We start from the raw sequence: 56,105 nt of genomic DNA, 5'->3' as shown, positions 1-56,105 counted from the left end.
CTCCAGTCCCGCCGACGCCATCGCGCGCGGCATCGGCATGGTCCACCAGCACTTCATGCTGGCCGACAATCTCACCGTCCTCGAGAACGTCGTCCTGGGCAGCGAGAAGCTCCACGGCATCGGCGGCGGCGCCCGGCGGAAGATCAAGGAGATCTCCGAGCGCTACGGCCTCGGGGTCCGCCCGGACGCCCTGGTCGAGAACCTCGGTGTCGCCGACCGCCAGCGCGTGGAGATCCTCAAGGTCCTCTACCGGGGCGCCCGCATCCTGATCCTGGACGAGCCCACCGCCGTCCTCGTGCCGCAGGAGGTCGACGCGCTCTTCGGCAACCTCCGCGAGCTCAAGGCCGAGGGCCTGTCCGTCATCTTCATCTCCCACAAGCTGGGCGAGGTCCTGTCGGTCGCCGACGACATCACCGTCATACGCCGCGGCACCACGGTCGGTACGGCCGTCCCGTCCGAGACCACTCCGCGCCAGCTCGCCGAGCTGATGGTGGGCAGCGAGCTGCCCACGCCCGAGACCAGCGAGTCCACGGTCACCGACCGCCCGATCATCCAGGTCGAGCGACTGCGCCTGGAGGCCGAGGGCGGCCGAGCGGTCCTGGACGACATCTCCTTCACCATCCACGAGGGAGAGGTCCTGGGCATCGCCGGTGTCGAGGGCAACGGGCAGACCGAGCTGATCGACGCGCTCATCGGCCTCAAGGGCGCCGACTCCGGTGTGATCCGGATGGCCGGCGAGGACATCACCACCTGGCCCACCCGCAGGCGCCGCGAGGACGGCATCGGCTACATCCCCGAGGACCGCCACCGCCACGGCCTGCTCCTCGAAGCCCCGCTGTGGGAGAACCGCATCCTCGGCCATGTCACCGAGAAGCCCAACAGCAAGGGCTTCTGGCTCGACATCAAGGGCGCCCAGGACGACACCCGCCGGATCGTCGAGCAGTACGACGTCCGCACCCCCGGCATCGACGTCACCGCCGCCTCACTGTCCGGCGGCAACCAGCAGAAGCTGATCGTCGGCCGCGAGATGACCCACAAGCCGCGCTTCCTGATAGCCGCCCACCCCACCCGCGGTGTGGACGTCGGCGCGCAGGCCGCGATCTGGGACCACATCCGCGAGGCGCGCCGCGAGGGCCTCGCCGTGCTGCTGATCTCCGCCGACCTGGACGAGCTGATCGGCCTGTCCGACACCCTCCGCGTGATCTACAACGGCAAGCTGGTCGCGGACGCCGACCCCGCCACGATCACCCCGGAGGAACTCGGCTCGGCCATGACCGGAGCCGCCTCCGGTCATCTGGAGCACGTAGAGGACGACGAGCACACAGAGGACGACGAGCACACAGAGGACGACGACCCCGCCGCCCCGGAGGACGAGGCCCGATGAAGAAGTTCGACAAGGAGCGGGTGCTCCTCGCGGTGGCAGGCCCTGTCATCGCGCTCGTCGCGGCCGTGGTGCTCACCTCGGTCGTGCTGATCGCCTCGGGCAAGAACCCGATCGAGCCGTACCTCCTGATGCTCGAGCAGGCCGGGTTCTCCGACGTCCAGGTCCTGATCATCAACCAGGCCGGCATGTACTACCTGGCCGCGCTCGCGGTGTCCGTCGGCTTCCGGATGAACCTCTTCAACATCGGCGTCGACGGCCAGTACCGCCTCGCCGCGATGATGACCGCGGTGGTCGGCGCGCACGTGGGGCTGCCCGCCGCGCTGCAGATCCCGTTCCTGATGCTGGTCGCCATGCTCACCGGTGCCTTCTGGGCCGGCATCGCGGGCCTGCTCAAGGTCACCCGCGGGGTGAGCGAGGTCGTCGCGACGATCATGCTCAACGCGATCGCCACCAGCCTCATCGGCTACCTCACGCTCACCGAGGTCTGGGGCGTGCCGCTCGGCAACAACCAGACCACCGGAGTGATGAAGGAGTCCGGCTGGTTCCCCGCCATCAGCATGGGCAAGGCGGGCGAGATCTACGGCTTCACCATCGTCGCCGTTCTCGCGGGCGTCCTGTACTGGCTGATCCTCAACCGCACCCGCTTCGGCTTCGACCTGCGCGCCACTGGCGCCTCCGAGTCCGCGGCCGCGGCCTCCGGTGTGGACGCGGGGCGCATGGTCCTCACCGCGATGCTGATCTCCGGCGGGGTCGCCGGCCTCGCCGGCATGCCGATCCTGCTCGGCGACGCCCACACCTACAGCCTGTCCTTCCCGGCGGGCCTCGGCTTCACCGGCATCACCATCGCGCTGCTCGGCCGCAACAACCCGGTCGGCATCGCCTTCGCGGCGCTCCTGATCGCCTTCCTCGACAAGGCCTCGCCCGCCCTCGACTACGCGCTCCCGGTGGCATACGACAAGGAGATCGCGGTGATCATGCAGGGTCTCATCGTGATCGCGGTAGTTGTCTCCTACGAGGCCGTACGCGTCTGGGGCCTGCGGCGCCAGCAGCGGCGGGTCGGCGAGGAGCTGGCCGCGGCCGTTGCCGTTGCCGACCACGACAACTCCACGAAGAAGGAGGTGGCTGCCCGATGAGTACCGCAACCGTCGCCAAGCCGCAGGCGCCGAAGCCCGCCCAGGGCCGCCGCCGTATCACGCTCCCGGTCCTCCTGCTGCTCATCGCGGGCCTGCTGGTGCTGGTCTCCGTCGTCCGCCTCATCACCGACGCGAACGGCATCACCTCCACCGGCCAGATGTCCACCGCCCTGCGCCTCGCCGTGCCGATCGGCCTCGCCGGCCTCGGCGGCCTGTGGGCCGAGCGTTCCGGCGTCGTCAACATCGGGCTCGAGGGCATGATGATCCTCGGCACCTGGTTCGGTGCCTGGGCCGGCTTCCAGTGGGGGCCGTGGGTCGGTGTCGCGTTCGGCATCATCGGCGGCGCCCTCGGCGGCCTGCTGCACGCGATCGTGACCGTCACCTTCAACGTCAACCACATCGTCTCCGGTGTGGCCATCAACATCCTCGCGCTCGGCGTCACCCGCTATCTGTCGACCTTCGCCTTCGAGGGGCAGGAAGGCGGTACGTCCAAGCAGTCGCCGCCCGTCGAATCGCTCGGCTCCTTCGACGTCCCCGGCCTGTCCTCCTGGCTGGAGACCCTCAACGGCAAGCACTGGTTCCTGGTCTCCGACGTCGCCGGGCTCCTCGGCGGTCTGATCACCGGCCTCTCCCCGCTGACCGTGATCGCCGTCGCACTGGTCCCGCTGACCTGGTGGGTGCTGTGGCGCACCGCCTTCGGCCTGCGGCTGCGCTCCTGTGGCGAGAATCCGGTCGCCGCCGAGTCCCTGGGCGTCAACGTCTACAAGTACAAGTACCTGGCCGTGATCATCTCCGGTGGCTTCGCCGGCCTCGGCGGCGCCTTCCTGTCGCTCGTCGCCGCCAACATCTACCTGGAGGGCCAGACCGGCGGCCGCGGCTACATCGGTCTCGCCGCGATGATCTTCGGCAACTGGATGCCGGGCGGACTCGCCCTCGGCGCGGGCCTGTTCGGCTACACCGACAGCCTCAAGCTGCGCGGCGGCGGCACCAACGTCCACGCGCTGCTGCTGCTCCTGGCGATCCTGCTGGTGATCGGCGCCATCTACCTGCTGTGGAAGAAGAAGTACATCCAGTCGGCGATCACCGCCGCCGTCTCGGTGCTCTTCTTCGTCTGGTTCACCTCGACCAACGAGGTCCCCAACCAGGTCGTCACCGCGACCCCGTACGTCGTCACGCTGCTGGTCCTCGCGCTCTCCGCGCAGCGCCTGCGCATGCCGAAGGCGGACGGCCAGCCCTATCGGAGGGGGCAGGGCGGATGACCTCGTCCGAGGCCGGTTCCCCGACCGTCGACTGGGAGGCCCTGCGCGCCGCGGCTCGCGAGGCCATGTCCCGCGCGTACGCCCCGTACTCGGGTTTCCCGGTCGGCGCCGCGGCCCTGGTCGACGACGGCCGGCTGGTCTCGGGCTGCAACGTCGAGAACGCCTCGTACGGGCTCGGCCTGTGCGCGGAGTGCGGACTGGTCTCGGCGCTCCAGCTCAGCGGGGGCGGGCGGCTGACGCACTTCACGTGCGTCGACGGCGAGGGGGAGATCCTGATGCCGTGCGGGCGCTGCCGTCAGCTCCTCTTCGAGTTCGGTGGTCCCGAGCTGATCCTGGAGACCCCGGCCGGGTTCCTGCCGCTCTCCGAGATGCTGCCGCAGCCCTTCGGGCCGGGGCATCTCCCCAAGTAACGCACCGGTGGCCCCTCCCGCTCACCGGGAGGGGCCGCTGCTCTTCGGAAGGAAAGCCTTGTCCATGGACGCCATCTCCGTCATCCGCACCAAGCGGGACCGCGGTGAGCTCGGCGACGAGCAGATCGACTGGGTCATCGACGCGTACACCCGGGGCGAGGTCGCCGACGAGCAGATGTCCGCGCTCGCGATGGCGATCCTCCTGAACGGCATGAACCGCCGCGAGATCGCCCGCTGGACCGCCGCGATGATCGCCTCCGGCGAGCGCATGGACTTCTCGTCCCTGTCCCGGCCGACCGCCGACAAGCACTCCACGGGCGGCGTCGGCGACAAGATCACGCTGCCGCTCGCGCCACTGGTCGCCGCGTGCGGCGCCGCCGTGCCGCAGCTGTCCGGGCGCGGCCTCGGCCACACCGGCGGCACCCTCGACAAGCTTGAGTCGATCCCCGGCTGGCGCGCGCTGCTGTCGAACGAGGAGATGCTGTCCGTGCTGGACGGCGTGGGCGCGGTGATCTGCGCGGCCGGTGACGGTCTGGCGCCGGCGGACAAGAAGCTGTACGCGCTCCGGGACGTCACCGGGACTGTTGAGGCGATCCCGCTGATCGCCTCGTCGATCATGTCGAAGAAGATCGCCGAGGGCACGGGCTCGCTGGTCCTGGACGTGAAGGTGGGCTCGGGTGCCTTCATGAAGACGATCGAGGACGCGCGTGAACTGGCGTCCACGATGGTCGGGTTGGGCACGGACCACGGCGTGAGGACCGTCGCCCTGCTGACGGACATGTCCACCCCGCTCGGTCTCACGGCGGGCAACGCCCTCGAGGTCCGCGAGTCGGTGGAAGTGCTGGCGGGCGGCGGTCCGTCGGACGTGGTCGAGCTGACGCTGGCCCTGGCCCGCGAGATGCTCGACGCGGCGGGCGTGCGGGACGTCGATCCCGCGAAAGCGCTGGCGGACGGTTCGGCGATGGACGTGTGGCGCCGCATGATCGCGGCCCAGGGCGGCGACCCGGACGCCCCGCTGCCGGCCTCCCGCGAACAGCACGTGATCAAGGCGCCCTCCTCGGGCGTGCTGACCCGACTCGACGCCTACGACATCGGCATCGCCGCCTGGCGCCTGGGCGCCGGCCGCGCCCGCAAGGAGGACCCGGTGCAGGCCGCCGCGGGCGTCGAGATGCACGCCAAGCCGGGCGCCACGGTGACGGAGGGCCAGCCCCTGCTGACCCTCCACACGGACACCCCCGAGCGCTTCGCCTACGCACTGGAGGCGGTCGAGGGCTCGTACGACATCGAGGCGGCGGGCACGGTCTTCACGGCGGCGCCGGTGGTGCGGGAACGTATCGCCTGACCTGCTGCTTTCTCTTTCGGGTGAACGGGATCGGTGGACCTGCACCGGTCCCGTTCGGCATGCTGGACTCGGTGACGCACCGATTGGAGACCGCCGTGAGCGCACTCACCGTCAGCCAGGACCCCGAGCAGAGCTGGGACGACCTCGTCCGGTTCTGGGAGGAGATGGAATGGCCTGAGGGCAGCAAGGTGGAGATCATCGAGGGGATCATCACCGTGTCACCCGCTCCCGCGTACCGTCACAACCTGATCGCGGAACGAATCCAGCGTCGCCTCTACTCCGTGATCCCCGAGGAATGGGGGATCTTCCAGACACTGGCGATCGCCGTGCCGTCCCGTCTGGGCATGCTCATCCCGGACCTCGTGGTTGCCCCGAGGCAGGAGGACACGGACACGGACACGGACACCCACATCCCGGCCGCCCTCGCCGAACTCGTCGTCGAGGTCACTTCCAAGTCCAACGCCCGCCAGGACCGCATCAGCAAACCGGCCGCCTACGCCGCCGCAGGTATCCCGCTCTACCTTCTGGTCGATCGCTGGGCCCCCGAAGGGCCCACCGCCACGCTCTACGGAGAACCGAAGGGCGATGTCTACCGCCCCCTGAGCACCACGAAGTTCGGCGAAGCCATCAAGATCCCCGCTCCCTTCGACCTGGTCATCGACACCAGTGAGTTTCCCGGCGACTGAGTTACGTCGTGGGCCGCCCCTGCCTCCGGTCGGGCGGGCCCCCAGCCGCGTTGCGCGAGCGCTGGGCGAGCGCACAGCGATGAGTTCCGCGTCCACGCGCGGTCTACCGTTCGTGGACGCCATGACACCCGCCGTAATCGTGCTGGCCGGCCCCGTCGCTCGTGACGAGGTGCCGCGACTGAGCGAGGACGTGCGCACGAGACTCGAGGCCACCGGTGTGGGCGTCGTCGTCTGCGATGTCGCGGGTCTCGGTCCGCCCGGACTGACCACCGTCGACGTACTGGCCAGACTCCAGCTCGCCGCCCGCCGCGCCGGAGGCCGAATACGCCTGCGCGACCCCGACCCGGCGCTACGGGCGCTGCTCGGCCTCGTCGGCCTCAGCTTCGAGGTGGAGGGGCAGCCCGAAGAGCGGGAACCAGCGCTCCGTGTCGAGGAAGCAGTGGAACCCGGCGATCCGGCCGCCTGATATCTCCAGGACCTGCACGGCCCACGCCGTGTGACCGCCCTTGTCCGGATCCGGCTTGTACTGCGCGAAGCCCGGCAGCCCGTTGACCGCGACCGGCACCAGGTGTGAGTTCGCACAGGGCGCGCCGAGCGTCGTCATGAAGCCCGTGATGTCCTCGGGGCCGCTGAGCCACAGGTCGAACGGCGGCATCGTCATGACGGCGTCCTCGTGCAGCAGGGCCGTCAGCGCCGTCATGTCGTAGCCCTCGAACGCCGCTACGTAGCGCTCAAGGAGCTTCTGCTGGTCCGCGTCGAGCGGATCGGAGGTGGCGGCCTCCGTGGCGGCGCCGTCTCTCTCGGCGAGCGTCGCGCGGGCCCGCTGGAGCGCGCTGTTGACCGAGGCGACCGTCGTGCCGAGCAGCTCGGCGACCTCGCTCGCCTTCCAGGCCAGGACCTCGCGCAGAATCAGCACGGCTCGCTGCTTGGGCGGCAGTTGCTGCAGGGCGGCCATGAAGGCGAGGCGCACCGACTCCTTCGCCACCGCGGCCTCGGCCGGGTCGCTGACGGTCGGCAGGACGCGCGCGTCCGGCATCGGCTCCAGCCATGTGTTGTCCGGGCGCGGGGTCAGGGCCGCCTGCGCCAGGGGCGTCGAGTCGGTCAGGTCCATCGGGCGGGCCCGTTTGTTGCCTGCCGTCAGCATGTCCAGGCACACGTTCGTCGCGATCCGGTACAGCCACGAGCGCATCGAGGAGCGGCCCTCGAACTTGTCGTAGCTGCGCCAGGCGCGCACGAGGGTGTCCTGCACCGCGTCCTCGGCCTCGAAGGACGAGCCGAGCATCCGGTAGCAGTATCCCGTCAGCTCGACGCGGTGCTTCTCCAGCCGGACGTCGAGGTCCTCCGTCGTCGTCGTACCGTCGCTCATGGCCCACCCACCCCTGTGCCTGTTTCCCTCGCACGCGCCTTTGCGCGCCAGCACTTCGGAAGCTACCGCAGCCCACTGACAATGGCGCCCGGACAGCACAAAGGCCCAGGTCAGGGTTTCCTCGCCCCCGCCGCCCCTACCCGTCCCATCCTGTAGCTGGGGGCTCCGCCCCAGACCCCCGCTATCGGCCTGAACGGCCTCGTCCTCAAGCGCCGGACGGGCTGGGGGGGTGCCTGGGGTGGGCGGGAAAGTGCGGGTCGGTGGGTGTAAATCGGCCTTGCGGCCTCGTCCTCAAACGCCGGACAGGCTGAGGATGCCCGGGGTGGGTGAGAAAGCGCGGGTGGGTGGGTGCAAGTCGGCTGAAGAGGTGCCGCCAGGGCCTGCCACGTGCAGTCCGGGCCCCGATGTTCAGCCCGGGCCTGAATGTTCAGCGCGGTGCTGAATGCTCAGCGCGGGCCGCGGAAATCCAGCCTCTCCGGCGTTTGAGGAGCGGGGGTCCAGGGGGCAGAGCCCCCTGGTGGGGTCTGGGGCGGAGCCCCAGGGGATGGGAAGGGGTAGGGGCGGCGGGGGCGAAAACCCTGTTCTTCAGGCGCGGCCGGTCGCCGACCAGCGCGGTGGGGGCGCACCCGGCCCGTGCCCGCCCCCGCCCCCGCTGCAAAGCCGGACGGCGTCAGCGCGCCGCTGCCACGTCCCGACGCGCCTGGACCCGCGCCGCGCGGGACCCGACCACCGTGATCGCCACGACTCCGAGCACCGCCAGCAGACCCAGCCCCACCGTCCCGTCCCAGCCGCCCGCGTGAAACGCCACCGCGCCGAGCGTGCTGCCGGCGCTGGAGCCGACGTAGTACGCGGACTGGTAGAGGGCGGAAGCCTGGGCGCGGCCCTGCTTGGCGGTGTGGCTGACCGAGGACGAGGCGACCGAATGGCCCGCGAAGAAGCCCGCGGTGATCAGGACCAGGCCGAGCAGGACCAGCGGCAGCGCGTCCGACAGTGACAGGAGCAGACCCGTCGTCGTCGTGCCGCCCGCCAGGTAGAGGGAACCCCGGCGCCCCAGCCGGCCCACCAGCTTGCCCGCAGTCGAGGCGGAGACCGTACCGACCAGGTAGACCAGGAAGATCGAGCCGATGATGCCCTGGGGGAGGGAGAACGGGGCGTCGGTCAGCCGGTAGCCGATCACCGTGTAGACCGCACCGAAGACCGTCATGAACAGCGCGCCGATCGCGTACAGCCGACGCAGCAGCGGGTTCGACAGGTGCCCCTTGACCGTGCCGGCCAGCACCCGCGGCCGCAGCGAGCCCGGCTTGAAGTGCTTCGGTGCCGGGAGCAGCAGCCGGAAGGCCACCGCGCACGCCACCGCGACGACCCCGATCGTGCCGAGGGCGACTCGCCAGCCCCACTCCTGCGCGACCCAGCCGGTGATGACCCGGCCGCTCATGCCGCCGACGCTGTTGCCCGCGACGAACAGGCCGATCGCGGTGAACAGCGCCTTCGGCCGTACTTCCTCCGCGAGATACGCCGTCGCCGAGGCCGGCAGCCCGGCCAGGGCCGCGCCCTGCACGGCCCGCAGCGCGATCAGCGCGCCGACCGACGGAGCGAAGGGAACCAGCAGCCCGACGGTCACCGCGATCGCCAGGGACGCCGTCATCAACGTACGCCGTCCGAACCGCTCCGACAGCGCGCTCAGCGGGAGGACGAACAGCGCCAGCGCACCGGTCGCCGCCGACACCGTCCAGCTCGCGGCGCTCGCCGTCGCCCCGAAGTCGCTGGAGATCAGCGGGAGGAGAGCCTGGGTGGAGTAGAGGAGCGCGAAGGTCGCCACACCCGCGAGGAAGAGGGCGAAGCTCATCCGGCGGTAGCCGGGCCCGCCCGGGGCCATCCGGGTTTCGGTGGCGGCAAGGGCGGAGGGGGAAACGGTCGAGGCGGCGCCCACGGTGGTGGACGCCTCGGTACTGGCGTAAGGCATGCTTCGAACCTAAAGACCGGCCTCTCATCCGTCCAATGCATGGAATCGCCATAATCGTTCCCATGATGCATCAGCAGAGGTCAGAGCCTCACCTGTCACCATCCAGTGACACAGAAGACATCGTCGCGCTACTCGCCCCACGCCTCGCGTACTTCGCGGGGGTGGCCCGCACCGAGCACGTCACGCGGGCCGCGCAGGAGATGCAGGTCCCCCAGTCGACCCTGTCCCGGGCCATGGTCCGCCTCGAACAGGACCTGGGCGTCGACCTGTTCGCCCGCCGGGGCCGTACCGTCTCGCTCACGCCCGCCGGGCGTACGTTCCTCGCCTCCGTGGAGCGGGCCCTCGCCGAGATCGAGCGGGCCGCCGACGCGGTACGGGCCGACGCGGACGCCACCTCCGGCAAGGTCGCCTTCGGCTTTCTGCACACCATGGGCTCGGAGACCGTGCCCGGCCTCATCCGCGCCTTCCGGGCCGATCACCCGCGCGTCCGCTTCAGCCTCGTACAGAACTACGGCGAGGCGATGATCGAGCGGATGCGCGCGGGCGAGCTGGACCTCTGCCTCACCTCGCCCGTGCCGGACGCCCCCGACCTCGTGGCCCGCCGCCTCGACGAGCAGAAGCTGCGCCTGGTCGTGCCCGCCGATCACCGCCTCGCCGCACGCAAGCGCGTCCGCCTCGCGGAGGCCGCCGACGAGACGTTCGTGACCCTCGAACCCGGTTACGGTCTGCGCCGCATCACCGACGACCTCTGCCAGCAGGCCGGCTTCCGGCCACGCGTCGCCTTCGAGGGCGAGGAGGCCGAGACGCTGCGAGGTCTCGTGGCCGCCGGTCTCGGAGTCGCCCTCCTGCCGCCACCAGCCGTACCCCGCCCGGGAGTTGTCGAACTGACGGTCACCGCCCCGCGCGCGGCCCGCGAGATCGGCGTCGCCTGGCTCGACGGCCACCCGGACACACCGCCCGTGGCGGCCTTCAAGAAGTTCCTGCTGTCGAGAAGGGGAAACCTGCTGCCTGACTGACCGCGGGCCCGACCGGCAACAACCGCAGGCTTCAACGGCTGTAACCGCAGGCCCCAACGGCAACGACCGCAGGCCCCAACGGCAACGACCGCAAGCCCTAACGACGTATCGACCGCCCGAAGCCGGAGGCGAGCGGCATCCGCAACCCCAGCGGCGGCGGAGCCGCCAACGCGTCCTCGACGGGCCGGGAGAACGCCCGCCCGAACAGCGTCCCCAGTACGAAGTCCTCCGCCAGCGCGTGGACTTCTCCCCGGTGCTGAGACAGCCCGTGCCCGTCGGAGTGCACCTCGAAGCGGCAGATGTCGGGGTTGGTCTTCTTCGCGCGCGCCGCGAACCGGAAGGACAGCTCCGGGTCGGTGCGCGCGTCCATCGTGCCGTGCACGATCATGACCCGCCGCCCGGCGAGCTGCTTCACCGGCTCCGGCGATGCCGCGGCGTCATCCTCGGGCAGCCAGGGGGACTGCGCCAGCACGGAGCCGACGGCCGTGTGCCCGCCCGCGTGCAGCGCCGCCCGCCCGCCCATGTCCACTCCGGCGAGGCACACGGGGACGTCTCCGTAGCGGCGTACGACCTCGTCGCAGGCCCAGGAGGCGTCGTGCGCCAGGTGTGCGTCGCTGCCGTTCCAGCCGCGGAACCTGTAGTGCACCACGTGCGCGACCAGACCTTCCGCACGTCCCGCGCGCGTGAGGTGGCGTCCCAGCGCGCGCACGGAGGCGGTCGCCAGCATCGGTGAGGGTCTGCGTGCGGAGGTCTCCTCGCCGCCCGGCAGCAGCAGCACCACGCCGCTCACCGCTGTCGGCTCCGGACCAAGTGCCCGCCCCAGCCGGGGCCTGCGAACCGGCGTCGCTTGCTGTGCCATGACAGAACAGTGTCAGAAGCGAGGGTGTACGCCACCCGTCGGCCGGGTCACCGTTGGGTATCGACGGATCACCGGGAGAGGAGTTCTACGCGCGTAGGCGTTATGGTGCGAAGATGACGAGCCAGCACCAGCACACTCCCGGTGCGGACCAGATCCGCCGGGCCCCCAAGGTCCTGCTGCACGACCACCTCGACGGGGGCCTGCGCCCGGGCACCATCGTCGACCTCGCGCGCGAGACCGGGTATCAGCACCTGCCCGAGACCGATCCCGACAAGCTCGGCGTCTGGTTCCGCGAGGCCGCCGACTCCGGTTCGCTGGAACGGTACCTGGAGACCTTCGCGCACACCTGCGCCGTCATGCAGACCCGCGAGGCGCTGGTGCGGGTCGCCGCCGAGTGCGCCGAGGACCTCGCCGAGGACGGGGTCGTCTACGCCGAGGTGCGGTACGCGCCCGAGCAGCACCTGGAAGCCGGGCTGACCCTCGAAGAGGTCGTCGAGGCCGTCAACGAGGGCTTCCGGGAAGGCGAGCGGCGCGCCCGCGAGAGCGGCCACCGGATCCGCGTCGGCGCGCTCCTGACCGCCATGCGGCACGCGGCACGCGCTCTGGAGATCGCCGAGCTGGCCAACCGCTACCGCGATGTGGGGGTCGTCGGCTTCGACATCGCGGGCGCCGAGGCCGGCTTCCCGCCCACCCGTCACCTCGACGCCTTCGAGTATCTGAAGCGGGAGAACAACCACTTCACGATCCACGCCGGAGAGGCCTTCGGGCTCCCCTCCATCTGGCAGGCCCTCCAGTGGTGCGGCGCCGACCGGCTCGGGCACGGCGTGCGCATCATCGACGACATCCAGGTCGGCGGCGACGGCTCCGTGAAGCTCGGCCGCCTCGCCTCGTACGTGCGCGACAAGCGCATCCCGCTGGAGCTGTGCCCCAGCTCCAACCTCCAGACGGGCGCCGCCGACTCGTACGGCGAGCACCCCATCGGGCTGCTGCGCCGGTTGCACTTCAGGGCGACCGTGAACACCGACAACCGGCTGATGTCCGGCACCAGCATGAGCCGTGAATTCGAGCACCTGGTCGACGCATTCGGCTATTCGCTCGACGACATGCAGTGGTTCACAGTCAATGCGATGAAATCAGCATTCATTCCTTTCGATGAACGACTCGCGATGATCAATGACGTGATCAAGCCCGGTTATGCGGAACTGAAGTCCGAATGGCTGTTCCAGCAGACCGCTTCCACCAGCGGTTCTGCGGTAGAAGAGCGCTGATCGTGCCATACGGAAAGCGGCCGGGTGCGGGGTCACTCGGCCGCTTTTCGATGTTTGCGGGGCGTGCGGGCACGTGATTACGGTTTTGGACCGCTGAAAACCACGTCACCGCATGCAAGGACGAAGATGAAGCAGTCTGCTGCCAAGACCCTCGGTGTTGCCGCTCTCGGTGCCGCCTTCGCCGCCGTCGGCGCCGGCGCCGCCAACGCCGCCCCGGCGGTCCCGGACGCCCCGGCCCTGGACACCGTCACCCAGACGCTGCAGAACAGCCCCGTGAACGGCGCCACGACGCTGCCCGCCGGTTCTCCCGACGTGCTCGCCCAGGGCCAGGACGCGCTCGGCGGCGGTCTCAGTGCCGCCCAGCCGGCCGCGGCGGGCGCCCTCTCCGACGGTCCCGCCGTACCGGCCACCGGGCTGCTCGGCGGCCTGCCCGCGAAGGGTCTGCCGGTGAACGGTGTCCCGCTGGGCTGAGCACCGCAGTCGTACGCGCTGTAGGTGCTTGTTCGCGCTTGTCGGCGCTTGTGCGCGCGGATGGGGCGCACCCTGGTTCGGGTGCGCCCCATCGGCGTGTGTGCGAGTGCGTCACCAGGCCGTACGAGCGGCCTTCCCCTCTGAGGGGAGCAGGATCCACAGCGCTATGTAGAGCAGGAACTGCGGACCCGGCAGCAGGCAGGACAGCAGGAAGATCACGCGCATCGTGGTCGCGGAGGTGTGGAAGCGGCGTGCCAGCGCTGCGCACACTCCGCCGATCATCCGGTCGTTGGTGGGGCGGGCGAGGCGGCTCATTACGGCTCCTTCGTGAGCGTCGGTCCGAGGCGGCCCCGTCGGCTGCCTCATCTGCCTTCCACGCTAGGGGTACGAAGGGGGCAAAGCGTCACTCTAGGGGGCGATCCCCACCCTGGGAATCGTCGGGGTCCGACCCTGAGCCGCTTCCTCCGGGCGGAGGGCGGCGCGGCGCCGCGTCTCGTTCCGGCGGCGCAGTCGAGCGCGCGCGGCGGGTACGACGGCGAGGTGGGCCACGGCCACGCCCAGGGTGTTGAGCAGCAGCGAGTCGACGTCCACGACCTGGCCGGGCACCCCGGTCTGCAGCAGCTCGATGGCCATGGAGAGCAAGGCGCCGGCGGCGACCGTACGGAGCAGCGACAGCAGCGGGGAGACATCCAGCCTGCCGCCCGCCATGGGCAGCAGCGCGCCGAGCGGCGCGAGAAGCAGCAGGCCCTTGCCGAGACTGCGGGCCGCCGCCTCGGGCCCCAGCGCCAGGTCGGCTCTGATGGTCGCGAACGGACGCAGGTTCGCGGCGCTCACCCACGGCACGTCCAGGGGACGCAGCGTGAGCCAGGCGACGAGCGCGAGGTGTGCGACGAGAAGAACACCTCCCGCCGCACGGATGCGGATCGCGGCGCTGCCGCCGTTTGAGCCTTGACGCTGCACGCCACCCAAGACGCGGCCTTCGGCAGGATCGGTTCCGCGTGTCCGAAGTGCTTGGCCCGCACGGGTGAGGCGTATGCCACACGGCGGGCACCCGCCGAGCGTCCGCCAGGCGCCATCCAGGCCCCCGGCCCCGGCCTCAGCCCCGGGCCTCAGCCCCGGCCTCAGCCCCGCCTCAGCCCCGGCCTCAGCCCCGCCTCAGCTGCGGTCGACCTCCGTCGACGGCGGGGTCTCCGTGCCCGGCCGGGAGCGCACATCCGCCGTGCACTCGTAGCGGCGCACGGGTTCCGCCCCGGGGCCACCGAGGGTGACCGTGCCGTCGTCGGACGCGGCGGCCGAGACGCTGAAGGTACAGATGACCTGGGCCAGCGTGTACGACGTCAGGGCGGACGGCTCGGTGCTCAGACGGAGCGCGTCCTCCGGGTCGTCCGGGCGCGGCCCGGTGACCGTCAGACCCTCCCGCACGTTCGTCGTGTAGCCCGCTTCCTTCTCGATGTCCGACGGGTTCTCGGTGAGCTCGTCGAGAAGCGCCTGTGCGGCGCGCACGCGGTCCGTGTCCGCCGTGCCACCGGCGATCCGCACGGTCCGGTCGACCCGCACCAGCTGCGAGGAACAGAGCAGGAACACCTGGACGAGGATCCCGCGCGAGGACTGCGTACCGAGGTCCGGGCCGGACAGCGTGCACGGCACCCGGGAGGGTGCGGGCCCGAATTCGGTCGGCACCTCGGTCGAACGGATTCCGCACCCGGCCAGCACCACCGCCAGCAACGGCACGGCGAGCAGGGCGGTACGCGTCCGGCGTGCGGTCCGCGCCCGGCGGGCGGCCCGCGTCGAGTGTCCGGCACACAGCCGCCGTACGCCCCATGCGTTCCATATGCTCCGCGAGGTCATCGCGAGACCCCCTCGGAGCCCTTGCCCTCGCGGGACTCGGCCGTGTTCTCCCCGGGGCCCCCGCGCGCCCCGTCCTCCCGGTCCTGGCCGGTCAGTACGGAGGCGTCGCGCGGCAGACGCAGGCTGAACACCGCGCCTCCCTCGGGCCAGTTCGCGGCGGTGATCTCACCACCGTGGATGTGCGCGTTCTCCAGGGCGATGGACAGGCCCAGACCGCTGCCCTCGGAGCGCGGACGGGAGGCGCTCGCCTTGTAGAAGCGGTCGAAGACGTGCGGAAGGACCTCCTCGGGGATGCCCGGGCCGTGGTCCCGCACCTCGATGAGCAGGTCGTCCCCCTCCTCCCGCACGGACACCCGTACCGGGGAACCACCGTGCTTGAGCGCGTTGCCGATCAGGTTCGCCAGGATCACGTCCAGACGGCGCGGATCGAGGCGCGCGGTGATGCCGCGCTCGGCATCCAGCTCCACCGCGTCCAGCCAGGCACGCGCGTCGATGCACGCGGTGATCTGGTCGGCGATGTCGACGTCATCGAGGACGAGCCGGGCCGTGCCCGCGTCGAAGCGGGTGACCTCCATGAGGTTCTCCACCAGGTCGTTCAGTCGCCGGGTCTCGCTGACGACGAGCCGTACCGCGGGCTCGATCATGGGGTCGACGCTGCCGGTCTCCGCGTCGAGCTCCTCCTCCAGGACCTCGGTCACGGCTGTGATCGCGGTCAGCGGGGTGCGCAGCTCGTGCGACATGTCCGCCACGAAGCGCCGGGACGCCTCGTCGCGCGCGCTCATGTCCGCGACCCGTTTCTCCAGGGCCTCCGCCGTGCGGTTGAACGTCCGTGACAGATCAGCGAGTTCGTCCGTGCCCGACACCCGCAGCCGCGTGTCCAGTTTGCCCTCGCCGAGCCGGCGGGCCGCCGTGCCCAGCCGGTGCACCGGCTTGAGGACCGTCGTCGCGGCGGCCTGCGCGAGCAGCGCCGAGCCGATCAGCGCGAGCCCGGTGGCGATACCCAGCGACCAGGCGAGGGAGTTGAGGTCCTTGGCCTCCGGCTCCAGCGACTTGAGCATGTAGCCGGTCGGCCCGCCGCCGATGACCTTCGCGCCGCCCACGAGATACGGCTTGTCGCCGTCGACGGTCCGCTGCCAGTACAGGTGGTACGCGTGCTTGTTGCCGGCGGAGAGCTTCTGCTCTTTGTTGACCGCCTTCTGGAGGGACGCCGGCACGTCCGCCAGCGTGAAGGTGTCCAGGTCGGAGTTGGCGCGGAGGGGCTTGCCGTTCTCGTCCTCGGCGATCAGCAGCACACTGAAGCCCTGGCTGCTGTTCGCCATCTGACGTGCGGCGCCTTCCAGTTCGTCCTGCGTCGGGTGCATCGCCAGCATGCTCGCGCGGCTCTGCATCTCCTGCTGGAAGTCGCGCAGCACCGCGTCCTGTGCCCGGGTCAGCACGGCCTCACGGTTGAGCCAGTACGCGATGCCGGAGGCCGACACCGCGGCGGTGAGCGCGACCAGCCCGAACACGACGACCAGACGCAGTCGCAGGCTCGTGAACCGCAGGCCCGCCAATATCGCCTTGCGCGCCGCGGCCCAGCCGCGGAGCTTGCCCTGCGTCTTCGTCACTGAGGAGTGTCCAGCCGGTATCCCACGCCCCGCACCGTACGGATCAGTGTCGGCGAGGACGGCACGTCCTCCACCTTCGCGCGCAGCCGCTGCACACAGGCGTCGACGAGCCGCGAGTCACCGAGGTAGTCGTGCTCCCACACAAGCCGCAGCAGCTGCTGGCGGGACAGGGCCTGTCCGGGGCGGCGGCTGAGCTCCAGCAGCAGCCGCAGCTCGGTGGGCGTCAGCTGCAGATCCTCGCCGTTCTTGGTGACCGTCATCGCCGCTCGGTCGATCACCAGACTGCCGAACGTCGCCGCGTCGTTGGCCTCGCGCTCGCCGCGCCGCAGCACGGCCCGGATCCGGGCGTCGAGGACCCGCCCCTGCACTGGCTTGACGACATAGTCGTCGGCCCCGGACTCCAGCCCGACCACGACGTCGATGTCGTCGCTGCGGGCGGTGAGCAGGATGATCGGCAGCTGGTCCGTGCGCCGGATGCGCCGGCACACCTCGAACCCGTCGATGCCGGGCAGCATCACATCCAGCACGATCAGGTCCGGCCGCTGCTCGCGCAGCAGCTTCAGACCGTCCTCGCCGGTGGCAGCGGTGGCCACACGGTGCCCCTGGCGCGTCAGCGACAGCTCCAGGGCCGTACGGATGGCGTCGTCGTCCTCGATCAGCAACAGGGAAGGCACGGACGTCATTCTGTCCCATGACATGGCGACGAATCGACCGTTGGAGCGCTCCCACACATCTTGGGCACGTGAGTACGGGCCGCGGTGCCGGATGAGTAGCCGTACGACGCTTCTCTGTGATCAGCCTGTGGTGCGCCTGGGCCCCACCCCTGTTGCACGCCTGTGACAGTCGGCGGACACCGTCATGAAGTCGCTTCGGCAAGCTTCTCGGCACAGGCAAGGAAGCACCACAAGAGAAGTACCGGGAACCGGAACTCCACGACGGGGGGCGCGAGATGAACACGCTGCACAGCACCAGCTCTAGCGCAGTCGCAGTTGTCACGCGTCTCCACGACGTTACGCGAAACACCGAGAAGTCCGGTGCCGTGAGCGGGCGGGGGTGCGCTCGCGGCACCGGGCGTCAGCACACCGGGTCGTACATGACGGTGGTTGACGCACATCTGGTGGGGGGATCCACGGGGCCCGCGGCGGCAGCCGCTCTCGGCACCGTCGGGGGAGCAGCGCACGGGGAGGCCACGGGGGAACGTCGTTCCGTGTCGGAGGCGGAGTTCACCGCCTACGTCCAGGAGCGTCGCGCCTCCCTGTACGCCACCGCCTACCACCTGACCGGTGACCGCTTCGAGGCCGAGGACCTGCTGCAGAGCGCGCTGTTCTCGACGTACCGGGCGTGGGACCGGATCAGCGACAAGGCCGCGGTCGGCGGATACCTCCGCCGCACCATGACCAACCTGCACATCAGCGCGTGGCGCCGCCGCAAGCTGAACGAGTACCCGACCGAGGAGCTGCCGGAGACCGCCGGCGACACGGACGCGATGCGTGGCACCGAACTGCGCGCAGTCCTGTGGCAGGCGCTCGCCCGGCTGCCCGAACTCCAGCGCACCATGCTGGTCCTGCGCTACTACGAGGGCCGCACGGACCCGGAGATCGCGGAGATCCTCGACATCAGTGTCGGCACGGTGAAGTCCAGCATCTGGCGGTCGCTCCGCCGGCTGCGCGAGGACGAGGTCCTCAGCTTCGGCCGTGACGAGGAGGAGTCCTTCGGGGAGCTTGTCGCCTGACAGCGGCCCGAAGGCGCGGGGGAAACAGTAGGGGGCTGTTCGTCACTCTGGGGGGAGGCGGACAGAGACCAACGGGGGAGCACTACCGGGGGGATCACGGGGATCACGGGGGAAAAGGGGAGCGGGGCTGGAGGGCCGGGGGGTCCTTCCAGTCCCGCTTCTTCCTTGTCCGGTCTTGTGTGTTCGGTCTTGTGTGCCCGGTCCTGTCCGTCCGCGTGACTATGCCGCCGTACGCGCCTTCACGTCCCGTCCCACGGCGGTCGCCGCGAGGCGCACCAGCGCCTCGTCCCGGTCGCACGGGTGGGCGCCCAGTGCCGTCTGGTGGGACACGATGGAGCGTTCGGCGCGCATCAGGCGCCAGCCGCGGCGGAGCAGGAACGGGATGGACTTGCGGCCCTCCTTGAGGTCCCGCAGGAAGCGGCGGCGGAAGGTCTTCACCGGCCCGCGGCTCAGGCACAGCGCGTCCCCCAGCACTCCTGTCTCCCGACACCGCTCGATGATCTCGGCGGCGAAGATGCCCTCCGCGATGAACAACGGTGTCCGCCCGATGTCGACGGCCGCCTCGCCGGTACGGGCGCTCAGGGAGATGTCGTACACGGGTACGTGCGTACGCCCCGTACGGCACAGTTCGGCGATCGCCGCGACGGCCGACTCCGCGTCCCACGACAGCGGGTGGTCCCAGTCGATGTCCGAACTCCCCGCCACCCGCGGCAGCGTCGGGTCCGTGCCCTCCTTGTAGAAGTCGTCGAGCCGCAGCACCGGGAGGCCGGAGCGCGCCGCGAGGAGGGACTTGCCGGAACCGGACGGCCCACACAACAGCACGACCCGGGCAGATGACGGAGATTGAGAACTCACGAGATACCAGTGTGAGGCATCAACAGCCCCCGGCCGACCCCGCGGGTCGTCTTTGGAACCCGCGTCACACCTCAACTACCCTGTGACTCTGACCGATTACTCTGCGCAGTAAAGGTGGCATCACCAACATGGCACGACATGCGGCTCCCCGGACCCCGACCGCTCAGCGCGCACTGCTGCGCGCGGGCCTCGCCCTCACCACCGCAGGGGCAGCCCTGGGGGCGGGCGCGGCCACGGCCGCCGCGGACACCGCGCCCATGGCCGACGTGGTCCGAGCCCCGTCCACCTCGCCGGGCGACGTCGACTCCCGCACGGCCCTCCAGGCGCCGGTCGAGGGCGTCCGGCAGGTCACGGGCGCGGTCGCGGAACTCAAGCCCAACCCGCTCGCGGGCACGGGCGTCGACCCGCTCGACAACAGCGTCGGTACGCAGGTGGCCGACTTCAAGCCGGTGTCGACCCAGATGGTGACGGGGCCGGTGGCACAGGCCGAGTCGGTGGGGAGCGTTCCGGCGGTGGGGCAGGCGACGGGGCTGCTGGCCGGGTGAGACGGCGTGCGGCGGAAAAGGCCCTCGCGGTGGCGGGGGCCTTTCCCGTGCGTGGAATGCGGTGGGGCGGTTTCCCGTGTTTCCCGTGGGGCGGTTTCCGTGGGGTGGTTACTCCGCCCGGCCGCGTAGCGGCACCTCCCGGATCAGCCACGACGCCACGAAGACGACGGCGCACAGGGCCGCCGTGCCGAGGGCGACGCCGTGCAGGCCGTTCGTGACCGCGGCGCGGAACGTGTCCCGGGTCGTGGCCGGCAGGTCCTGGAGCAGCTCCGGAGTGACGGAACCGCCGGTCAGGCGCTCGCCGTCCCTGCCCAGTCGGTCGGAGAGGACGGCGGCCATCCGGCCCGCGTAGACGGAGCCGAGGACCGCGACGCCGAGGGAGCCGCCGATGGTGCGCAGCAGGGTCGTCGTGGCGCTGGCCGCGCCCATGTCGCGGGGCTCGGCGCTGTTCATGGTGATCAGCATCGACGGCTGCATCAGGCAGCCGACCCCCACGCCCAGGACGAGGGTCACCGCGGAGGTCGCCCACGCCGATGTGCTGACGTCGAGCGTCAGCAGCGCTAGCGAGCCCACGGTCGCGAGGGCGCCGCCGGCGATCGGGTACATCCGGTACCGGCCGCCGTTGCTCACCCGCCGCCCGATGGTCAGCTGGGCCCCGATCATGCCGAGCATCAGCGGGAGCAGGAACAGTCCGCTCGTGGTCGACGACATGCCCTGCACGAACTGCATGTACAGCGGCAGATAGCTCGCCGCCGCCAGCATCGCCGCGCCCGTCGCGAAGCTCAGCACCTGCGCCAGCGTGAAGTTGCGGTCGCGGAAGAGGCGGGGCGGGATGACCGGTTCGGGCGCGCGCCGCTCCACACGGACGAACGCGGCGAGTGCGGCCGCGCCGATCACGGCGAGGGTGACGATCTGTGGCGAGATCCAGGCGTACGTCGTCCCGCCCCAACTCGACAGGAGGGTGAGGGCGAGGATGCCGGCCGTGAGCAGTCCGACCCCCGCGATGTCGATCCGCGCCTTGGTGCGCGGGGTGCTGTCCAGGTGGACGCCGAGCGCGATGATCGCGAGCGCCACGGCGCCGACCGGCACGTTGACGTAGAACACCCAGCGCCAGTCGAGCTGATCGGTGAGGAATCCGCCGAGCAGTGGCCCGCCGATCATGGCCGCGGGCAGCAGCACGCCGATGAGCGACTGCGCGCGGCCGGCCTCGGCGGGGGTGAGCAGGGTTCCGATGAGGGAGAGCGCGCCCACGAAGAGGCCGCCGGCGCCGAGCCCCTGAACGGCCCGGAAGGCGATCAACTGCCCCATGTCCTGGGCGAGTCCGCAGAGCACCGAGCCGCCGAGGAACAGGGCGATGGAGGCGAGGTAGGCGCCCTTGCGGCCGTACAGATCGCCGGCCTTGCCCCAGATCGGAGTGGAGACGGCGGTGGTGAGCAGGTACGCCGTCACCACCCACGAGAGATGTTCGAGTCCGCCGAGATCGCCGACGATCGTCGGCAGCGCGGTCCCCACGATGGTGCCGTCGAGTGTGGCGAGCACGATGCCGAGCAGCAGGCCGAGGATGACGAGCCGGGAGGGCGGGGCGCCGGTCTCCTCCCGCGCGGCCGCTCCGGGCGGCTTCTCGTCCGTACGTTGTTCCATGGTTCCCCCCAGGGGTTCCGGCGCCGGCTCAGGCGACGTACGAGCGAACGGCCTTGGCGTCGCGCAGGGCGTGCCCCCACCAGGCCAGCTGATCGAGCAGCGCCTTCGCGGCGGTGTCGGCGGCCGGGTCCTTGACGGCGCCGGACTCCTCGAAGCGGCTCCAGGCATCGTGGAAGCTGACCGTGTTGCGGATGGTCATGGCGTTCACCTCGGCCATCACCGGCCGCAGATGCGCCACGGCACGCAGGCCGCCCGACAGGCCCCCGTACGAGACGAAGGCGACCGGCTTGCCGTGCCATTGCTCGTTGTGCCAGTCGATGGCGTTCTTCAGGGACGCCGGGAAGCTGTGGTTGTACTCGGGCGTGACGAAGATGAAGGCGTCCGCCGCGGCCAGGCGCGGTGACACCTCGGCGAGCAGTCCGGCGCTGCCGGGCGGCAGGTCCTGGCCGAACGCCGGGAGCGCGGTGGGCAGTTGGGTCTCGGCCAGATCCACGAAGTCGGCGGTCATGTCGTCGCGCCGGGCCAGGTGGGCGGTGAGCCAGTTGGTGACGACGGGGGCGAAACGGCCTTCGCGGGTGCTCCCCACGAGAACGGCGATGCGGAGCGGTGCGGTGGTGTCGGTCATCGTGTCGGTCATGGAAACCCTCGTTTGTGTGTACGGCGTATCGCTTCGCGTACAACGTACACATCGATGTGTACGCCGTCTACCGAGAGATACGATGTACGCCACTGCGAGGGAGAGGTGTTCCGGCTGTGACAGCCCAGAAGAAGGACGCGAAGGCGGCGGAGGTGACCATCTGGGAGCGCATGGACCGCCCCGCCCCGGCGGCTCGTGCCTCCCTGTCCCCCCAGAAGATCGCCGCCGTCGCAGTGGAGATCGCGGACGCCGAGGGCTTCGGTGCCGTCACGATGCGCCGTCTCGCCAAGGAGCTGGGGGTCGCGCCCATGGCCGCCTACCGGCATGTGTCGGGCAAGGACGACCTGTGGGCGCTGATGGTCGACCGGGTCTCCGCCGAGCTGTCGGTTCCCGAGGAGGTGACCGACTGGCGTGAGGTGCTGCGGGCCTTCGCGGTGCAGACGCGGGAGATGACGCTGCGGCATCCCTGGCTGGGGTCGATGCCGTCGCCGCTCTTCGCGCTCACGCCGAGGCGACTGGGCGTGGCGGAGCGGCAGTTGGCCGCGCTCGACGGGCTCGGCCTCGACATCGACGTGATGATGGCGGCCTTCCGCGCGGTCACCGCCTACGTGCACGGCGCGGCCCGGTCCGAGGTCGCCCTGCGGCAGTACATGGAGGAGCAGGGCTGGGAGAGCCCCGACGAGACCAGGCGCGGCCTGGCGCCGCAGATGCGGTACTTGATGGACACCGGCCGCTACCCGACGTACCGGAAATACGCGCAGCACGCGGCCCGCAAGGACGACGCGGCCTGGGAATTCGAGACCGGCCTGGACTGCCTGCTCGACGGCATCGCGACCCGCCTGGGTCTGTGACGTCCACGAACAGCGAGGCCCCGGCCCTCCTCCTGGATCCTTGACGGAGGAGGGCCGGGGCTTCGTGCCGTACGGGACAGTCCTGCGGGTCCGCGGCCTCAGTACGAGGAGCCGGACGCGCCCAGCGCGCCCGTCGGGTGCCAGACCGTCTTCGTCTCCAGGAAGGCGGTGAGGCGCTCGATGCCCGGTGTCTCCGTGTAATCCACAGCCTGTGGACGGATGACTCGCTTGAGGTTGTCGGCCGCCGCGATCTCCAGTTCCTTGGCCAGCACCTCGTCGGCGCCCGCGAGGTCGATCGCGTTGACGTCCTGATGGGCCGCCAGGGGCGTGGCGATCTCCGCCGTACGGCCGGACAGGACGTTGACCACGCCGCCGGGGACGTCGGAGGTGGCCAGGACCTCGCCGAGGGAGAGGGCCGGGAGCGGGGACTTCTCGCTCGCGGCGACGATCACCGTGTTCCCGGTCGCGATCACCGGGGCGATCACCGAGACCAGGCCGAGGAAGGACGACTTCTGCGGCGCGAGCACGACCACGACACCCGTCGGCTCGGGAGTGGAGAGGTTGAAGAACGGTCCCGCCACCGGGTTGCCGCCGCCCACGACCTGGGCGATCTTGTCGGTCCAGCCCGCGTACCAGACCCAGCGGTCGATCGCCGCGTCGACCTGAGCGGCGGCCTTCGACTTGGACAGGCCCTCCGCGTCCGCGACCTCGCGCACGAACTGGTCCTTGCGGCCCTCCAGCATCTCCGCGACGCGGTAGAGGATCTGGCCGCGGTTGTACGCCGTCGCGCCCGACCAGCCGCCGAACGCCTTGCGGGCGGCGACCACCGCGTCACGGGCGTCCTTGCGGGAGGAGAGGGGGGCGTTCGCCAGCCACTTGTCCTTCGAGTCCGTCACCTCGTACACCCGGCCGCTCTCGGAACGCGGGAACTTCCCGCCGACGTACAGCTTGTAGGTCTTGAAGACGGGCAGTCGCTGTCCGGTCTTCTCGGTCTTCTCAGACATCGAGGTACGCCTCCAGGCCGTGACGACCGCCCTCGCGGCCGAAGCCCGACTCCTTGTAGCCGCCGAACGGCGAGGTCGGGTCGAACTTGTTGAACGTGTTGGACCAGACGACGCCCGCGCGGAGCTTGTTCGCCACCGCGAGGATGCGGGAGCCCTTCTCCGTCCAGACGCCGGCGGAGAGGCCGTACTGCGTGTTGTTGGCCTTGGCGACCGCCTCGTCCGGGGTGCGGAAGGTGAGGACGGACAGGACCGGGCCGAAGATCTCGTCGCGGGCGATCGTGTGCGCCTGGGTGACGTTCGTGAAGAGCGTCGGGGCGAACCAGTAGCCGGAGGACGGGAGTTCGCAGGCCGGGGACCAGCGCTCGGCGCCCTCGGCCTCGCCCTGTTCGGCGAGCGCGGTGATGCGCGCGAGCTGCTCGGCGGAGTTGATCGCGCCGATGTCCGTGTTCTTGTCGAGGGGATCGCCCAGACGCAGGGTCGACAGGCGGCGCTTCAGGGAGTCCAGCAGCTCGTCCTGGATCGACTCCTGCACGAGGAGACGGGAGCCCGCGCAGCAGACCTGGCCCTGGTTGAAGAAGATGCCCGTGACGATGCCTTCGACGGCCTGGTCGATGGGGGCGTCGTCGAAGACGATGTTGGCGCCCTTGCCGCCGAGTTCGAGGGTGAGCTTCTTGGCGGTGCCCGCGACGGTCCGCGCGATCTCCTTGCCGACCGCCGTCGAGCCCGTGAACGCGACCTTGTTCACGTCCTCGTGCGCGACCAGGGCGGCGCCCGTGTCGCCGTATCCGGGAAGGATGTTGACGACGCCCTTGGGAAGGCCCGCCTGGCGGCAGATGTCCGCGAAGAACAACGCCGAAAGGGGCGTCGTCTCGGCGGGCTTCAGGACCACGGTGTTGCCGGTCGCCAGCGCCGGAGCGATCTTCCACGCGAGCATGAGGAGGGGGAAGTTCCAGGGGATGACCTGGCCCGCGACGCCCAACGGCTTCGGGTCGGCACCGAAGCCGGCGTGGTCGAGCTTGTCCGCCCACCCCGCGTAGTAGAAGAAGTGCGCGGCGACCAGGGGCAGGTCCGCGTCGCGCGTCTCCTTGATGGGCTTTCCGTTGTCCAGCGTCTCCAGGACGGCCAGTTCGCGGCTGCGCTCCTGGATGATGCGCGCGATACGGAAGAGGTATTTGGCGCGCTCGGAGCCGGGCAGTGCCGACCACTTCTCGAAGGCGCGGCGGGCGGCCTTCACCGCGCGGTCGACGTCCTCGGTACCTGCCCGGGCGACCTCGGAGAGGACCTCCTCGGTCGACGGCGAGATGCTCTTGAAGACCTTGCCGTCGGCGGCATCGGTGAATTCGCCGTCGATGAACAGGCCGTACGAGGGCGCGATATCGACGACGGACCGGGACTCGGGAGCCGGTGCGTACTCGAACACGGAAGCCATGATGATCAATCCACCGTCACGTAGTCGGGGCCGGAGTAACGGCCGGTGGCCAGCTTCTGGCGCTGCATCAGCAGGTCGTTCAGCAGCGAGGAGGCGCCGAAGCGGAACCAGTGGTTGTCCAGCCAGTCCGCGCCGGCCGTCTCGTTGACCAGGACCAGGAACTTGATCGCGTCCTTGCTGGTGCGGATGCCGCCCGCGGGCTTCACCCCGACCTGTACCCCGGTCTGCGCCCGGAAGTCACGCACGGCCTCCAGCATGAGCAGGGTGTTCGCGGGCGTCGCGTTCACCGCCACCTTGCCCGTCGAGGTCTTGATGAAGTCGGCCCCGGCCAGCATGCCGAGCCAGCTGGCGCGCCTGATGTTGTCGTACGTCGAGAGCTCGCCGGTCTCGAAGATGACCTTCAGGCGGGCCTTCGTGCCGCAGGTCCCCTTCACGGCGACGATCTCGTCGTACACCTTCATGTAGTTCCCCGCGAGGAACGCACCGCGGTCGATGACCATGTCGACCTCGTCCGCCCCGGCCGCGACGGCGTCGCGGACGTCGGCCAGCTTCACGTCGAGCGCGGCCCGGCCGGCCGGGAAGGCGGTGGCGACGGAGGCGACCTTGACGCCGGAACCGGCGACGGCCTCCTTGGCGGTGGCCACCATGTCGGGATAGACGCAGACGGCCGCCGTCGTGGGGGTCGTACGGTCCGTGGGGTCGGGGTGGACGGCCTTGGCGCCGAGCGCCCGGACCTTGCCCGGGGTGTCCGCGCCTTCCAGCGTCGTCAGGTCGACCATCGAGATGGCCAGGTCGATGGCGTACGCCTTCGCCGTGGTCTTGATGGAACGGGTGCCGAGCGAGGCGGCGCGCGCCTCCAGGCCGACCGCGTCGACTCCGGGCAGCCCGTGGAGGAAGCGGCGCAGCGTGCTGTCGGACGCGGTCACGTCGCCGAGGGCATGTGTGGGAGTACCTCCCACGTGTTTGGCAGTGGGGGAGGTTGCTGTGGTGGGCATGGTCACGAGGGGAGCATATCTACGCGCGTAGCGGCTGTACAGCCCCCGATGGATCCCGCCGCTCACAACGAGCTCGGCGACCGCGGATGAGCGCTGCCGGAGGCGTCGGGCAGAATCGGGAGCATGACGCCCCCGGACCACCAGTCACCAGCACCGGACTCGCCGGGCCCCTCGGACTCCCCAGGACCCTCGGATTCCCTGGACCCCTCGGACTCGCCGGAACCCTCGGCCCGCCCCGAACCCTCAGGCCCCCCGGCGCCCGTGTCCAGGGACCGGATCTACCGGTCGCCCGCGGGCATCGCGGGCGGTGTGCTGCTGCTCGGCATCTCGGTCTGGCTCGGCACGGACGCGCTGGTCGTGGGCGAGGGCCGCACGCCGTGGCTGGCGCTCGCCGGGCTCCTCCTCGTCGTGCCGCTGATCGGCGCCTTCACGCTGCGCCCCGCCGTCTTCGCGAACGAGGAGCGGCTGCGCATCCGCAATCCCCTCCGGCTGATCGTCCTCCCCTTGGGCGCGGTCGACTCGCTGCGCTCCGGCTACTCCAACGAGGTGCGCGACAAGTCCGGCACCACCTACCAGCTGTGGGCCATACCCGTCTCGCTGCGCGCCCGCAAGAAAGCGGCCCGGCAGCAGGCCCGCGGGGCCGACGGCCGCGGGGGTGGTCTGCCGACGGAGCCGACCGGGCCCGTGCGCGCCCAGGCCGACCAGATCATGGACGAGCTGCGCGAGCTGGTGGAGGCCAGAGGGCCGGCCGAGCAGGCACAGGGGGAGCCTTCGGTGCGCTGGGCCTACGAGATCGTGGCGCCGGCGCTCGCCGGTGCGGTGCTGCTGGTGATTCTGCTGACGGTGGGGTGACCTCCGTGGCCCGCGGCCGGTTGATGCTGCGCGCTCCGGCTCTTGAGGAAAAGGGCGCGCTCGCCCGTACGAGAAGGCGGTAACTGCCTCCGCCGTCCGGGCGCCCAGTCACCACCGGCCCCGTCGCCACCGGCGAAGCCACGCACCGAGGGAGTAGATGTGTCGTACGACGAGCCGATGCGGCTGCCGGCCGCCGCGATACCGGATGGCTGCCGGGACTGGACGGCCGGGCAGGCGGCGGGCTGGTCGGCCGCGGTGCCGCCGCGCTGGACGTTCGTCCGCTTGCGCAGGTCGGTCGCGGCCGGGCTGACCACCCTCGCGCTGTGTGCGGGCGGCTGGGCCGTGCTGCTCGGCGGGCTGTGGCCGTTCCTCGCGGCCGCTTTCGCGGTGTACGTCCTGTGGGTGCTCGCCCGCCCCGAGCTCGTCTGGGCCGGTGCGCCCGCGCTGCTGCTCGCGCTCGCCGTCGAGGCGTCCTCGCAGCCCTGGGTGGTGACCGCCTTCGCAGCGCTCGTCGTGCTGGCCTCCTGGGCGGTCGTCGCCGTACGCCTGCGCGCGCGGAGCACGCAGTTCGACCGGGCGCTGGAGGCCACCGGCGGTGTCACGGCGACGCTGCCGGTCGCGGACCAGCCGGTGCTGCGCGGCAGGTTCCTGTACCCGCTCGGCCTCGTGGTGCTCGCGCTCGGCGTGCTGACCGGCGCCACCTCCGGCCTCTGGGGCACGGCCGATGACCGCCGGGGCGCCTGGGTCGCCGCCTTCTTCGTCGCGGGGCTCGGTGCCACCGCGCTGGCCTCGGCCTGGTTCGGCAGGCGCCGCGCCGTCGCACTGCGCCGGACGCCCGCGCCGGTGTTGCACGTCCTCGTGCGAGACGACGCGCAGGGCAGCACGGAGGTGTACGCGGCGGACGACCCCGCGGCGCTCCGCCCGCTGTTCACCGTCGATCTGACGTCCTTCGACGGCGACAGCGACGAGGAGGACGACGGGGCGGAGGGGGACGAGGACGAGGACGAGGACGAGGCGGCGGAGGAGCTCGAGCGGCTCCTCGCCGTCGTGGACGACGACACTCCCGGACCGGTCCGCGAAGCCGTCCTCTACGGCGCCCCCTTCGACGGCGCCGAGGTCCTCGTCGTCAGCGCCGACGAGGACCCGGACCAGCCCCCGCTGACGGAGTGGTCGACGGGCCCCGTACGCCCGTTGTCGCCGAGTGCGGGGCGGCGGCGCATCGAACGGGAGAAGGCCCGGGAGGCGCAGAGCCGCCACCTGGAGGAGCAGGCGCGGGAGCTGGCGGAGGAACTGGCCCCGGCCGGGGTGCGGCGCTGGCGCGCGGGATGGCTGGACTGGGTGTCGGCCGTGCTGCTGGTGGCGTGGGGCGGCTGGCTCTGCTGGGTCTGGTTCACCGATTCCGGCACCCCCCTGTGGCAGCTGGCCCTCGTCGTCGTGCTCGGCCTCTACGGCGCGGTCCGCGTGCCCGTGAAGCTCGCCTGGCGCATCACCGCCGACCGTACGGGCCTGTGGGTCACCGGGCTGCGCGGTCCCCGGCACGTCCCCTGGGAGGACCTCCGCTCCGCGCGCTGCCGGTCGTTCGAGCTGAAGCTGCGCTGGCGGGACGACGACTGGGCGATCGCCGCGCCCCGCTGGACCCGGCTCCAGCACAGCAGGGGCCTGATCCATCCGTACGACGCGCTGGCCGCCGAACTCACCGCCATGCGTACGGACCCCGCACTGCGGCCCACGGGGGAGAGCACCGCACCCGAACGTGGCCGTCCGCTGTGGCCGCTCGCCGTGGTGCTGGCGCTGGGGTGGGTCGTGGTGGTGATGGCGTGGAGGTGACCACGCGATGAGGTGCTCGTGAGGCGCCCATGAGGCGCCCAGGAGATGACCCTGAGGTGGCCCATGAGACCCCCGGTGGTGCTCTTCGGGAGCACCACCGGGCCGGGCGCGGGTCATCGGCCGGCGGTGTCAGATACCCGCCGCCGCGGAGAGATCCCGCTTGATGGCCGACAGGAGGTCCGCCGCCTTCGCGCGGGCCGCGGGCAGGCCGGCGTGCGAGGCGACCGGGACCACGACCTCCAGGTAGCACTTCAGCTTCGGCTCCGTGCCGCTGGGGCGGACGATGACGCGGGCACCGTCGAGCGTGTACCGCAGGCCGTCCGTGGGCGGGAGCCTGTCCGTGCCCTTCGTCAGGTCCTCGGACTTCGTGATGGCCAGGCCCGCGAGCCGGGTGGGCGGCTGTTCGCGCAGGCGGCGCATCGCGTCCGCGATCAGCGAGAGGTCGTCCACGCGGACGGAGAGCTGGTCGGTGGCGTGCAGACCGTGTTCGACCGCGAGGTCGTCGAGCAGGTCGAGGAGCGTGCGCCTGTGTTCCTTCAGCTCTGAGGCGAGCTCCGTGATCAGCAGTGCCGCCGTGATGCCGTCCTTGTCCCGTACGCCCTCGGGGTCCACGCAGTAGCCCAGCGCCTCCTCGTAGCCGTAGCGCAGGCCGTCCACCCGGGCGATCCACTTGAAGCCGGTCAGGGTCTCCTCGTACGGGAGGTCCGCCTTCTGAGCGATACGGCCGAGCAGGGAGGACGAGACGATCGACTCCGCGAAGGTGCCGCGGGCGCCGCGCTCGACGAGATGGGCGGCGAGGAGCGCGCCGACCTCGTCGCCGCGCAGCATGCGCCACTGGGCGCCGTCCTGTACGGCCACGGCGCAGCGGTCGGCGTCCGGGTCGTTCGCGATGATCAGGTCCGGGTTCGTCTCACGGGCCTTCGCGAAGGCCAGGTCCATCGCGCCCGGCTCTTCCGGGTTCGGGAAGGCGACGGTCGGGAAGTCCGGGTCCGGGTCCGCCTGTTCGGCGACGAGGACGGGTTCCGGGAAGCCCGCACGGGCGAAGGCGGCGAGGAGAGTGTCCTTGCCCACGCCGTGCATCGCCGTGTAGACGGTGCGGGCGGTGCGGGGGGAGTGCTCGGCGAGGACGGCGTCCGTGCGGGCGAGGTAGGCGCTCAGAACGCCGTGGTCGCCGTCCTCGAGGGTTTCCCAGCCATCGGCCGGGCGCGGTACGTCGTCCAGGCCGGCGATCGCTTCGATCTCCGCGGCGATCTCGGCGTCCGCCGGGGGGACGATCTGCGAGCCGTCGCCGAGGTAGACCTTGTAGCCGTTGTCGCGGGGCGGATTGTGGCTGGCGGTCACCTCCACACCGGCGACCGCGCCCAGGTGCCGTATGGCGAAGGCGAGGACGGGGGTGGGAAGGGGGCGGGGGAGCAGGGCGGCGCGCAGGCCCGCGCCCGTCATCACGGCAGCCGTGTCGCGGGCGAAGTCCGCGGACTTGTGGCGGGCGTCGTAGCCGATGACGACGAGGCCGTTCTCCTGACCCTTGCCCTTGAGGTACGCGGCGAGGCCGGCGGCGGCTCGGATCACCACCGCGCGGTTCATTCGCATGGGGCCGGCGCCGAGTTCGCCTCGCAGGCCGGCGGTGCCGAACTGGAGGGTGCCGCTGAAGCGTGCGGTGAGCTCCGCGATGTCGCCGGCGTCGATGAGCTTGGCGAGTTCCTCACGGGTTTCCGTGTCGGGGTCTTCGGCCAGCCATGTCTTGGCCCGTGCGATGAGTTCGTCCTGCACGTCGGGTCAAACCTCTCTCTTTGTTTCTCGCCGGGGCCGTCCGTAACGCCGGTGGGGGAGGTTCTTTCCCCAACCCCACCCCTTCCCGAAACTGGGGCTTCGCCCCCAAGCCCCCGGGGGTTCGTCTTTCGGCTGCGGGCCGGTCGTGGCTGGTCGCGCAGTTCCCCGCGCCCCTAAAGGGGCGCACCCGCAGTTGGTCACCGGCGGGAGGGGGCGTGTGCCGGTGCGTCATCGCCCGTCGCGTAGGGCTTGTCNGCAGTTCCCCGCGCCCCTAAAGGGGCGCACCCGCAGTTGGTCACCGGCGGGAGGGGGCGTGTGCCGGTGCGTCATCGCCCGTCGCGTAGGGCTTGTCTCAGGCAACCCGCACGCTGTACCAACACCGGGCCGTACGCCCCCGCGGCGACGGGCGGACGCACCGGCACACGACCCCGACCCACCCACCACCCCACCGACCGACCCACCCAGCGGCAGCGAAACCGCAGGCGCGACGCGCGTCAGATGCGGTCCAGCACCTGCGTCAGCAGCGACCCCATGCGCGTCGCGGAGTCGCGGCCCGCCTGGAGGACCTCCTCGTGGTTGAGGGGCTCGCCCGTCATGCCCGCGGCGAGGTTGGTGACGAGGGAGATGCCGAGGACCTCCGCCCCGGCCTCACGCGCGGCGATGGCCTCCAGCACCGTGGACATGCCCACCAGGTCCGCGCCGATGACGCGAGCCATGCGAATCTCGGCCGGCGTCTCGTAGTGCGGGCCGGGGAACTGTGCGTAGACGCCCTCTTCGAGGGTCGGGTCGATCTCCCTGCACACCGCGCGCAGCCGCGGCGAGTAGAGATCCGTCAGGTCGACGAAGTTCGCACCGACGATCGGCGACGTGGCCGTGAGGTTGATGTGGTCGCTGATCAGGACCGGCTGACCGGGGCGCATCCCCTCGCGCAGCCCGCCGCAGCCGTTGGTCAGCACGACCGTCTTGCAGCCGGCGGCGACAGCGGTACGGACTCCGTGTGCGACGGCGGCGACCCCGCGGCCCTCGTAGAAGTGGGTGCGGCCCAGAAAGACCAGGGCCCGTTTGTCACCGATCTCGTAACTGCGGACCTTGCCGCCGTGGCCCTCGACCGCCGGCGGGGGAAACCCGGGCAGTTCGGTGACCTGGAACTCGGCCTCGGGGGCACCGAGGGCGTCCACGGCCGGTGCCCAGCCGGAGCCCATCACAAGGGCGACGTCGTGGGTCTCGGCACCCGTGAGCTCCCGCAGGCGCGCGGCGGCGTCGTCGGCGGCGGCATACGGGTTGCCCTGGGGGTCGTCCGGAAGAAGAGATGCGTTCACGCGCACGAGCGTAGCCGGTCTGAGCCTACGCGCGTAGATGATGGCGGTCACGCGTTTGCGATCGTTGTCTGGTTGTTTCCGACGAGGACCACGGGTGAGGGCCCTCAACAAGGGCCGCAAGGGCCGCAAGGGCCGCAAGGGCCGACGAGGTCAACAAGGACGCTTGCGCAGTTCCATCACATAGTCGTGCGGCGCTCCCGCCGACTCCGCCGCGTCCGCGAGCTCCCCCAGGTACCGGGCCGACGGCAGGCCCCCTTCGTACCCGTTCAGCACATACACCCACGCCGGCTCCTCACCCTCCAGGGTGTGCACCCGTACGCGCATACGCCGGTATATGTCGAGCCCGACCCCCTCCCAGCGGTCCAGGGAGTCCTCGTCGAGCGGAGCGACGTCGTACAGCGCCACGAACACCTGCGAGCGAGGTGCCTCGACGATGGTCGCGAGCGCGCCCTCCCAGCCCATGTGCTCGCCGCCGAAGGTGAGCCGCCAGCCGTTCAGCCACCCGGTGGCACGCAGCGGCGAGTGCGGGGCGCGGCGTGTCATGAGCCGCGAGTCGAGATTGCCGGCGTACGCGGCGTAGAGCGACATGAGGGAGAGGGTACGGCAGCGACGACGCACACCCCTCCTGTAACAGGGCACCCGCGGGTGGCCCCCCGGAGCGAAGCACCGTGGGGCGTGCGGGACAATGGAGTACGTGACTCGGATCGTGATCATCGGTGGCGGACCCGGCGGATACGAGGCGGCCCTGGTGGCCGCCCAACTCGGCGCGGAGGTAACCGTCGTCGACTGCGACGGCCTGGGCGGCGCCTCGGTCCTCACCGACTGCGTGCCGTCCAAGACCCTGATCGCCACCGCCGAGGTGATGACCACCTTCGACTCCTCGTATGAGGAGCTCGGCATCATCGTGGCCGATGACACTCCTCACATCGACACGCCCGCGCGGGTCGTCGGAGTCGATCTCGGCAAGGTCAACCGGCGTGTGAAGCGCCTCGCGCTCGCGCAGTCGCACGACATCACGGCGTCCGTGACGCGCGCGGGCGCCCGGGTCATGCGGGGCCGCGGCCGTCTGGACGGCCAGCAGGCCCTGGACGGGTCCCGGAAGGTCGTCGTGCGGGCCGCGGACGGTACGGAGGAGACCCTCGTCGCCGACGCCGTGCTCATCGCCACCGGTGGGCATCCCCGTGAGCTCCCCGACGCCCAGCCCGACGGCGAGCGGATCCTGAACTGGACCCAGGTCTACGACCTCGACGAGCTGCCGGACGAGCTCATCGTGGTCGGGTCCGGTGTCACCGGCGCCGAGTTCGCCGGTGCCTACCAGGCGCTCGGCTCCCGGGTCACCCTGGTGTCCAGTCGTGATCGCGTGCTGCCGGGCGAGGACCCGGACGCCGCGGCCGTACTGGAGGACGTGTTCCGGCGGCGCGGCATGAACGTCATGGCGCGCTCCCGTGCCCAGTCCGCCAAGCGCGTGGGCGACCGCGTCGAGGTCACGCTCGCCGACGGCCGCGTCATCACCGGATCGCACTGCCTCATGGCCGTCGGTGCCATCCCCAACAGTCACGGCATGGGTCTCGAAGAAGCCGGGGTGAAGGTCAAGGAGTCCGGGCACATCTGGACCGACAGGGTGTCCAGGACGTCGGCCCCGGGCGTGTACGCGGCCGGTGACGTCACCGGGGTCTTCGCGCTCGCCTCCGTGGCGGCGATGCAGGGACGTATCGCCATGTACCACTTCCTCGGTGACGCGGTCACCCCGCTCAACCTCAAGACCGTCTCCTCGAACGTCTTCACCGACCCCGAGATCGCGACCGTCGGCTACTCACAGGCCGACGTCGACGGCGGCGTCATCGACGCCCGGGTCGTGAAGCTGCCGCTGCTGCGCAACCCGCGCGCCAAGATGCAGGGCATCCGGGACGGCTTCGTGAAGATCTTCTGCCGGCCGGGCACCGGGATCGTCGTCGGCGGTGTCGTCGTCTCGCCGCGCGCCTCGGAACTGATCCATCCGATCTCGATCGCGGTCGACAACAACCTGACCGTCGAACAGATCGCGAACGCCTTCACCGTGTACCCGTCTCTGTCGGGCTCGATCGCCGAGGTGGCCCGGCAGCTGCACACCCGCAAGACGGACGGCGACGTCTGACGACGGGCTGCAACTCCTCGCTGGTCAGGGGGAGTTGGCAGGCCTTGTCGGCCCCTGTGTGCGGCATGGGCAGCGGGGGTGGGCGGGTATGGGTGCGTATACCACTTCCCGTGCTGCCGTGCGAACAACTTCTGTTATTCGGCGCAAACTGCTGAAAGCAGACGGTCGTTGGGGTTACTGTCAGTTTCGTGTTCGCTGCAGAACGTCGCCAATTGATCCTCGAAATGGTGCGAGCGAATGGGGCCGTGTCGCTCCGTGAGCTCGCCCGCGTCGTCCAGACCTCCGAAGTGACCGTACGGCGGGACGTGCGCGCGCTGGAGGCAGAAGGACTCCTCGACCGCCGGCACGGCGGTGCGGTATTGCCGGGCGGGTTCACGCGGGAGTCCGGCTTTCCGCAGAAGTCACATCTCGCGACCGCCGAGAAGACGGCCATCGCCGATCTCGCCGCGGGTCTCGTCGAAGAGGGCGAGGCCATCGTGGTCGGGGCGGGGACCACCACGCAGGAGCTGGCCCGTCGGCTCGCCCGGGTCCCCGGGCTGACCGTCGTCACCAACTCCCTTCTGGTGGCCCAGGCGTTGGCCCACGCCAACCGTGTCGAGGTCGTGATGACCGGCGGTACTCTGCGCGGTTCCAACTACGCCCTGGTCGGCAGCGGTGCCGAGCAGTCCCTCCAGGGTCTGCGGGTGTCCCGGGCCTTCCTGTCGGGCAGTGGGCTGACCGCCGAGCGCGGCCTGTCCACCTCCAACATGCTGTCGGCCAGCGTCGACAGGGCGCTGGTGCAGGCGGCCGCGGAGGTCGTCGTCCTCGCCGACCACACGAAGCTCGGTACCGACACGATGTTCCAGACGGTACCGACGGATGTGATCACGCGGTTGGTGACGGACCAGCCGCCCGCACACGACGACCGTGCGGCCACCGAGTTGCAGGCCCTGGCCGACCAGGGTGTGCAGATCGCCGTCGCCGGCTCCGGCGACGCGGGAGACGACACGGCCCCGGCAGGGCGCCAGCCGCCACGCCGGGACGTTGCCCTTCCCGGCCCACGGCGGAGCCAAATGCCGGGCGGCGGTCCTCAGCTGCGCAGTACCTCCGCGGTGCTCGGGGAGCAGCCGCAGAGCGAGCGCGCGCGGGTCGCGGATCTGCGCCGCCGCTGACGCACCGGCGCAGACGGACGGTCACTGACGGCCAGTCACTGACGGGCGGCGGTCCAGTCCGTACGTCAGACATTCGTCGGAGCAGACCGAGCAGGCTTGCGCGCGCTTGGCGTGAGAGCGCCCGGTGGACCTGTACACGGTCCACCGGGCGCTCCTGGCGTACGTACGGGAGTCCGTACGGAGGATCCGTACGGGGGCGTCAGTCCTTGATCTCGCAGATGACGGCGCCGGAGGTGACCGAGGCGCCGATGTCGGCGGACAGGCCCTTGATGGTGCCGGCGCGGTGGGCGTTGAGCGGCTGCTCCATCTTCATCGCCTCCAGGACGACGACGAGGTCGCCTTCCTGGACCTGTTGGCCTTCCTCGACAGCGATCTTGACGATGGTGCCCTGCATGGGGGAGGCGAGGGTGTCGCCGGAGGCGGCCGGGCCGGACTTCTTCGCCGCCCGGCGCTTGGGCTTCGCCCCGGCGGCCAGGCCGGTGCGGGCCAGCGACATGCCCAGCGAGGACGGCAGGGAGACTTCCAGGCGTTTGCCGCCGACCTCGACGACGACGGTCTCGCGGCCCGGCTCGTCGTCGGTGTCTGCCTCGGCGGGCGCGGCGAAGGGCGTGATGTCGTTGACGAACTCGGTCTCGATCCAGCGGGTGTGGACCTGGAAGGGGTTGCTGGTGAAGGCCGGGTCGGTGACGACGGCGCGGTGGAAGGGGATGGCGGTGGCCATGCCCTCCACCGTGAACTCCGCGAGGGCGCGGGCGGCGCGCTGCAACGCCTGCTCCCGGGTGGCGCCGGTGACGATCAGCTTGGCCAGCAGGGAGTCCCAGGCGGGGCCGATCACGCTGCCGGACTCGACACCGGCGTCCAGGCGCACGCCGGGTCCGGTGGGCGGGGCGAAGGTGGTGACGGTGCCGGGGGCGGGCAGGAAGTTGCGGCCGGGGTCCTCGCCGTTGATGCGGAACTCGAAGGAGTGGCCGCGGATCGCCGGGTCGTCGTAACCGAGGACCTCGCCGTCGGCGATGCGGAACATCTCGCGGACCAGGTCGATGCCGGTGACTTCCTCGGTGACCGGGTGCTCGACCTGAAGGCGGGTGTTCACCTCGAGGAAGGAGATGGTGCCGTCCGCGCCGACGAGGAATTCCACGGTGCCGGCGCCGACGTAGCCGGCTTCCTTGAGGATGGCCTTGGAGGCGTTGTAGAGCTGCGCGTTCTGCTCGTCGGACAGGAACGGCGCGGGGGCCTCCTCGACGAGTTTCTGGTGGCGGCGCTGCAGGGAGCAGTCACGGGTGGAGACGACGACCACGTTGCCGTGGGTGTCGGCCAGGCACTGGGTCTCCACGTGCCGCGGCTTGTCCAGGTAGCGCTCGACGAAGCATTCGCCGCGGCCGAAGGCGGCGACCGCCTCGCGGACGGCGGAGTCGTACAGCTCGGGGACTTCTTCGAGGGTGCGGGCGACTTTCAGGCCGCGTCCGCCGCCGCCGAAGGCGGCCTTGATGGCGATGGGCAGGCCGTGCTGCTCGGCGAACGTGACAACCTCTTCCGCGCCGCTGACGGGGTCGGGGGTGCCGGCGACGAGGGGGGCGCCCGCGCGTTGGGCGATGTGGCGGGCGGCGACCTTGTCGCCGAGGTCGCGGATCGCCTGCGGGGGCGGGCCGATCCAGATCAGGCCCGCGTCCAGGACGGCCTGGGCGAAGTCGGCGTTCTCCGAGAGGAAGCCGTAGCCGGGGTGGATGGCGTCGGCGCCGGAGTCGGCGGCCGCCTGGAGCACCTTGGTCATGTCCAGGTAGCTGGTGGCCGGGGTGTCACCGCCCAGCGCGAATGCCTCGTCCGCGGCCCGCACATGCAGGGCGTCCCGGTCCGGGTCGGCGTACACGGCCACGCTCGCGATCCCGGCGTCTCGGCACGCCCGGGCGACACGGACAGCGATTTCGCCACGGTTGGCGATCAACACCTTGCGCACGTTGGCTCCCTCTCCTTGAAACAAGCCGAGTTTAGGGACTGCCGACACGTCGTTTCGACCCATCCCCGATGGTGAGCTTGCCCACACGGAGCGTTATCCCAGGCCTGCTCGTCCGCGAAATCCCTTGTCGCACCGTGGTACGCATGGGGCTTCCCATGAACCCTAGCCCTCTCATGTGGTCAAGGTCTCTGTGAGAGCGTGCTGCGGCCCACTCGGTTTCTTTGTGGAGTCCCTACGAATGGCCTAACGAATCTTTGCTCCGGTCAGATCCCTTGTCCGGGGCTTTACCCGTTAGTAGCGTTCGGGATGCTCCCGAGCACTACTTGGGGTAACAGTCGTCGAAGGTGGGTGGGACCGGTGGTACGCAGACCGGTGGCGTGGGTGGCCGCGATCGTGCTCTTCGTGGAGGCGTTCGGCATCGCGCTGGTCAACTGGTTCCTGGGGGTCGTCGTCGACCGGCAGGACATGTCCCTCGCTGGACTGGACCCGGCCGCGATGTCCGTGTCCTCGAAGGTCGCGGGTCTGGTCTTCGGCCTCTACTTCGCGCTGTGCGGTTTCGTCGCCCTGCGCGTCGCCCTGCGCGACCGTGCCCCCGCCGGCCTCGGCCGCGTCCTGCTCATCAGCGTCGCCGTCGTACACGGCCTGCTCGGCGCCTTCACGGTCGGCCTGGTGGGCTGGGGCGCGTTCGCCTTCATGATGGTGGTGCTCGGGTTGGTCGTGCTCATCCTGATGGCGTACGACGGCCGGGAGGGCGCGGTCTCCGACGCCGAGCCGGTCGACGGCGCGCCGAACGGAGGAGCTCCGGGCGACGGAAGTAACGGGGGAGCCCCGGTCGCACCCACGGCGCCGCCGACGCCTTCGGCGCCCTGACCTCGCCCGACCATCTCTGCCCGACAATCTCCGCTCGACCATCTGCCCGAATCGCGTCGTCAGTTGTCCTGCCCGGCCCACAACTCCGTGATGCCGACGCCCAGTTGGGCCAGCAGGCGGCGCAGCAGCGGCAGTGAGATGCCGATGACGTTCCCGTGGTCCCCGTCGATGCCGTCGATGAACGGGGCGGAACGGCCGTCCAGCGTGAACGCCCCGGCGACGTAGAGGGGTTCGCCCGAGGCGACATACGCGGCGATCTCGGCGTCGGTCGGTTCGCCGAAGCGGACCACGGTGGACGCGATCGCCGACCGGTACCGCCCGGTCGTCGTGTCGTAGACGCAGTGCCCGGTCTGCAGCGTGCCCGTGCGGCCGCGCATCGCCTTCCAGCGCGCGGTGGCCTCCTCGGCGTCCGCGGGCTTGCCGAGCGCCTCGCCGTCCAGGTCGAGCACCGAGTCGCAGCCGATCACCAGGGCACCCTTGACCTCGGGCTTCGCCGCGACGACGGACGCCTTCGCCTCGGCGAGCGCGAGCGCCAGCTCGGCGGGGGTCGGGGCGGACACGGCGTCCTCGTCGACCCCGCTGACGATGACCTCGGGGTCGAGTCCGGCCTGCCGCAGCAGTCCGAGCCGGGCGGGGGACTTGGAGGCGAGGATGAGCCGACGGCGCTGATCAGTCATGCCGCCCAGGGTATCGACGTGGCCGGCGGGACGGCTCGTGCCGTCATGGATCACATGACGCCGAGCACGATCATCGCGAGCACCATGGCCAGCGCCATGAGGACGCCCAGCCGCCGCAACATGACCTGCATGTCGCGGAGTTCCTTCGGCGGCTCGTTCTCCGGGTCGGACCACAGCATGTCAACGATCGTGAGGCTGTGAGGGCTGGGGCGCCTGAGTACGCGTACTCATCTTGAGTAAAAGGTTCTGGAGTTCCATTAGTGAGCGCGACCCTGCTACCGTCCTGCCCGACTGCTAATGGAACATCAATCCCATTTGGAGGACGGCTGCCGTGTTCACCACCGTCTGGACCGCCTCGCCCCAACTGCCCAGCGCGGGCTTCACCCTCAACTGGTCGCAGGAGGGCTTCTGGCGTCACTCCCTGCGTCAGATCGTGCGCCTCACGGCGGGCGGTGACCGGGTCCGCATCCACCTCTCGAACGCCTACGGCACCTCGCCGCTGAAGGTCGCGGGCGCCACCATCGCCCGCACGGACCGGGGAGCCGCCGTCGAGCCCGGCTCACTCAGGCGGCTCACCTTCGCAGGAGCGCGGTCGGTGGAGATCCCGGCGCGCGGGCGGGCGGCCAGTGACGCCGTCGAACTCGCCCTGGAAGCAAGGGAATCGGTCACCGTCACCCTCCGCCTCGACGCGACCACCGGGCCCGCGACCTTCCACGCCCAGGCCTTCGCGACCAGCTACCGAGGAGCCGGGGACCTCCTGGAGGACACGGCAGGCGCGGGCTTCGACGAGTCGAGCGAGTCCTGGTACTTCCTGTCGGCCGTCGACGTCACCGCGGGCCGTACGGACGCGGTGGCCCTCTTCGGCGACTCGATCACCGACGGCTTCGGCTCCACGCCGGGCGCCGACCGCCGCTGGTCGGACGTCCTCGCCGAGCGCACCGGACGGCCCGTGATCAACGCCGGCATCGGCGGCAATCTCGTCCTCAACGACTCGGCCTGGTACGGCGAGAAGGGCGTCCACCGGCTCGGGCGCGATGTCCTCGCGCAGGCCGGTGTGAGCACCCTCGTCGTCCTCCAGGGCCTCAACGACATCGGCTTCAGCGAGACGGGCGAACAGCCCACGTACAAGCCGGCGCCGGTCGTCGAAACGGACGAACTCATCGCGGGCCACCGGGAATTGATCCGCCAGGCGCGCGCCTCTGGCCTGCGCGTGATCGGTGCGACCCTGCTTCCCTTCGGCGGCTCCGACCACTGGGGCGAGCACGCGGCGAAGGTGAGCCACGAGGTGAACGAATGGATCCGACGCTCCGGCGAGTACGACGCGGTGGCCGACCTGCACCGTGCGCTCGCCGACCCCGCCGATCCGGACGCGCTGAACCCGGCGTACGACTTCGGCGACCACCTGCACCCGAACGACGCGGGATACGAGGTGATGGCCGAAGTCACCGCCGAACAGCTCTGACCGGGCGTGCCCGGCCGACCGGGCTAACCGGGCCAGTACGTGCGGCCCCACGCCTTGGGGCCGGGAGCGGGCAGGCGGCTCGCGGCCACCCGCCCCGGGTCCGCCCACGCGTCGGGTTCACGGGCCGCGCCGGACGGGGTGATGGCCACCGCCGCGGCGCGTGCCTGAACCACCGCCAGTGCGGCGGCCAGCTCCTCCGGAGTCGGGTTGCCCCGTACGACCTTGATCATGACCGCTCCCAACTGGCGTCCTAAAGGGGGATGTTGCCGTGCTTCTTCGGAGGCAGGGATTCCCGCTTCGTCCGCAGCTGACGCAGGCCGCGTACCACGTGGGAGCGGGTTTCGGACGGCATGATCACGCCGTCGATGTAGCCGCGCTCGGCTGCCGCGTAGGGGTTGAGGAGCCTGTCCTCGTACTCCTGGATCAGACGCGTCCGCACCTCCTCGCGCTCCGCCTCGGGCGTGGCCGCGATGGTGCGGCGGTGCAGGATGTTCACCGCGCCCTGCGCGCCCATCACGGCGATCTGGGCCGTCGGCCAGGCGAGGTTGAGGTCGGCGCCCAGATGCTTGGAGCCCATGACGTCGTAGGCGCCGCCGAACGCCTTGCGGGTGATGATCGTGATGAGCGGGACCGTCGCCTCCGCGTACGCGTAGATCAGCTTGGCGCCGCGGCGGATGATGCCGTCGTGCTCCTGGTCCACGCCCGGCAGGAAGCCCGGCACGTCGACGAAGGTGATGACCGGGACGTTGAAGGCGTCGCAGGTGCGCACGAAGCGCGCCGCCTTCTCGCTCGCCCTGATGTCCAGGCACCCCGCGAACTGCATCGGCTGGTTGGCCACGATGCCCACCGGGTGGCCCTCGACCCGGCCGAAGCCGGTGACGATGTTCGGCGCGAACAGCGGCTGCGTCTCGAAGAACTCGGCGTCGTCCAGGACGTGCTCGATGACCGTGTGCACGTCGTACGGCTGGTTCGCGCTGTCCGGGACCAGGGTGTCCAGCTCGCGGTCCTCGTCCGTGAGCGCCAGGTCCGCCTCCTCCGGGAACGCGGGCGGCTCACTGAGGTTGTTCGACGGCAGGTACGACAGCAGCGACTTGACGTACTCGATCGCGTCCTTCTCGTCGCCCGCCATGTGATGGGCCACGCCGGAGGTGGAGTTGTGGGTGCGGGCGCCGCCGAGCTCCTCGAAGCCGACGTCCTCGCCCGTCACCGTCTTGATGACGTCCGGGCCCGTGATGAACATGTGCGAGGTCTGGTCGACCATCACCGTGAAGTCGGTGATCGCGGGGGAGTAGACCGCACCGCCGGCGCACGGGCCCACGACCAGCGAGATCTGCGGGATGACCCCGGAGGCGTGGGTGTTGCGGCGGAAGATCTCGCCGTACATGCCAAGGGCCGAGACGCCCTCCTGGATGCGGGCGCCGCCCGAGTCGTTGATGCCGATGACCGGACAGCCGGTCTTCAGGGCGAAGTCCATCACCTTCATGATCTTCTGGCCGAAGACCTCGCCGAGAGCGCCCCCGAAGACGGTGAAGTCCTGCGAGAACACGGCCACCGGGCGTCCGTCGACCGTGCCGTAACCGGTGACGACACCGTCGCCGTACGGGCGGTTCTTCTCCAGGCCGAAGTCGGTCGAGCGGTGCTGCGCGAACTCGTCCAGCTCCACGAAGGAGCCCTCGTCCATGAGCAGCTCGATCCGCTCGCGGGCCGTCAACTTGCCCTTGGCGTGCTGCTTTTCGACGGCGCGCGCCGAGCCGGCGTGCGTCGCTTCCTCGATGCGGCGCCGCAGATCCGCGAGCTTGCCCGCGGTGGTGTGGATGTCGATCTCTTGCGACTGTTCCGGCTCGGACATCGGGATGCGGCTCCCTGCCTGCTCAAAGGGGACATGAGGGGATGTGCTGAGGGCTGCTGAGGGCTTGATCTCGGGGTTGGCGGACCTCGGGTGGGTCCTCTGGGCTGCTCCTCGGCTGTACAGATGACACAGTGCTACTGACTCGTAGGGTAGTGCGGCGGCTACCGATCAGCAGTGCGGCGTTTACCACACCTAGGGTGGGTTGCATGACGCCGCGAGATGACTCAGACGACAGTCGTTGGTCCGACCTGGAACGCCCGCCGCTCAATGGCGCCGCGCTGCGCCGGGCCCTCGTACGGGACGCGGGGCTCTGGAGCGACGTCGAGGTCGTGGCCCGTACCGGATCCACCAACTCCGACCTTGTCGCCCTCGCCGCCGACGGCAAGGCCGAGGAGGGCGCCGTCCTCGTGGCCGAGGAGCAGAACGCGGGGCGCGGCCGCCTGGACCGCCAGTGGACGGCCCCGGCCCGCTCGGGCCTCTTCTTCTCCGTTCTGCTCAAGCCCTCCGAGGTCCCCGTCGCACGCTGGGGCTGGCTGCCCCTGCTCGCCGGGGTCGCCACAGCCACCGCGCTGTCCCGTACCGCCGGCGTGGACACGGCACTCAAGTGGCCGAACGACCTGCTCGTCACCGTGGGCGGCGAGGAGCGCAAGACCGGCGGCATCCTCGCCGAGCGCGCCGGCAGCGACGGCGTCGTGGTCGGCATCGGCCTCAACGTGACGCTCCGCGAGGACGAGCTGCCCGTGCCCACGGCGGCATCGCTCGCGCTCGCGGGAGCCTCCGTCACCGACCGCGACCCCCTGCTGCGGGCCGTGCTGCGCTCGCTGGAGCAGTGGTACACCGACTGGCGCGCCGCCGACGGCGATCCCTCCGCCTGTGGCCTGCAGGAGACGTACGCCGCCGGGTGCTCGACACTCGGCCGCACCGTGCGGGCGGAGCTGCCCGGCGGGGAGTCGCTGGAGGGGGAAGCGGTCGCGGTGGACGGGGACGGCCGATTGATCCTGGCCACCATGGAGGGGGTGCAGCAGCCCGTGGGGGCGGGGGACATCGTGCACCTGCGGCCGGCGGGTGAGGCCTGACCCGAGCTCCTCGGGTTCGCGGGCGCGTCGTCCCCGTCGGAGGCTCGGGTGTGGGTGTGGGTGCGGGTGCGAGTGCGGTGCCGGTGAAGGAGTGAGCGGAGCGACTCGTGGGGTACCCGGGCCTGGCTGTACAGGATGTACGAGAGGGGTACTCGACCACGGATGTTGAGACATGGGCGCGACCGTGCCGTACGACTCTGGAGTGGGCCTCGGGTCTCCCGGGCACGCTCATCGGGAGTGAGCCACAGCACACCTGCCGTAGAGTTGAGGCCGGTCGAAAGTGACCGTGGCAGATCGGAAGGGCAGCAGGCGTGACCGTCGACGACACGGGCTCCGGCACGGGTGCACACCCCGCCTCCGACGGTGAGCCGGGGCGTACTGCCGGGTCTGCCGCCGGGTCTGCCGCCGACACGCCGGCCGCGCGCGTCGACCGGGCCGAGGTGCACCCTCGGGTGGACGCGCATGAGGCCGACCCCGGCGACGACCCGCTCGCCCTCCGCCTCGAGCAGCTCATCCTCGGTGCCGAGCGGCGCTACACCCCCTTCCAGGCGGCCCGCAGCGCCGGTGTCTCCATGGATCTGGCGTCCCGTTTCTGGCGGGCCATGGGCTTCGCCGACATCGGCCAGGCCAAGGCGCTCACGGAGGCGGACGTACTGGCGCTGCGGCGTCTGGCCGGTCTGGTGGAGGCGGGACTGCTCAGCGAGGCCATGGCGATCCAGGTCGCGCGTTCCACCGGTCAGACCACAGCCCGGCTGGCCGAGTGGCAGATCGACTCGTTCCTGGAGGGGCTGACCGAGCCGCCCGAGCCGGGGATGACGCGCACCGAAGTGACGTACCCCCTGGTGGAACTGCTCCTGCCCGAGCTGGAGGAGTTCCTCGTCTACGTCTGGCGGCGCCAGCTCGCCGCCGCGACCGGCCGCGTCGTCCAGGCCGCGGACGACGAGGAGATGGTCGACCGCCGCCTCGCTGTCGGCTTCGCGGACCTCGTCGGCTTCACGCGGCTGACACGCCGCATGGAGGAGGAGGAACTCGGCGAACTCGTCGAGGCCTTCGAGACCACGTCCGCGGATCTGGTGGCCGCGCACGGGGGGCGCCTGATCAAGACGCTGGGCGACGAGGTGCTGTACGCCGCCGACGACCCGGGCGTCGCCGCCGAGATCGCCCTGCGCCTCATCGAGACCATGGCCAACGACGAGACGATGCCTGAACTGCGCGTCGGCATCGCCTTCGGCACGGTCACGACGCGTATGGGCGACGTCTTCGGCGCGACCGTGAACCTCGCGTCGCGCCTCACCTCGATAGCGCCACGGGACGCCGTTCTGGTGGACAGCGCACTCGCGGAGGAGCTGACCCGCACGGGGGACGCTCCCGCGTCCGAGAGCGAGGCCGCGGAGGCGGCCGCCGCCGCGGAGAAGGAGGGCGAGGAGCCGCCGGTGTACCGCTTCGCGCTCCAGCCGATGTGGCAGCGGCCGGTGCGAGGGCTGGGCGTGATCGAGCCGTGGCTGCTGAACCGCAGGGATTCCTGAGGCTGCCGAGTCTCACCTGGGCGTGCCGCCGACGCAGAGGCCCACGATCGGCACGCACACGTTCTCGTCATCCGGGTTCGGGGCGGGGACCGGCTTCGCGGGCCCCGGCGGGCGCGAGGTCTGGCGCGGGGGCGTGAGGGGCGGCGCTGCGGGGCCGGGCTCGGTGACGGGTGACTTCGGTCCGTCCGCCGTCGTCGCTGGGCCGGTCGTGGGGCGGCGCGGGGCGGCACCGGAAGGCTTGGGTGCCGTGGGCGGCCTGCCCGCGTCGGGGGGTGGTGCGGCCGCGTCGCCGCCGCTCGGAGCCGTCGTGGGGGACGGGGGCGTATGCGCCGTCGGTGCGCCGCTGACCGCTGCCGCCTCGCTGTCCGCGGCGGCCGGATCCGCCGTCGCTGTGAAGTCGGCCCCTGTGGGATCGCTGTCCGCGGCCGTGACGCCCCCGCCCGGCGGCTCCGCCGCGGGCCGCAGCAGGGTCAGCGCTCCCGCCGCCAGCGCGAGCCCTCCCACGGCGAACAGGGCCCGCCGGGGGCGGGGCTTGCGGTGACGTCCACGGGGCGGCCGGGGCACCGGGCCGGGGCCCACGTCGAGTACCTGTTGCTCCGTCGCCGTGTCCCGCATGCAGATCCTTTCCCGACGCGAAGGCGCCCGCCGACGCGCTGTCGCGGTGCGCAGGTTATGCGGCCTCTGGGGCGGTACGTCGGGGTTGACGGCGGGTGTCACTCGAACGTGGCGGGAACACCCCGGCTGCCCTTCCCCGGATGGGCTCCGGCTGAGATGATCGGCCGTGACTTTAGTTAACCATCGTTAACCGGGAGGGTGTCATGGCGGAACAGGGCGAGGGGCAGGGCGGGCGTCAGGGCGCTGAGCGGCGGTTCGGGGAGCACGTGGCCGTGCGCCGCCACGCGTACGTCGCGGAGCTCGCGCTCGACCGGCCCAAGGCCATGAACGCCGTGTCGACACAGATGGCCCGGTCGATCGCCGCCGCCTGCGACGCGCTGGCCGCCGACCGGGACGTACGCGTGGTCGTCCTGACCTCGACCCACGAACGGGCCTTCTGTGTCGGCGCCGATCTGAAGGAGCGGAACTCGTTCACGGACGCCGACCTGGTCCGCCAGCGGCCGGTCGCGCGCGCCGCGTACACCGGCGTGCTGGAGCTGCCGATGCCCACCGTCGCCGCCGTGCACGGGTTCGCGCTGGGCGGTGGTTTCGAGCTCGCGCTGTCCTGCGACCTGATCGTCGCGGACCGTACGGCCGTGGTGGGGCTCCCGGAGGTGTCCGTCGGTGTGATCCCCGGCGGGGGCGGTACGCAGCTGCTGCCGCGCCGGGTCGGGGCGGCCCGCGCGGCCGAGCTGATCTTCTCGGCGCGGCGTCTGGAGGCGGCCGAGGCGAGGGAGCTGGGGCTCGTGGACGAGCTGGTGGAGGAGGGGCGGGACCGGGAGGAGGCGCTCGCGCTGGCCGGGCGCATCGCCGCGAACTCGCCCGTGGGCCTGCGTGCCGCCAAGCGCGCGCTCCGTCTGGGGCACGGTCTCGACCTGCGCGCCGGCCTGGAGGTCGAGGACGCGGCCTGGCGTTCGGTCGCCTTCTCGGGCGACCGCGCGGAGGGGGTCGCGGCGTTCAACGAGAAGCGCAAGCCGGAGTGGCCGGGCGAGTAGGGAGTCAAAGGCGACGGTGGCCGCGGCCGTGGTTCTCTGTCGCCCCCGTCCGCCGCCCCCGCCTACGTTGCCCAACGTCTCAAAACGTTGCAAATCTACTTAACCTGGAGTGATGGGCGGTGACGATGGGCGGCTGAGGGCCGTGGTGGCGCTGGCGCAGGGCATGGCTGCCGCGCACACCCCGCGGGAGTGCTGGCGGGCGGCTGCGACGGGAGCCTGCCATGCGCTGGCGGGGAGTTTCGCCGCGCTGTCCGTCTGGGAGCGGGAGCTCGGCCGGCTACGGGTGCTCGCGAACGTGGGGGAGCGGGCGCCGGGCGAGGAGGAGTACCCCGAGAACGAGGCGTATCCCGTGCATCAGTTCCCGGAGATCACGGAGTTCCTGCACGAGCGCTGGGTGGCCGGCGGCGAGCCCAACGCGTGGGTGGAGACGGCGGAGGGACCCGAGAGGCCGGCCGGGCGACACGCCGAGTACTGCCACCAGAGGGTCGCCGCGCTGCGTAGGCGCGGGCGCGGCTGCTGTGTCGTGGCGCCGCTCGTGCTGCACGGCAGGGCGTGGGGCGAGCTGTATGTGGCGCGTCCCGTGGGAGCCCCGGCCTTCGAGCGCGCGGACGCCGACTTCGCGACCGTCCTCGCCTCGGTGGTCGCCGCCGGGATCGCCCAGACCGAACGCCTGGAGGAGGCCCGCCGGCTCGCCTTCACCGACTCCCTGACCGGCCTCGCCAACCGTCGGGCCGTCGACGTGGGCCTGGAGGAGGCCGTCGAGCGCCACCGTGCCGAGCATGTCGTCGTCAGCCTCGCCATCTGTGACGTCAACGGGCTCAAGCGGGTCAACGACACTCAGGGGCACGCCGTGGGTGATCGGCTCCTGGAGCGATTCGGCTCGGTCCTCTCCCTGTGCGGCGCGATGCTCCCCGGCACGCTTGCCGCGCGGCTCGGTGGCGACGAGTTCTGCCTGCTCGCTGTGGGGCCGGCCGCCGATGACGTCGTCGGCGTCGCCGACGAGCTCTGCCGCCGGGCGAGTGGGCTGGAGTTCGGCGAGGGGGTCGCCTGCGGTGTCGCCTCCACCGGGGATCCCATCGGGCCTGTCCGGTCGGCTCGTCGGCTCTTCCGTCTTGCCGACGCCGCGCAGTATCGGGCCAAGGCCGTTCGCGCCCCCAAGCCTGTGGTCGCCGGGCGCGAGGGGCCCCAGGACCCGGTTGTGCGGCTCGCGGACGCCCCCACCCCGGCGGCCCCGGAGCGGCGCCGCTTCCGCGGCCGCCCTTGACGCCGGGGCCCTGCCCCCAGGCCCCCGGGGTTCGCATTTCGACTGCGGGCCGGTCGTGGCTGGTCGCGCGGTTCCCCGCGCCCCTGAAGGGGCGCCTGCCGGCGGCGTAAGGGGTCAACCCGGCACCCGCTAGTGACACGACGGCATTCAGTGCGTACGCTCCTGAATATGGATATGCACACTGTGGTGGTGGGGACGACCGGGGTCAGCGCGGCCGACGTGCTCGCCGTGGCGCGCGGCGGGGCGCGGGTTGAGCTTTCCGGTGAGGCGGTGGCGGCGCTCGGCGCGGCGCGCGAGATCGTGGAGGCGCTGGCGGCCAAGCCGGACCCCGTGTACGGGGTCTCCACCGGCTTCGGCGCCCTGGCGACGCGGCACATCAGCCAGGAGCTGCGCACCCAGCTGCAGCGCAACATCGTGCGGTCGCACGCCGCCGGGATGGGACCGCGCGTCGAGCGCGAAGTGGTCCGCGCTCTGATGTTCCTGCGCCTGAAGACCGTCTGCTCGGGCCGGACCGGTGTCCGCCCGGTCGTCGCCCGAACCATGGCCGCCCTCCTGAACGCCGGTGTCACCCCGGTCGTGCACGAGTTCGGATCGCTCGGCTGCTCCGGCGATCTCGCACCGCTCAGCCACTGCGCCCTCACGCTGATGGGCGAGGGTGAGGCGGAGGGCCCGGACGGAGTCGTACGTCCCGCTCGTGAACTCCTCGCCGAGCACGGCATCGAACCCGTCGAGCTCCGCGAGAAGGAAGGCCTCGCCCTCCTCAACGGCACCGACGGCATGCTCGGCATGCTGGTCATGGCCCTGGACGACCTCGACACCCTCTACAAGTCCGCCGACATCACCGCCGCACTGTCCCTCGAAGCCCTTCTCGGGACCGACAAGGTCCTCGCCCCCGAGCTGCACGACATCCGCCCGCACCCCGGGCAGGGCACCAGCGCCGCCAACATGCTCGCCGTGCTGAAGGGTTCCGGCCTCACCGGTCACCACCAGGACGACGCCCCGCGTGTCCAGGACGCGTACTCGGTGCGCTGCGCCCCCCAGGTCGCGGGCGCCGGCCGCGACACCATGGCGCACGCCCGCCTGGTGGCCGACCGCGAGCTCGCCTCCGCCGTCGACAACCCCGTCGTCCTCCCCGACGGCCGCGTCGAGTCGAACGGCAACTTCCACGGCGCCCCGGTCGCGTACGTCCTGGACTTCCTCGCCATCGCCGCCGCCGACCTCGGCTCGATCGCCGAGCGCCGCACCGACCGCCTCCTCGACAAGAACCGCTCGCACGGCCTGCCCCCCTTCCTCGCGGACGACCCGGGCGTGGACAGCGGACTGATGATCGCTCAGTACACGCAGGCCGCCCTGGTGAGCGAGATGAAGCGGCTCGCCGTCCCGGCCTCGGCCGACTCGATCCCGTCCTCCGCGATGCAGGAGGACCATGTGTCGATGGGCTGGTCCGCCGCCCGCAAGCTCCGTACCGCCGTGGACGACCTGACCCGGATCATCGCCATCGAGCTGTACGCGGCCACCCGCGCCATCGAGCTCCGCGAGGGGCTCACCCCGGCTCCCGCCTCCCGCGCGGTCATCGACGCGGTCCGCGCCGCCGGCGTCCAGGGGCCCGGCCCGGACCGCTTCCTCTCCCCGGACCTGGAGGCCGCCGACGCCTTCGTACGCGGAGGCCACCTGGTCGCGGCGGTGGAGCCCGTGACGGGACCGCTCGCGTAGCGACCGGTCACTCGGTCAGCCAGTCGGCAGGTCGGTCAGCCAGTCGGCCGGTCTCGACGGATTCGACACATACGGGTGCGGGTTTCGTTCGCTTCCGACACCCGCACCCGTATGTGTGCTACGGTCGTTACCGATTACGTTTTTGGTACCCATTAACTTTGTGCGCCTGAAAGGAATCATCTCTCAGGCGCGTTTTGTTTTTCCGGCCGCTCCGGTTCTCCGGCGCAACTCCGGGTGGGTCCGCTATCCATCCAGGAGAAAAAAAGCATGGCAACTGGCACCGTGAAGTGGTTCAACTCGGAAAAGGGCTTCGGTTTCATCGAGCAGGACGGCGGCGGCGCCGACGTCTTCGCCCACTACTCCAACATTGCCACCTCGGGCTTCCGTGAGCTGCAGGAGGGCCAGAAGGTCTCCTTCGACGTCACGCAGGGTCAGAAGGGCCCGCAGGCGGAGAACATCGTCCCCGCCTGATCCAGGGACGCGTTCCACGCGAGCCGGGGCCCGCACCTTCGGGTGCGGGTCCCGGCTTGTGCTGTCCGCACGGAAGGAATCCCAGATCCAGCATGACCCGATCCGAACGTCCTGACCGACCCGCCGGCAAACGACCGGTGAATTCTCGTGGTTCGCGTGGTGCGCGTGGTTCTCAGGGCGCCCGCAACGGAGCCCCAGCCGTCGCGAACGGCGGCGCCCGAAACGCCCGTAAAAAACCGTCGCCCGGGGTCACCGCGCCGCGCGAGTTCACGCTGCCGGAGACCGTCACGCCCGCACTGCCCGCCGTCGAGTCCTTCGACGCGCTGGACATGCCGGCCGCGCTGACGAAGACCCTCGCGGCCCAGGGCGTGATCGAGCCCTTCCCGATCCAGGGCGCGACGCTGCCCAACTCCCTTGCGGGGCGCGACATTCTGGGCCGGGGCCGGACCGGCTCGGGCAAGACCCTCGCCTTCGGGCTGGCGCTGCTCGCCCGCACGGCCGGCCGCCGTGCCGAACCCAAGGCACCGCTCGCACTGGTCCTGGTGCCCACGCGCGAGCTCGCACAGCAGGTGACCGACGCGCTCACGCCGTACGCCACGGCCGTCAACCTGCGTCTGACCACGGTGGTCGGCGGACTCTCGATCTCCCGCCAGGCGGGCGCGCTGCGGCGCGGCGCCGAGGTGCTCGTGGCAACGCCGGGCCGGCTCAAGGACCTCATAGACCGCGGTGAATGTGCCCTCCGCCGTGTGTCGATCACGGTCCTCGACGAGGCCGACCAGATGGCCGACATGGGGTTCATGCCGCAGGTCACGGCGCTGCTCCAGCAGGTGGAGCCGGGCGGGCAGCGGATGCTGTTCTCGGCGACGCTGGACAAGAACATCGACAAGCTCGTACGGATGTTCCTCAGCGACCCCGTCGTGCACTCCGTCGACCCCTCCGCGGGCGCGGTGACCACGATGGAGCACCATGTGCTGCACGTCGCCGACGAGACCGACAAGAAGGCCGTCGCCATGCGCATCGCGGCCCGTGACGGTCGCGTGATCCTCTTCGTGGACACCAAGCGCGGCGCCGACCGCTTCACCAAGCGTCTGCTCGCCAACGGCGTTCGTGCCTCCGCGCTGCACGGCGGCCGCTCCCAGCCGCAACGCAACCGCACCCTGGACCAGTTCAAGAACGGTCAGGTCACCGCTCTCGTCGCCACCAACGTCGCGGCCCGCGGAATCCACGTCGACGACCTCGACCTGGTCGTCAACATCGACCCCCCGGTCGACCACAAGGACTACCTCCACCGCGGCGGCCGCACCGCCCGCGCGGGCGAGTCCGGCAGCGTCGTCACCCTGGTCCTGCCCGACCAGAAGCGCGACATGTCCCGTCTGATGGCGAACGCGGGCATCACCCCCCGGACGGCCCGCGTCAAGTCCACCGACGCGGAGCTGGCCAGCATCACCGGCGCCCGGGAGCCGTCCGGTGTTCCGGTGACGATCGAGGTACCGGCCCCCGCCGTCGCCCAGCCCGCACAGGCGAAGGGGACGGCGAAGGCCAAGGCCAACTCCCGGCCGCGGTCGCGCAGGGGCGGGGCGCGCACGCGCGGTGCGCGCAGCACGCGGAGCTGACGGGAGTCACGCGGAGCTGACGGAAGATCAAGAAGCGCTGATCGCCAGATCGTTGGTGACGGTGAAGAAGAACCGGGCCTGAACCTGTCCGCCCGCCGCGCCGGGGGCCGCGGCGGTCAGGGTGGTGCTCGGATGCTTGTCCGTTTCCTTGCGGGTCACGATGTCGCCGACGAGCCGGCCGATACGGAGGGGCTCCGAGGTTTCGGCCGGGCGCAGGAACAGGTCCCACAGCGCCTTGTCCGCCTCGGCCGGACCAGGCGGCAGAGAGGTCACGCGGGCCCGGAAAGCGCGAGCTCCGGTGGTCGTCGTCGCGGTGGTCTCGAAGTCGTGCGCCCTTCCGCTGCGGGAGACGCCCAGCAGCGCCGCGCCTGGGCCGAGTTCGGCCCCGTGGAGCAGGCCCTCGACGGCCAGGGAGCCCTCGTGGGTGCGCAGGGCCGTGGCTTCCGCGTGGGCGGGGCGGCGGAAGGTCCGCAGGGCCAGGAAACCGTCCTTGGTGGTGTACGGGATCCACCATGCGAACGCCTGGTCCGCCGCGGGAGACGCGCTCAGCAGGCCGCGCTGCTCGACGAGGGTGGCCTTGAGACGACGCCGTGCGCCGTCCTCCGCGCGCGCGATGTGCACATCCCAGCGGCCTTCCGCCAAGGAGAGCCGGTCGTGGGTCAGATCCGCCGTCCAGGGTGACCGCGCCGCCACGGGTCTCTCCAGCGGGACGCGGATCTCGTCGTCGCCGTGCCGGTGACGCAGGACGAGTGCGAGGCTCTTCCCGGACACGCCGGAGCGGTTCACCGCGATCCGTACCCCGCCCGCCGAGTCGGCCGTGCAGCGGCCCTTCGGGCGCAGGGCGCGCGGCCGGTCGTCCGTGGCCGGAACGTTCGCCGTCGGGGCCGCGGCGCCCTTGCCCGGGGCTCCCTTGGCCGGCGATCCCTTGCCCAGCGATTCCTGGCCCAGCGGTTCATGGCCCGAAGACGGCGGCGCCTGCGTACGTCGAAGGCGGGTGCGGCGGGGCAGAAGCGTGCCGGCGGCACGGCGTACCCGGCGGGTGAGCTTCACCGCCGCCGGGATCCGGGCCTCGCGCAGCTCGTCGATCAACCGCTCGTACTCGCCGGCGACCCTGCGGGGCGCGAACCGCTGGACGGTTTCCCTGGCGGACTCGCCCATGACGCGTCTCTGGTCCGCGTCCTCGATCAGCTTCAGCAGCCCGACGGCGAGTGCGTCCGGGTCGCCCGGGGTCACGAGCAGTCCGTCGGAACCGCTGGTGATGATTTCACCGGGACCGTGCGGGCAGTCGGTCGCGACGACCGGTACGCCGGCGTGCATGGCCTCCAGGATCGTCATGCCGAAGGACTCCCACTCGGAACTCACGGCGGCGATGGAGGCCTTGGCCCACTCGGTCTCCATGGTCGGATGCGGTCCCATGAGAAACACGTGGTCGTTCAGGCGGAGCGTGTCGACGGCGGCGCGGAGGCGGGCGCGCTCCGGCCCCTGACCGTAGATCCGCAGCCGCCACTCGGGCTGTGCGGCGACGACCTTGGCGAAGGCCTCGATGAGCAGGTCGTAGCGCTTGACCGGCATCAGACGTCCCGCGGCGACCACCAACGGGGCCCGTACGTCGGAGAGCTCGGCCCGCGGCCTCGGCGCGGCGTTCGGGATGTTGGCGATCCGCGTCCTCAGCCCGGGCAGCCGCGCGCGATGGTCGGCCGCGTCCTGGCCGGAGACGGTGACGAAGGCGTCCAGGCGCGGGATCGCGTCGTTCTGCGCCGCACGGACGCCGACTAAGTGATTGTCGTAGGACAGGTGTTCCTGCCCGATGCGCAGATAGCGGCGCGAGCCGTGTCGGGCGAGGAAGACCACCAGCGCCGGGCGGGTCGCCACGACCACGTCGGCGTCGGTCTCCTTGAGGAAGTCTCTGAGCCGTTCGTCCGTGAGCGCGCTGTAGCGGTGGGCGAGGACCTCGGAGGGCGGTACGACCGCGGAGGGCCTCCCCATGAGCGGGTGGCCGCCGTCGTGGGCCGGGGAGTCCGGGCGCTCGTCGACCAGGGGGACGAGGCGGACCTGACGACTCAACTCGAGCAGCGGCCGCTCCGCGGTGCGGAAGACCGAAACGATCTCAACCTCGTGCCGAGCGGCAAGTGCGTTGGCCAGGTTGAGCGTTGCACGGACCGTGCCCCCGATGGCGTAGGCGTTGTGCAGCAGGAAACATAACTTCAAGGAGGCGACTCCCTCTCTCAGCGCCTCTCAGTATGCCCCGCTGCGCTCCCGCCGTACGGAATACACGACGAAGCCCGCCCCCAGGCCCAGGCACAGCGTGCCGCCGACGACATACGGGGTCGTGTCGACGCTTCCCGTGTCCGCCAGTTCGGTGGACTGGGTGCCGGAAGGGGAGTCGGCGGGGGAGTCGGAGGAGTCCGAAGTGCCGGAGGAGTCCGCCCGGGCCTGTGTGATCGTGGTGGTCGACGTCTGTGCTCTGTGGTCCGCCATGGATTTGTCCGCCGTCGCGTTGGCGGAGGGGACGAACCACAGGGCGCCCAGAAGGGCCCCCGCGGCGGTAGCGGTCAGCAACGATCGACGTGCGGCGGACACGGAATATCGATCCCCTTGCGGTGCTGGCGAATTGGCCGTGTGGGCGATGTTAATGAAAGTCGCGGGTCTCGGGAAAGTCACGGTGGCTGTGAGCCGTACGCTCCGGGGTATGAATTCTTCGGAGACATCCCGCTTTGTGCGGTTGCATGTGGAACTGGTGCTGGAGATCGGCGACGAAGACGGCGTCACCAAGGCCGCGTTGGGGCGCCTCGCCGGCGAAACGGAGATGCCGGCCGACGAGCGGGCACACACCGAGAGCGCGGTGACGGAAGACACAGCGGAGGCCCTCGCGTACCTCGTCGACCCGTTCGACCTGGTCAGCAAGGTGCCGGGGGTCGAGATCGCGCAGGCCTCGTGGAGCAGCGAGCGGATCGACTACGACCCCGATGCGCCGGAGTGGGACCTCGGCGAGGATGATGATGCGTTGGACGAAGAAGATGAAAAAGAGGTTGGCTGACGCTGCTTGGGATAATCGTGACCCCGGGCGGCAACCGCCACCCGGGGTTCTCTCGTCTCATGAGGCGCAGTGACCGACACCCGCACCAGTAGTACGAGGAAAGTACCGACGTGGTGTGCCCCACACCTGTGACGGATGGGGAACGGGACGAACCGGTCGTAGCGTTTGAAGCTGTTACGGGGATTCTTGGGGTTCTGGGGATTCGGAAACGATGGAGAAGCGTGTGATGACGGACAGTAAGCGGCGCAAGGGTCTCAGGGCCGCGTCCGCACTGCTCGGCGGTGTGTTGTTGCTCTCGGCGTGCGGCGGGGGTGACGACGGTGCCAAGGGTGGTGGCGACAACACCTCGCAGGCCAAGGCCGACGAGGCGGCAGCCGAGAAGGCCTCCGAGGCCCAGATCAAGATCACGCCCAAGGACGGCTCGGACAACGCCTCCATCAACAACGCCGCCAAGGTCACGGTCAGCAAGGGCACGCTCACCGACGTCAGCATGGAGACCGCGAGCGGCGCCGCTGTCGACGGCGAGATATCCGCCGACAAGAAGAGCTGGGCGCCCAGCGTCCAGCTGGAGCGGTCCACCAACTACAAGATCACGGCCACCGCCAAGGACGCCGACGGTCGCGCGGCCCACGAGAACGCGTCGTTCACGACGGTCTCCCCGGCCAACAGCTTCATAGGCAACTTCACGCCCGAGGACGGCTCCACCGTCGGCGTCGGCATGCCGGTGTCGATCAACTTCGACAAGGCGATCACCAACAAGGCCGCGGTGCAGAAGGGCATCACCGTCTCCTCCAGCAGCGGCCAGGAAGTCGTCGGCCACTGGTTCAACGCCAACCGTCTGGACTTCCGCCCCGAGGACTACTGGAAGGGCGGCTCCACCGTCACCCTCAAGCTGAACCTCGACGGCGTCGAGGGCGCGAGCGGCGTGTACGGCGTGCAGCAGAAGACGGTCACCTTCAAGATCGGCCGTAACCAGGTCTCGATCGTCGACGCGAAGAGCAAGACCATGAAGGTCACTCAGGACGGCAAGACGATCAAGACCATCCCGATCTCCGCCGGTGCGCCCGAGAACAAGACGTACCAGGGCCGGATGGTGATCTCCGAGAAGTTCACGGAGACCCGGATGAACGGCGCGACGGTCGGCTTCACGGACGACGACGGCAAGGGCGAGTACGACATCAAGGACGTACCGCACGCCATGCGTCTGTCGACCTCCGGCACGTTCATCCACGGCAACTACTGGGCCGCCGATTCCATCTTCGGCAGCGTCAACACGAGCCACGGCTGCGTCGGCCTGAACGACACCAAGGGCGCCAAGGACCCGAACACCGAGGGCGCCTGGTTCTACAACAACTCGATCATCGGTGACGTCGTGGACGTCCGGAACACCGGCGACAAGACCATCGCCCCGGACAACGGCCTCAACGGCTGGAACATGGACTGGGCCGCCTGGAAGGAAGGCTCGGCCGTCTGAGCAAGGCTCGGCCGTCCGACGGCCGGCGAGCCGGCGCCCGACCGACGCCGGGTCCTCGCCACCTCCTCATCACCGCACTGATGGCGTCGGCCGCCCCCACACCGGGGGCGGCCGAC

The 56,105-nt window shown here is 70.8% G+C and carries 53 protein-coding genes (1 of these 53 running past the window's edge); 28 read left to right on the top strand and 25 right to left on the bottom strand.

The features are described 5' to 3' along the window. The 7 genes from FGD71_RS20030 to FGD71_RS20000 form a co-directional block, all read left to right on the top strand. Nucleotides 1-1,384: the 3' portion of an ABC transporter ATP-binding protein gene (locus tag FGD71_RS20030; protein ID WP_240436683.1), read on the top strand. It extends 359 nt beyond the left edge of the window; 1,384 of the gene's 1,743 nt are visible here — the last part of the coding sequence; the start codon falls outside the window, past its left edge; the stop codon is at nucleotides 1,382-1,384. Next, a complete protein-coding gene (locus tag FGD71_RS20025) occupies nucleotides 1,381-2,517 on the top strand; it encodes an ABC transporter permease (protein WP_119101836.1) in 1,137 nt (378 codons plus the stop codon). The genes FGD71_RS20030 and FGD71_RS20025 overlap by 4 nt, the downstream gene beginning before the upstream one ends. Further along, entirely contained in the window at nucleotides 2,514-3,776 is a 1,263-nt protein-coding gene (locus tag FGD71_RS20020) for an ABC transporter permease (RefSeq protein ID WP_119101835.1), read from the top strand. Before FGD71_RS20025 ends, FGD71_RS20020 begins: the two co-directional genes overlap by 4 nt. Beyond that, nucleotides 3,773-4,186: a cytidine deaminase gene (locus FGD71_RS20015; protein WP_119101834.1), complete on the top strand. Its 414-nt coding sequence runs from the start codon at nucleotides 3,773-3,775 to the stop codon at nucleotides 4,184-4,186. The genes FGD71_RS20020 and FGD71_RS20015 overlap by 4 nt, the downstream gene beginning before the upstream one ends. Before the next feature lie 64 nt (nucleotides 4,187-4,250). Beyond that, nucleotides 4,251-5,528, top strand: coding sequence for a thymidine phosphorylase (locus tag FGD71_RS20010; protein ID WP_181359240.1), 1,278 nt, complete (start codon nucleotides 4,251-4,253; stop codon nucleotides 5,526-5,528). A gap of 95 nt (nucleotides 5,529-5,623) precedes the next feature. Then, nucleotides 5,624-6,214, top strand: coding sequence for a Uma2 family endonuclease (locus FGD71_RS20005; protein ID WP_119101855.1), 591 nt, complete (start codon nucleotides 5,624-5,626; stop codon nucleotides 6,212-6,214). A 79-nt stretch (nucleotides 6,215-6,293) separates the two neighbouring features. Then, complete coding sequence (locus FGD71_RS20000) at nucleotides 6,294-6,680, top strand: STAS domain-containing protein (protein ID WP_119101832.1); 387 nt, start codon at nucleotides 6,294-6,296, stop codon at nucleotides 6,678-6,680. Here the strand turns inward: FGD71_RS20000 and FGD71_RS19995 are convergent. Both FGD71_RS19995 and FGD71_RS19990 read right to left on the bottom strand, forming a co-directional pair. Then, nucleotides 6,564-7,580: a sigma-70 family RNA polymerase sigma factor gene (locus tag FGD71_RS19995; RefSeq protein WP_119101831.1), complete on the bottom strand. Its 1,017-nt coding sequence runs from the start codon at nucleotides 7,578-7,580 to the stop codon at nucleotides 6,564-6,566. The two genes, FGD71_RS20000 and FGD71_RS19995, sit on opposite strands and share 117 nt — an antisense overlap. 670 nt (nucleotides 7,581-8,250) lie before the next feature. Further along, a complete protein-coding gene (locus FGD71_RS19990) occupies nucleotides 8,251-9,543 on the bottom strand; it encodes an MFS transporter (protein WP_119101830.1) in 1,293 nt (430 codons plus the stop codon). A 62-nt stretch (nucleotides 9,544-9,605) separates the two neighbouring features. Between FGD71_RS19990 and FGD71_RS19985 the strand changes: the two genes are divergently transcribed. Continuing rightward, entirely contained in the window at nucleotides 9,606-10,559 is a 954-nt protein-coding gene (locus FGD71_RS19985) for a LysR family transcriptional regulator (protein WP_181359239.1), read from the top strand. A 97-nt stretch (nucleotides 10,560-10,656) separates the two neighbouring features. Here the strand turns inward: FGD71_RS19985 and FGD71_RS19980 are convergent, their stop codons facing one another. Then, nucleotides 10,657-11,418: a prolyl oligopeptidase family serine peptidase gene (locus tag FGD71_RS19980; protein WP_119101829.1), complete on the bottom strand. Its 762-nt coding sequence runs from the start codon at nucleotides 11,416-11,418 to the stop codon at nucleotides 10,657-10,659. A gap of 113 nt (nucleotides 11,419-11,531) precedes the next feature. Between FGD71_RS19980 and FGD71_RS19975 the strand changes: the two genes are divergently transcribed. Together FGD71_RS19975 and FGD71_RS19970 are read left to right on the top strand one after the other, a co-directional pair. Further along, on the top strand, nucleotides 11,532-12,686 hold the full coding sequence (locus FGD71_RS19975) for an adenosine deaminase (protein ID WP_119101828.1): 1,155 nt from the start codon (nucleotides 11,532-11,534) through the stop codon (nucleotides 12,684-12,686). Between the two features lie 126 nt (nucleotides 12,687-12,812). Next, nucleotides 12,813-13,157 (top strand): ATP-binding protein, encoded by a 345-nt coding sequence (locus FGD71_RS19970; protein ID WP_119101827.1) that lies wholly within the window; start codon nucleotides 12,813-12,815, stop codon nucleotides 13,155-13,157. Between the two features lie 111 nt (nucleotides 13,158-13,268). On the opposite strand, the gene FGD71_RS19965 is transcribed toward FGD71_RS19970, so the two are convergent. The 5 genes from FGD71_RS19965 to afsQ1 all read right to left on the bottom strand — a co-directional run bounded on the left by FGD71_RS19965 (nucleotide 13,269) and on the right by afsQ1 (nucleotide 17,286). Continuing rightward, complete coding sequence (locus tag FGD71_RS19965) at nucleotides 13,269-13,472, bottom strand: PspC domain-containing protein (RefSeq protein WP_119101826.1); 204 nt, start codon at nucleotides 13,470-13,472, stop codon at nucleotides 13,269-13,271. A gap of 93 nt (nucleotides 13,473-13,565) precedes the next feature. Continuing rightward, nucleotides 13,566-14,117: a VanZ family protein gene (locus tag FGD71_RS19960; RefSeq protein ID WP_119101825.1), complete on the bottom strand. Its 552-nt coding sequence runs from the start codon at nucleotides 14,115-14,117 to the stop codon at nucleotides 13,566-13,568. 195 nt (nucleotides 14,118-14,312) lie between these two features. Beyond that, nucleotides 14,313-15,005, bottom strand: a complete 693-nt coding sequence (locus FGD71_RS19955; RefSeq protein WP_240436682.1) for a hypothetical protein — start codon at nucleotides 15,003-15,005, stop codon at nucleotides 14,313-14,315. Beyond that, the gene (locus FGD71_RS19950; protein WP_119101824.1) at nucleotides 15,002-16,612 is read right to left on the bottom strand and encodes a sensor histidine kinase; all 1,611 of its coding nucleotides are present in this window, start codon (nucleotides 16,610-16,612) and stop codon (nucleotides 15,002-15,004) included. The genes FGD71_RS19955 and FGD71_RS19950 overlap by 4 nt, the downstream gene beginning before the upstream one ends. Then, nucleotides 16,609-17,286, bottom strand: a complete 678-nt coding sequence (gene afsQ1 / locus FGD71_RS19945) for a two-component system response regulator AfsQ1 (protein WP_013001223.1) — start codon at nucleotides 17,284-17,286, stop codon at nucleotides 16,609-16,611. The genes FGD71_RS19950 and afsQ1 overlap by 4 nt, the downstream gene beginning before the upstream one ends. A 275-nt stretch (nucleotides 17,287-17,561) precedes the next feature. Here afsQ1 and FGD71_RS19940 point away from each other — a divergent pair, with 275 nt between their 5' ends. Then, a complete protein-coding gene (locus FGD71_RS19940; protein ID WP_119101823.1) occupies nucleotides 17,562-18,344 on the top strand; it encodes a SigE family RNA polymerase sigma factor in 783 nt (260 codons plus the stop codon). Nucleotides 18,345-18,563: 219 nt separating this feature from the next. On the opposite strand, the gene FGD71_RS19935 is transcribed toward FGD71_RS19940, so the two are convergent. Then, nucleotides 18,564-19,199, bottom strand: coding sequence for a uridine kinase family protein (locus FGD71_RS19935; RefSeq protein WP_240436681.1), 636 nt, complete (start codon nucleotides 19,197-19,199; stop codon nucleotides 18,564-18,566). Between the two features lie 128 nt (nucleotides 19,200-19,327). Between FGD71_RS19935 and FGD71_RS19930 the strand changes: the two genes are divergently transcribed. Then, a complete protein-coding gene (locus FGD71_RS19930; RefSeq protein ID WP_119101821.1) occupies nucleotides 19,328-19,744 on the top strand; it encodes a hypothetical protein in 417 nt (138 codons plus the stop codon). Between the two features lie 108 nt (nucleotides 19,745-19,852). Here FGD71_RS19930 and FGD71_RS19925 read toward each other — a convergent pair whose 3' ends face one another. Both FGD71_RS19925 and FGD71_RS19920 read right to left on the bottom strand, forming a co-directional pair. Beyond that, nucleotides 19,853-21,385 (bottom strand): MDR family MFS transporter, encoded by a 1,533-nt coding sequence (locus tag FGD71_RS19925; RefSeq protein WP_119101820.1) that lies wholly within the window; start codon nucleotides 21,383-21,385, stop codon nucleotides 19,853-19,855. A 28-nt stretch (nucleotides 21,386-21,413) separates the two neighbouring features. Beyond that, on the bottom strand, nucleotides 21,414-22,022 hold the full coding sequence (locus tag FGD71_RS19920; RefSeq protein ID WP_240436680.1) for an NADPH-dependent FMN reductase: 609 nt from the start codon (nucleotides 22,020-22,022) through the stop codon (nucleotides 21,414-21,416). Between the two features lie 116 nt (nucleotides 22,023-22,138). Here FGD71_RS19920 and FGD71_RS19915 point away from each other — a divergent pair, with 116 nt between their 5' ends. Further along, nucleotides 22,139-22,873, top strand: a complete 735-nt coding sequence (locus tag FGD71_RS19915) for a TetR/AcrR family transcriptional regulator (protein WP_338120070.1) — start codon at nucleotides 22,139-22,141, stop codon at nucleotides 22,871-22,873. Nucleotides 22,874-22,971: 98 nt separating this feature from the next. Here FGD71_RS19915 and FGD71_RS19910 read toward each other — a convergent pair whose 3' ends face one another. From FGD71_RS19910 to deoC, 3 genes are read right to left on the bottom strand one after another with little or no spacing between them, the layout of a single operon-like run. Continuing rightward, on the bottom strand, nucleotides 22,972-23,877 hold the full coding sequence (locus tag FGD71_RS19910) for an aldehyde dehydrogenase family protein (RefSeq protein ID WP_119101819.1): 906 nt from the start codon (nucleotides 23,875-23,877) through the stop codon (nucleotides 22,972-22,974). Then, nucleotides 23,870-25,306: an aldehyde dehydrogenase family protein gene (locus tag FGD71_RS19905; RefSeq protein ID WP_119101850.1), complete on the bottom strand. Its 1,437-nt coding sequence runs from the start codon at nucleotides 25,304-25,306 to the stop codon at nucleotides 23,870-23,872. The genes FGD71_RS19910 and FGD71_RS19905 overlap by 8 nt, the downstream gene beginning before the upstream one ends. 5 nt (nucleotides 25,307-25,311) lie before the next feature. Then, nucleotides 25,312-26,301: a deoxyribose-phosphate aldolase gene (gene deoC, locus FGD71_RS19900; RefSeq protein ID WP_119101818.1), complete on the bottom strand. Its 990-nt coding sequence runs from the start codon at nucleotides 26,299-26,301 to the stop codon at nucleotides 25,312-25,314. A gap of 123 nt (nucleotides 26,302-26,424) precedes the next feature. Between deoC and FGD71_RS19895 the strand changes: the two genes are divergently transcribed. Together FGD71_RS19895 and FGD71_RS19890 are read left to right on the top strand one after the other, a co-directional pair. Continuing rightward, on the top strand, nucleotides 26,425-27,153 hold the full coding sequence (locus tag FGD71_RS19895) for a PH domain-containing protein (RefSeq protein WP_119101817.1): 729 nt from the start codon (nucleotides 26,425-26,427) through the stop codon (nucleotides 27,151-27,153). A gap of 159 nt (nucleotides 27,154-27,312) precedes the next feature. Next, nucleotides 27,313-28,980: a hypothetical protein gene (locus FGD71_RS19890; protein ID WP_119101816.1), complete on the top strand. Its 1,668-nt coding sequence runs from the start codon at nucleotides 27,313-27,315 to the stop codon at nucleotides 28,978-28,980. A gap of 129 nt (nucleotides 28,981-29,109) precedes the next feature. Here FGD71_RS19890 and FGD71_RS19885 read toward each other — a convergent pair whose 3' ends face one another. The 3 genes from FGD71_RS19885 to FGD71_RS19875 form a co-directional block, all read right to left on the bottom strand. Beyond that, nucleotides 29,110-30,750 carry a phospho-sugar mutase gene (locus FGD71_RS19885; RefSeq protein ID WP_119101815.1) on the bottom strand — a complete coding sequence of 547 codons (1,641 nt, stop codon included), beginning with the start codon at nucleotides 30,748-30,750 and terminating at the stop codon, nucleotides 29,110-29,112. A gap of 494 nt (nucleotides 30,751-31,244) precedes the next feature. Beyond that, entirely contained in the window at nucleotides 31,245-32,069 is an 825-nt protein-coding gene (locus FGD71_RS19880) for a purine-nucleoside phosphorylase (protein ID WP_119101849.1), read from the bottom strand. 150 nt (nucleotides 32,070-32,219) lie between these two features. Then, nucleotides 32,220-32,657 carry a gamma-glutamylcyclotransferase family protein gene (locus FGD71_RS19875; RefSeq protein ID WP_119101814.1) on the bottom strand — a complete coding sequence of 146 codons (438 nt, stop codon included), beginning with the start codon at nucleotides 32,655-32,657 and terminating at the stop codon, nucleotides 32,220-32,222. A 97-nt stretch (nucleotides 32,658-32,754) separates the two neighbouring features. Here FGD71_RS19875 and FGD71_RS19870 point away from each other — a divergent pair, with 97 nt between their 5' ends. Continuing rightward, a complete protein-coding gene (locus FGD71_RS19870; RefSeq protein ID WP_119101813.1) occupies nucleotides 32,755-34,203 on the top strand; it encodes an NAD(P)H-quinone dehydrogenase in 1,449 nt (482 codons plus the stop codon). A gap of 188 nt (nucleotides 34,204-34,391) precedes the next feature. After that, a complete protein-coding gene (locus tag FGD71_RS19865; protein ID WP_119101812.1) occupies nucleotides 34,392-35,354 on the top strand; it encodes a DeoR/GlpR family DNA-binding transcription regulator in 963 nt (320 codons plus the stop codon). Between the two features lie 199 nt (nucleotides 35,355-35,553). On the opposite strand, the gene FGD71_RS19860 is transcribed toward FGD71_RS19865, so the two are convergent. Further along, nucleotides 35,554-37,308 (bottom strand): acetyl/propionyl/methylcrotonyl-CoA carboxylase subunit alpha, encoded by a 1,755-nt coding sequence (locus FGD71_RS19860; RefSeq protein ID WP_119101811.1) that lies wholly within the window; start codon nucleotides 37,306-37,308, stop codon nucleotides 35,554-35,556. 357 nt (nucleotides 37,309-37,665) lie between these two features. Between FGD71_RS19860 and FGD71_RS19855 the strand changes: the two genes are divergently transcribed. Beyond that, a complete protein-coding gene (locus tag FGD71_RS19855; RefSeq protein ID WP_119101810.1) occupies nucleotides 37,666-38,178 on the top strand; it encodes a hypothetical protein in 513 nt (170 codons plus the stop codon). Between the two features lie 59 nt (nucleotides 38,179-38,237). On the opposite strand, the gene FGD71_RS19850 is transcribed toward FGD71_RS19855, so the two are convergent. Further along, a complete protein-coding gene (locus FGD71_RS19850) occupies nucleotides 38,238-38,855 on the bottom strand; it encodes a Maf family protein (protein WP_119101848.1) in 618 nt (205 codons plus the stop codon). A 50-nt stretch (nucleotides 38,856-38,905) separates the two neighbouring features. Beyond that, a complete protein-coding gene (gene mmpB, locus FGD71_RS49705) occupies nucleotides 38,906-39,034 on the bottom strand; it encodes a morphogenic membrane protein MmpB (RefSeq protein WP_276147150.1) in 129 nt (42 codons plus the stop codon). 152 nt (nucleotides 39,035-39,186) lie between these two features. On the opposite strand from mmpB, the gene FGD71_RS19845 reads away from it, so the two are divergent. Beyond that, nucleotides 39,187-40,317 (top strand): SGNH/GDSL hydrolase family protein, encoded by a 1,131-nt coding sequence (locus FGD71_RS19845; RefSeq protein WP_119101809.1) that lies wholly within the window; start codon nucleotides 39,187-39,189, stop codon nucleotides 40,315-40,317. Between the two features lie 23 nt (nucleotides 40,318-40,340). Here the strand turns inward: FGD71_RS19845 and FGD71_RS19840 are convergent, their stop codons facing one another. Together FGD71_RS19840 and FGD71_RS19835 are read right to left on the bottom strand one after the other, a co-directional pair. After that, nucleotides 40,341-40,547 carry an acyl-CoA carboxylase epsilon subunit gene (locus FGD71_RS19840; RefSeq protein ID WP_119101808.1) on the bottom strand — a complete coding sequence of 69 codons (207 nt, stop codon included), beginning with the start codon at nucleotides 40,545-40,547 and terminating at the stop codon, nucleotides 40,341-40,343. Nucleotides 40,548-40,567: 20 nt separating this feature from the next. After that, a complete protein-coding gene (locus FGD71_RS19835) occupies nucleotides 40,568-42,166 on the bottom strand; it encodes an acyl-CoA carboxylase subunit beta (protein ID WP_119101807.1) in 1,599 nt (532 codons plus the stop codon). Between the two features lie 206 nt (nucleotides 42,167-42,372). Between FGD71_RS19835 and FGD71_RS19830 the strand changes: the two genes are divergently transcribed. Continuing rightward, complete coding sequence (locus tag FGD71_RS19830) at nucleotides 42,373-43,242, top strand: biotin--[acetyl-CoA-carboxylase] ligase (protein ID WP_119101806.1); 870 nt, start codon at nucleotides 42,373-42,375, stop codon at nucleotides 43,240-43,242. Between the two features lie 311 nt (nucleotides 43,243-43,553). Beyond that, complete coding sequence (locus FGD71_RS19825; RefSeq protein WP_119101805.1) at nucleotides 43,554-44,768, top strand: adenylate/guanylate cyclase domain-containing protein; 1,215 nt, start codon at nucleotides 43,554-43,556, stop codon at nucleotides 44,766-44,768. 12 nt (nucleotides 44,769-44,780) lie between these two features. Here FGD71_RS19825 and FGD71_RS19820 read toward each other — a convergent pair whose 3' ends face one another. Further along, nucleotides 44,781-45,383 (bottom strand): hypothetical protein, encoded by a 603-nt coding sequence (locus FGD71_RS19820; RefSeq protein WP_119101804.1) that lies wholly within the window; start codon nucleotides 45,381-45,383, stop codon nucleotides 44,781-44,783. Nucleotides 45,384-45,586: 203 nt separating this feature from the next. Here FGD71_RS19820 and FGD71_RS19815 point away from each other — a divergent pair, with 203 nt between their 5' ends. The 5 genes from FGD71_RS19815 (at nucleotide 45,587) to FGD71_RS19795 (ending at nucleotide 51,478) form a co-directional block, all read left to right on the top strand. Then, nucleotides 45,587-46,417: an enoyl-CoA hydratase/isomerase family protein gene (locus FGD71_RS19815; RefSeq protein ID WP_119101803.1), complete on the top strand. Its 831-nt coding sequence runs from the start codon at nucleotides 45,587-45,589 to the stop codon at nucleotides 46,415-46,417. Between the two features lie 112 nt (nucleotides 46,418-46,529). Further along, nucleotides 46,530-47,681, top strand: coding sequence for a GGDEF domain-containing protein (locus FGD71_RS19810; RefSeq protein ID WP_119101802.1), 1,152 nt, complete (start codon nucleotides 46,530-46,532; stop codon nucleotides 47,679-47,681). Nucleotides 47,682-47,855: 174 nt separating this feature from the next. Further along, nucleotides 47,856-49,394 carry a histidine ammonia-lyase gene (gene hutH, locus FGD71_RS19805; RefSeq protein ID WP_119101801.1) on the top strand — a complete coding sequence of 513 codons (1,539 nt, stop codon included), beginning with the start codon at nucleotides 47,856-47,858 and terminating at the stop codon, nucleotides 49,392-49,394. Nucleotides 49,395-49,661: 267 nt separating this feature from the next. Beyond that, nucleotides 49,662-49,865, top strand: a complete 204-nt coding sequence (locus FGD71_RS19800; RefSeq protein ID WP_003969786.1) for a cold-shock protein — start codon at nucleotides 49,662-49,664, stop codon at nucleotides 49,863-49,865. A 92-nt stretch (nucleotides 49,866-49,957) separates the two neighbouring features. Beyond that, on the top strand, nucleotides 49,958-51,478 hold the full coding sequence (locus FGD71_RS19795) for a DEAD/DEAH box helicase (RefSeq protein ID WP_119101800.1): 1,521 nt from the start codon (nucleotides 49,958-49,960) through the stop codon (nucleotides 51,476-51,478). Nucleotides 51,479-51,505: 27 nt separating this feature from the next. On the opposite strand, the gene FGD71_RS19790 is transcribed toward FGD71_RS19795, so the two are convergent. Next, nucleotides 51,506-53,686, bottom strand: a complete 2,181-nt coding sequence (locus FGD71_RS19790) for a glycosyltransferase family 4 protein (RefSeq protein ID WP_119101799.1) — start codon at nucleotides 53,684-53,686, stop codon at nucleotides 51,506-51,508. Between the two features lie 27 nt (nucleotides 53,687-53,713). Beyond that, nucleotides 53,714-54,058, bottom strand: a complete 345-nt coding sequence (locus tag FGD71_RS19785; protein WP_119101798.1) for a hypothetical protein — start codon at nucleotides 54,056-54,058, stop codon at nucleotides 53,714-53,716. Nucleotides 54,059-54,167: 109 nt separating this feature from the next. Between FGD71_RS19785 and FGD71_RS19780 the strand changes: the two genes are divergently transcribed. Together FGD71_RS19780 and FGD71_RS19775 are read left to right on the top strand one after the other, a co-directional pair. Next, a complete protein-coding gene (locus FGD71_RS19780; RefSeq protein ID WP_119101847.1) occupies nucleotides 54,168-54,515 on the top strand; it encodes a hypothetical protein in 348 nt (115 codons plus the stop codon). A 211-nt stretch (nucleotides 54,516-54,726) separates the two neighbouring features. Beyond that, nucleotides 54,727-55,989, top strand: a complete 1,263-nt coding sequence (locus FGD71_RS19775) for a L,D-transpeptidase (protein ID WP_119101797.1) — start codon at nucleotides 54,727-54,729, stop codon at nucleotides 55,987-55,989. Nucleotides 55,990-56,105: the final 116 nt, after the last annotated feature.

Source organism: Streptomyces sporangiiformans (assembly GCF_005768555.2).
GTDB lineage: Bacteria > Actinomycetota > Actinomycetes > Streptomycetales > Streptomycetaceae > Streptomyces > Streptomyces sporangiiformans.
This window is presented reverse-complemented; position numbering and strand designations above follow the sequence as displayed.

Coding starts and splice junctions, on each gene's coding strand:
- FGD71_RS19875 (WP_119101814.1), bottom strand. CDS start 32,657: ATGTCGCTCTACGCCGCGTACGCCGGCAATCTCGACTCGCGGCTCATG.
- FGD71_RS19780 (WP_119101847.1), top strand. CDS start 54,168: ATGAATTCTTCGGAGACATCCCGCTTTGTGCGGTTGCATGTGGAACTG.
- FGD71_RS19830 (WP_119101806.1), top strand. CDS start 42,373: ATGACGCCGCGAGATGACTCAGACGACAGTCGTTGGTCCGACCTGGAA.
- FGD71_RS19820 (WP_119101804.1), bottom strand. CDS start 45,383: ATGCGGGACACGGCGACGGAGCAACAGGTACTCGACGTGGGCCCCGGC.
- FGD71_RS19815 (WP_119101803.1), top strand. CDS start 45,587: ATGGCGGAACAGGGCGAGGGGCAGGGCGGGCGTCAGGGCGCTGAGCGG.
- hutH (WP_119101801.1), top strand. CDS start 47,856: ATGCACACTGTGGTGGTGGGGACGACCGGGGTCAGCGCGGCCGACGTG.
- FGD71_RS19870 (WP_119101813.1), top strand. CDS start 32,755: ATGGAGTACGTGACTCGGATCGTGATCATCGGTGGCGGACCCGGCGGA.
- FGD71_RS19920 (WP_240436680.1), bottom strand. CDS start 22,022: ATGACCGACACGATGACCGACACCACCGCACCGCTCCGCATCGCCGTT.
- FGD71_RS19925 (WP_119101820.1), bottom strand. CDS start 21,385: ATGGAACAACGTACGGACGAGAAGCCGCCCGGAGCGGCCGCGCGGGAG.
- FGD71_RS19905 (WP_119101850.1), bottom strand. CDS start 25,306: ATGGCTTCCGTGTTCGAGTACGCACCGGCTCCCGAGTCCCGGTCCGTC.
- FGD71_RS20015 (WP_119101834.1), top strand. CDS start 3,773: ATGACCTCGTCCGAGGCCGGTTCCCCGACCGTCGACTGGGAGGCCCTG.
- FGD71_RS19850 (WP_119101848.1), bottom strand. CDS start 38,855: ATGACTGATCAGCGCCGTCGGCTCATCCTCGCCTCCAAGTCCCCCGCC.
- FGD71_RS19995 (WP_119101831.1), bottom strand. CDS start 7,580: ATGAGCGACGGTACGACGACGACGGAGGACCTCGACGTCCGGCTGGAG.
- deoC (WP_119101818.1), bottom strand. CDS start 26,301: ATGCCCACCACAGCAACCTCCCCCACTGCCAAACACGTGGGAGGTACT.
- FGD71_RS19985 (WP_181359239.1), top strand. CDS start 9,606: ATGATGCATCAGCAGAGGTCAGAGCCTCACCTGTCACCATCCAGTGAC.
- FGD71_RS19910 (WP_119101819.1), bottom strand. CDS start 23,877: ATGTCTGAGAAGACCGAGAAGACCGGACAGCGACTGCCCGTCTTCAAG.
- FGD71_RS19955 (WP_240436682.1), bottom strand. CDS start 15,005: ATGACCTCGCGGAGCATATGGAACGCATGGGGCGTACGGCGGCTGTGT.
- FGD71_RS19895 (WP_119101817.1), top strand. CDS start 26,425: ATGACGCCCCCGGACCACCAGTCACCAGCACCGGACTCGCCGGGCCCC.
- FGD71_RS19980 (WP_119101829.1), bottom strand. CDS start 11,418: ATGGCACAGCAAGCGACGCCGGTTCGCAGGCCCCGGCTGGGGCGGGCA.
- FGD71_RS19775 (WP_119101797.1), top strand. CDS start 54,727: ATGGAGAAGCGTGTGATGACGGACAGTAAGCGGCGCAAGGGTCTCAGG.
- FGD71_RS19835 (WP_119101807.1), bottom strand. CDS start 42,166: ATGTCCGAGCCGGAACAGTCGCAAGAGATCGACATCCACACCACCGCG.
- mmpB (WP_276147150.1), bottom strand. CDS start 39,034: ATGCTGTGGTCCGACCCGGAGAACGAGCCGCCGAAGGAACTCCGCGAC.
- FGD71_RS19930 (WP_119101821.1), top strand. CDS start 19,328: ATGGCACGACATGCGGCTCCCCGGACCCCGACCGCTCAGCGCGCACTG.
- FGD71_RS19965 (WP_119101826.1), bottom strand. CDS start 13,472: ATGAGCCGCCTCGCCCGCCCCACCAACGACCGGATGATCGGCGGAGTG.
- FGD71_RS19970 (WP_119101827.1), top strand. CDS start 12,813: ATGAAGCAGTCTGCTGCCAAGACCCTCGGTGTTGCCGCTCTCGGTGCC.
- FGD71_RS19940 (WP_119101823.1), top strand. CDS start 17,562: ATGAACACGCTGCACAGCACCAGCTCTAGCGCAGTCGCAGTTGTCACG.
- FGD71_RS19795 (WP_119101800.1), top strand. CDS start 49,958: ATGACCCGATCCGAACGTCCTGACCGACCCGCCGGCAAACGACCGGTG.
- FGD71_RS19810 (WP_119101802.1), top strand. CDS start 46,530: ATGGGCGGTGACGATGGGCGGCTGAGGGCCGTGGTGGCGCTGGCGCAG.
- FGD71_RS20025 (WP_119101836.1), top strand. CDS start 1,381: ATGAAGAAGTTCGACAAGGAGCGGGTGCTCCTCGCGGTGGCAGGCCCT.
- FGD71_RS19975 (WP_119101828.1), top strand. CDS start 11,532: ATGACGAGCCAGCACCAGCACACTCCCGGTGCGGACCAGATCCGCCGG.
- FGD71_RS19800 (WP_003969786.1), top strand. CDS start 49,662: ATGGCAACTGGCACCGTGAAGTGGTTCAACTCGGAAAAGGGCTTCGGT.
- FGD71_RS20020 (WP_119101835.1), top strand. CDS start 2,514: ATGAGTACCGCAACCGTCGCCAAGCCGCAGGCGCCGAAGCCCGCCCAG.
- FGD71_RS19840 (WP_119101808.1), bottom strand. CDS start 40,547: ATGATCAAGGTCGTACGGGGCAACCCGACTCCGGAGGAGCTGGCCGCC.
- FGD71_RS20010 (WP_181359240.1), top strand. CDS start 4,251: ATGGACGCCATCTCCGTCATCCGCACCAAGCGGGACCGCGGTGAGCTC.
- FGD71_RS20000 (WP_119101832.1), top strand. CDS start 6,294: ATGAGTTCCGCGTCCACGCGCGGTCTACCGTTCGTGGACGCCATGACA.
- FGD71_RS19990 (WP_119101830.1), bottom strand. CDS start 9,543: ATGCCTTACGCCAGTACCGAGGCGTCCACCACCGTGGGCGCCGCCTCG.